48 protein-coding genes (1 of these 48 running past the window's edge) are annotated in these 57,671 nt (G+C 62.1%); 20 read left to right on the top strand and 28 right to left on the bottom strand.

The window, feature by feature from the left end; genetic code table 11:
• The 15 genes from IEW18_RS03280 to IEW18_RS03205 all read left to right on the top strand — a co-directional run.
• Positions 1–1,483, top strand: the 3' portion of a protein-coding gene (locus tag IEW18_RS03280) for a SusC/RagA family TonB-linked outer membrane protein (protein WP_188556399.1). Its footprint begins 1,772 nt before the window's first position; 1,483 of the gene's 3,255 nt are visible here — the last part of the coding sequence; its start codon lies off the left edge, out of view; the stop codon is at positions 1,481–1,483.
• Positions 1,484–1,516: 33 nt separating this feature from the next.
• Positions 1,517–3,367, top strand: a complete 1,851-nt coding sequence (locus IEW18_RS03275; RefSeq protein WP_188556398.1) for a RagB/SusD family nutrient uptake outer membrane protein — start codon at positions 1,517–1,519, stop codon at positions 3,365–3,367.
• Positions 3,368–3,452: 85 nt separating this feature from the next.
• A complete protein-coding gene (locus IEW18_RS03270; protein WP_188556397.1) occupies positions 3,453–3,794 on the top strand; it encodes a cupin domain-containing protein in 342 nt (113 codons plus the stop codon).
• A 23-nt stretch (positions 3,795–3,817) separates the two neighbouring features.
• Positions 3,818–5,980 (top strand): pectate lyase, encoded by a 2,163-nt coding sequence (pelA, locus tag IEW18_RS21610; RefSeq protein ID WP_229728575.1) that lies wholly within the window; start codon positions 3,818–3,820, stop codon positions 5,978–5,980.
• Positions 5,981–5,992: 12 nt separating this feature from the next.
• Positions 5,993–7,516, top strand: a complete 1,524-nt coding sequence (locus IEW18_RS03255; RefSeq protein WP_188556396.1) for a tagaturonate reductase — start codon at positions 5,993–5,995, stop codon at positions 7,514–7,516.
• 78 nt (positions 7,517–7,594) lie between these two features.
• Positions 7,595–9,250, top strand: a complete 1,656-nt coding sequence (locus tag IEW18_RS03250; RefSeq protein WP_188556395.1) for a UxaA family hydrolase — start codon at positions 7,595–7,597, stop codon at positions 9,248–9,250.
• A gap of 418 nt (positions 9,251–9,668) precedes the next feature.
• On the top strand, positions 9,669–11,105 hold the full coding sequence (gene uxaC, locus IEW18_RS03245; protein WP_188556394.1) for a glucuronate isomerase: 1,437 nt from the start codon (positions 9,669–9,671) through the stop codon (positions 11,103–11,105).
• A gap of 195 nt (positions 11,106–11,300) precedes the next feature.
• Entirely contained in the window at positions 11,301–12,311 is a 1,011-nt protein-coding gene (locus tag IEW18_RS03240) for a sugar kinase (protein ID WP_188556393.1), read from the top strand.
• 171 nt (positions 12,312–12,482) lie between these two features.
• Positions 12,483–13,139, top strand: a complete 657-nt coding sequence (locus IEW18_RS03235) for a beta/alpha barrel domain-containing protein (protein WP_188556392.1) — start codon at positions 12,483–12,485, stop codon at positions 13,137–13,139.
• 79 nt (positions 13,140–13,218) lie between these two features.
• Positions 13,219–14,595: an MFS transporter gene (locus IEW18_RS03230; RefSeq protein ID WP_188556391.1), complete on the top strand. Its 1,377-nt coding sequence runs from the start codon at positions 13,219–13,221 to the stop codon at positions 14,593–14,595.
• 19 nt (positions 14,596–14,614) lie between these two features.
• Positions 14,615–15,088: a nuclear transport factor 2 family protein gene (locus IEW18_RS03225; RefSeq protein WP_229728573.1), complete on the top strand. Its 474-nt coding sequence runs from the start codon at positions 14,615–14,617 to the stop codon at positions 15,086–15,088.
• Between the two features lie 326 nt (positions 15,089–15,414).
• Complete coding sequence (fbp, locus tag IEW18_RS03220) at positions 15,415–16,455, top strand: class 1 fructose-bisphosphatase (RefSeq protein WP_188556390.1); 1,041 nt, start codon at positions 15,415–15,417, stop codon at positions 16,453–16,455.
• A gap of 126 nt (positions 16,456–16,581) precedes the next feature.
• Positions 16,582–18,123, top strand: a complete 1,542-nt coding sequence (locus IEW18_RS03215) for an aldehyde dehydrogenase family protein (RefSeq protein ID WP_188556389.1) — start codon at positions 16,582–16,584, stop codon at positions 18,121–18,123.
• A gap of 190 nt (positions 18,124–18,313) precedes the next feature.
• Positions 18,314–19,171: a hypothetical protein gene (locus tag IEW18_RS03210; RefSeq protein ID WP_188556388.1), complete on the top strand. Its 858-nt coding sequence runs from the start codon at positions 18,314–18,316 to the stop codon at positions 19,169–19,171.
• 36 nt (positions 19,172–19,207) lie between these two features.
• A complete protein-coding gene (locus tag IEW18_RS03205) occupies positions 19,208–21,178 on the top strand; it encodes an alpha/beta hydrolase family protein (RefSeq protein WP_188556387.1) in 1,971 nt (656 codons plus the stop codon).
• A 7-nt stretch (positions 21,179–21,185) separates the two neighbouring features.
• Here the strand turns inward: IEW18_RS03205 and IEW18_RS03200 are convergent, their stop codons facing one another.
• The 5 genes from IEW18_RS03200 to IEW18_RS03180 all read right to left on the bottom strand — a co-directional run bounded on the left by IEW18_RS03200 (position 21,186) and on the right by IEW18_RS03180 (position 27,563).
• Positions 21,186–23,015 (bottom strand): prolipoprotein diacylglyceryl transferase family protein, encoded by a 1,830-nt coding sequence (locus IEW18_RS03200; protein WP_188556386.1) that lies wholly within the window; start codon positions 23,013–23,015, stop codon positions 21,186–21,188.
• Between the two features lie 355 nt (positions 23,016–23,370).
• Positions 23,371–24,105: a hypothetical protein gene (locus IEW18_RS03195; RefSeq protein ID WP_188556385.1), complete on the bottom strand. Its 735-nt coding sequence runs from the start codon at positions 24,103–24,105 to the stop codon at positions 23,371–23,373.
• 9 nt (positions 24,106–24,114) lie between these two features.
• Positions 24,115–24,729, bottom strand: a complete 615-nt coding sequence (locus IEW18_RS03190) for a hypothetical protein (RefSeq protein ID WP_188556384.1) — start codon at positions 24,727–24,729, stop codon at positions 24,115–24,117.
• Positions 24,730–24,777: 48 nt separating this feature from the next.
• Positions 24,778–26,292, bottom strand: coding sequence for an SDR family oxidoreductase (locus IEW18_RS03185; RefSeq protein ID WP_188556383.1), 1,515 nt, complete (start codon positions 26,290–26,292; stop codon positions 24,778–24,780).
• Between the two features lie 668 nt (positions 26,293–26,960).
• Positions 26,961–27,563, bottom strand: coding sequence for a sce7726 family protein (locus IEW18_RS03180; protein ID WP_188556382.1), 603 nt, complete (start codon positions 27,561–27,563; stop codon positions 26,961–26,963).
• 81 nt (positions 27,564–27,644) lie between these two features.
• Here IEW18_RS03180 and IEW18_RS03175 point away from each other — a divergent pair, with 81 nt between their 5' ends.
• Positions 27,645–27,845, top strand: coding sequence for a hypothetical protein (locus IEW18_RS03175; RefSeq protein ID WP_188556381.1), 201 nt, complete (start codon positions 27,645–27,647; stop codon positions 27,843–27,845).
• Between the two features lie 60 nt (positions 27,846–27,905).
• Positions 27,906–29,558 carry an ArnT family glycosyltransferase gene (locus IEW18_RS03170; RefSeq protein ID WP_188556380.1) on the top strand — a complete coding sequence of 551 codons (1,653 nt, stop codon included), beginning with the start codon at positions 27,906–27,908 and terminating at the stop codon, positions 29,556–29,558.
• Positions 29,559–29,908: 350 nt separating this feature from the next.
• On the opposite strand, the gene lysA is transcribed toward IEW18_RS03170, so the two are convergent.
• The 19 genes from lysA to IEW18_RS03075 form a co-directional block, all read right to left on the bottom strand.
• Positions 29,909–31,051, bottom strand: a complete 1,143-nt coding sequence (lysA, locus tag IEW18_RS03165) for a diaminopimelate decarboxylase (RefSeq protein ID WP_188556379.1) — start codon at positions 31,049–31,051, stop codon at positions 29,909–29,911.
• Between the two features lie 97 nt (positions 31,052–31,148).
• The gene (locus IEW18_RS03160; RefSeq protein ID WP_188556378.1) at positions 31,149–32,474 is read right to left on the bottom strand and encodes an aspartate kinase; all 1,326 of its coding nucleotides are present in this window, start codon (positions 32,472–32,474) and stop codon (positions 31,149–31,151) included.
• A 136-nt stretch (positions 32,475–32,610) separates the two neighbouring features.
• Positions 32,611–32,769: a hypothetical protein gene (locus IEW18_RS03155; protein ID WP_188556377.1), complete on the bottom strand. Its 159-nt coding sequence runs from the start codon at positions 32,767–32,769 to the stop codon at positions 32,611–32,613.
• A 115-nt stretch (positions 32,770–32,884) separates the two neighbouring features.
• Entirely contained in the window at positions 32,885–33,406 is a 522-nt protein-coding gene (locus tag IEW18_RS03150; protein ID WP_188556376.1) for a hypothetical protein, read from the bottom strand.
• Between the two features lie 156 nt (positions 33,407–33,562).
• Positions 33,563–34,921: a M28 family metallopeptidase gene (locus IEW18_RS03145; RefSeq protein WP_188556375.1), complete on the bottom strand. Its 1,359-nt coding sequence runs from the start codon at positions 34,919–34,921 to the stop codon at positions 33,563–33,565.
• Positions 34,922–35,190: 269 nt separating this feature from the next.
• Positions 35,191–36,399, bottom strand: coding sequence for a beta-ketoacyl synthase N-terminal-like domain-containing protein (locus IEW18_RS03140; RefSeq protein ID WP_188556374.1), 1,209 nt, complete (start codon positions 36,397–36,399; stop codon positions 35,191–35,193).
• A complete protein-coding gene (bioA, locus tag IEW18_RS03135; protein WP_188556373.1) occupies positions 36,392–37,714 on the bottom strand; it encodes an adenosylmethionine--8-amino-7-oxononanoate transaminase in 1,323 nt (440 codons plus the stop codon). The genes IEW18_RS03140 and bioA overlap by 8 nt, the downstream gene beginning before the upstream one ends.
• Before the next feature lie 178 nt (positions 37,715–37,892).
• Complete coding sequence (bioD, locus tag IEW18_RS03130; protein WP_188556372.1) at positions 37,893–38,513, bottom strand: dethiobiotin synthase; 621 nt, start codon at positions 38,511–38,513, stop codon at positions 37,893–37,895.
• A gap of 86 nt (positions 38,514–38,599) precedes the next feature.
• Complete coding sequence (locus IEW18_RS03125; protein ID WP_188556371.1) at positions 38,600–39,313, bottom strand: hypothetical protein; 714 nt, start codon at positions 39,311–39,313, stop codon at positions 38,600–38,602.
• Positions 39,314–39,404: 91 nt separating this feature from the next.
• Positions 39,405–40,550, bottom strand: coding sequence for an aminotransferase class I/II-fold pyridoxal phosphate-dependent enzyme (locus IEW18_RS03120; protein WP_188556370.1), 1,146 nt, complete (start codon positions 40,548–40,550; stop codon positions 39,405–39,407).
• Between the two features lie 171 nt (positions 40,551–40,721).
• Positions 40,722–41,732, bottom strand: coding sequence for a biotin synthase BioB (gene bioB / locus IEW18_RS03115; RefSeq protein WP_188556369.1), 1,011 nt, complete (start codon positions 41,730–41,732; stop codon positions 40,722–40,724).
• 152 nt (positions 41,733–41,884) lie between these two features.
• Positions 41,885–42,598 carry a hypothetical protein gene (locus IEW18_RS03110; RefSeq protein WP_188556368.1) on the bottom strand — a complete coding sequence of 238 codons (714 nt, stop codon included), beginning with the start codon at positions 42,596–42,598 and terminating at the stop codon, positions 41,885–41,887.
• A complete protein-coding gene (locus IEW18_RS03105; RefSeq protein WP_188556367.1) occupies positions 42,591–43,157 on the bottom strand; it encodes a sugar O-acetyltransferase in 567 nt (188 codons plus the stop codon). The genes IEW18_RS03110 and IEW18_RS03105 overlap by 8 nt, the downstream gene beginning before the upstream one ends.
• A 77-nt stretch (positions 43,158–43,234) precedes the next feature.
• Positions 43,235–43,654 (bottom strand): inner membrane protein YiaA, encoded by a 420-nt coding sequence (yiaA, locus tag IEW18_RS03100; protein WP_188556366.1) that lies wholly within the window; start codon positions 43,652–43,654, stop codon positions 43,235–43,237.
• A gap of 405 nt (positions 43,655–44,059) precedes the next feature.
• Positions 44,060–45,199 carry a 23S rRNA pseudouridine(2604) synthase RluF gene (gene rluF / locus IEW18_RS03095; RefSeq protein ID WP_188556365.1) on the bottom strand — a complete coding sequence of 380 codons (1,140 nt, stop codon included), beginning with the start codon at positions 45,197–45,199 and terminating at the stop codon, positions 44,060–44,062.
• Between the two features lie 134 nt (positions 45,200–45,333).
• Positions 45,334–45,681: a hypothetical protein gene (locus IEW18_RS03090; protein WP_188556364.1), complete on the bottom strand. Its 348-nt coding sequence runs from the start codon at positions 45,679–45,681 to the stop codon at positions 45,334–45,336.
• Positions 45,682–45,860: 179 nt separating this feature from the next.
• Positions 45,861–46,931: a serine hydrolase domain-containing protein gene (locus tag IEW18_RS03085; RefSeq protein ID WP_188556363.1), complete on the bottom strand. Its 1,071-nt coding sequence runs from the start codon at positions 46,929–46,931 to the stop codon at positions 45,861–45,863.
• A 213-nt stretch (positions 46,932–47,144) separates the two neighbouring features.
• On the bottom strand, positions 47,145–47,879 hold the full coding sequence (locus IEW18_RS03080; RefSeq protein WP_188556362.1) for a YebC/PmpR family DNA-binding transcriptional regulator: 735 nt from the start codon (positions 47,877–47,879) through the stop codon (positions 47,145–47,147).
• Positions 47,880–48,103: 224 nt separating this feature from the next.
• Positions 48,104–48,541 carry a hypothetical protein gene (locus IEW18_RS03075; RefSeq protein WP_188556361.1) on the bottom strand — a complete coding sequence of 146 codons (438 nt, stop codon included), beginning with the start codon at positions 48,539–48,541 and terminating at the stop codon, positions 48,104–48,106.
• Between the two features lie 114 nt (positions 48,542–48,655).
• Between IEW18_RS03075 and IEW18_RS03070 the strand changes: the two genes are divergently transcribed.
• Positions 48,656–49,573, top strand: a complete 918-nt coding sequence (locus IEW18_RS03070; RefSeq protein WP_188556360.1) for an arginase family protein — start codon at positions 48,656–48,658, stop codon at positions 49,571–49,573.
• A 66-nt stretch (positions 49,574–49,639) separates the two neighbouring features.
• Positions 49,640–50,518 carry a DUF4097 family beta strand repeat-containing protein gene (locus IEW18_RS03065; protein WP_188556359.1) on the top strand — a complete coding sequence of 293 codons (879 nt, stop codon included), beginning with the start codon at positions 49,640–49,642 and terminating at the stop codon, positions 50,516–50,518.
• A gap of 119 nt (positions 50,519–50,637) precedes the next feature.
• Here the strand turns inward: IEW18_RS03065 and IEW18_RS03060 are convergent, their stop codons facing one another.
• The 4 genes from IEW18_RS03060 to IEW18_RS03045 all read right to left on the bottom strand — a co-directional run bounded on the left by IEW18_RS03060 (position 50,638) and on the right by IEW18_RS03045 (position 55,224).
• On the bottom strand, positions 50,638–51,642 hold the full coding sequence (locus tag IEW18_RS03060) for an MBL fold metallo-hydrolase (RefSeq protein WP_188556358.1): 1,005 nt from the start codon (positions 51,640–51,642) through the stop codon (positions 50,638–50,640).
• A 268-nt stretch (positions 51,643–51,910) separates the two neighbouring features.
• A complete protein-coding gene (locus IEW18_RS03055) occupies positions 51,911–53,650 on the bottom strand; it encodes a phosphoglucose isomerase-related protein (RefSeq protein WP_188556357.1) in 1,740 nt (579 codons plus the stop codon).
• 594 nt (positions 53,651–54,244) lie between these two features.
• Positions 54,245–54,493 carry a hypothetical protein gene (locus IEW18_RS03050; protein WP_188556356.1) on the bottom strand — a complete coding sequence of 83 codons (249 nt, stop codon included), beginning with the start codon at positions 54,491–54,493 and terminating at the stop codon, positions 54,245–54,247.
• Positions 54,494–54,747: 254 nt separating this feature from the next.
• A complete protein-coding gene (locus IEW18_RS03045; RefSeq protein ID WP_188556355.1) occupies positions 54,748–55,224 on the bottom strand; it encodes a hypothetical protein in 477 nt (158 codons plus the stop codon).
• A 506-nt stretch (positions 55,225–55,730) separates the two neighbouring features.
• Between IEW18_RS03045 and hutU the strand changes: the two genes are divergently transcribed.
• Entirely contained in the window at positions 55,731–57,494 is a 1,764-nt protein-coding gene (gene hutU / locus IEW18_RS03040) for a urocanate hydratase (protein ID WP_188556354.1), read from the top strand.
• Positions 57,495–57,671 lie beyond the last annotated feature (177 nt).

The raw sequence follows: 57,671 nt of genomic DNA, 5'->3' as shown, positions 1-57,671 counted from the left end.
TCGCCTGCTCTCGGGCTTTGGTCGCCTCACCTACTCCTTCGACGATAAGTACCTGTTTACGGGCACGTTCCGGGCCGACGGCTCCTCTAAATTCCGGGAAGGCAACCGCTGGGGCTTCTTCCCCGGTGCTTCGGCCGCGTGGCGGATTTCCAAGGAAGATTTCTTTACCGGAGTACCGGCCGTATCGGACCTGAAGCTGCGCCTGAGCTACGGGCAGGCCGGCAACAACCGCATCGGCGACTTCCTCTATGACCAGCTGTTTTCGGCCGGCAGTGCTCCGTACTTCCTCAACCACGCCCAGGTGCTGGGCGCCACGGCTACCACGCTTTCCAACGATAAGCTAAAGTGGGAGGTAACCACTTCCCGCGACCTGGGCGTTGACCTAGCCTTGTGGGATAACCGGGTGCAGTTCACCGGCGACGTGTACTACAACACGACCACCGACCTGCTTATTAACGTGCCCATTCCGCCCTTCCTGGGTTACACCAGCCAGCTCCAGAACGTAGGCAAAACCTCGAACAAGGGCATTGAGCTGCAGCTGACGGGTGCCATCTTCAACAAGCCCAACTTCACCTGGACGGCCACGGCCAACGCCTCCCTGAACCGGGGCCGCATTGAAAGCCTGGGCGGCGACCTGCGCGAAATTACCCCCATCAACTCGGGCTGGGCGGGCTCCAACTTTGCCTCCGCCGCCGACTTCAAGGCCCAGGTAGGGCGCCCGGTGGGCGAGATGTACGGCTACGTGACCGACGGTTTCTACACCGCCGACGACTTCGTGAGCTTCAATACGGCTACCAACCTCTGGGTACCCAAGCAGGGCCTGTTGCCCTCGGGCACGGCGGTAGGGCAGGTCGCGCAGCCCGGCGTCATCAAGCTGAAGGACCTGAACAACGATGGGGTCATCAACGACCTGGACCAGACCGTTATCGGCAACGCCAACCCCAAGGTAACGGGTGGCCTAAACCAGCAGTTTACTTATAAGAACTTCGATGCCAGCATCTTCCTGAACTTCGTGCTGGGCAACGATGTGTACAATGCCAACAAGATTGAGTTCACCTCGAACACGCCCAACACGGTGTACAGCAACGTGCTGGGTATCATGGAGGACCGCTACCGCACCATCAACGCCGAGGGCAGCCGGATTACCGACCTCACTACCCTGCGCGAGGTAAACCGGAATGCCACCATCTGGACGCCGACCCAGCGCTACTTCCTGCACTCCTGGGCAGTAGAAAGCGGCTCCTTCCTGCGCGTGAACAACATTACGGTAGGTTACTCCCTGCCCAAACCCCTGATTCAGCGCGTGAAGCTGACCCAGGCCCGCTTCTACGTGACCCTGAACAACGTGTACACCTTCACCAAGTACACCGGCTACGACCCCGAGGTGAACACCCGCCGCTCCTCGCCGCTCACGCCCGGCGTTGACTACGCCGCGTATCCGCGCAGCCGCGCCTTCCTGTTCGGCGTGAACTTGGCCCTGTAATCTTCCCACCCACTGCTTTCCCTCATTTTGCATATGAAATCCATCTTCCCCTTCCGGACCGCCGTGGCTGCCGTGGCGCTGGCCGGAACCGCCGGGCTGGTATCCTCCTGCAAAGATTTTCTGGACGTAGAGCCCGTGGCGCTCAACACCACCTCCTACGTGTTCAGCACGGTGGCGGGCGCAACCACGGCCGTGATTGGGGCCTACGACCCGCTCTCGGGCGACAATGGCTACGGGCAGCGCATCAGCCTGTACTACTCCGTCGATACCGACGAGATGATTGGCTCGCCGGGGGCCCCCGACGGGCAGCGCCGTAGCATTGCCCGCTACCGAGCCCTGGCTACCAACACCGAAATCACCAACCCCTGGAACCAGCTCTACCAGGGCGTGGAGCGCGCCAACATCTGCATTCAGCAGATTCCGCAGATGACGCTGTACACCAGCGGCCCGGCCGCCGATACGGCCGCCCTGCACCGCCTGCACGGCGAGGCCCTGACCCTGCGCGCGCAGTATTACTTTGAGCTGATCCGCAACTGGGGCGACGTGCCGGCGCAGTTCACGCCCTCGGTATCGGGCCAGAACTTCAACCTGCCCAACGCCGACCGCAACGAAACCCTCACCCGCCTGATTGCCGACCTGGCCCAGGCCCAGAAGCTGGTGCCCTGGCGCTCGGCCGCCGGCACGGCCAACGAGCGCATTACCAAGGGCGCCGTGAAGGCCCTGCGCGCCCGCCTGGCCCTGTACCGCGGGGGCTACGCGCCGAAAGGCAACCAGATGGTGCGCCCCACCGACTACCTCGACTACTACCGCATTGCCCGCCAGGAATGCGCCGAGCTGATGGCTAAGCCCACGGAGCATCGCCTGAACCCGAGCTTCCTGGAGGTGTTCAAGAGCATCAACGAGCAGCGCGCCGAGGCCGCTAACGAAATCATGTTCCAGGTAGGGGCGGGTGGTTCTAACGCCGTGTCTGACAGTAAGTTGGGTTACTACAATGGCCCCCGCCTGCAGAACGCCTCCAGTGCTCAAGGCACTAGCCAGGGTGCTATGGTTATTGCGCCGACTTACTTCTACGCCTTCGACTCGACGGATACCCGCTTGCCGGTAACCATTGCCCCCTACGGCATGGCCAGCAACAGCACCTTCTTCTCGGGCGTGGCCCTGAACGTAGTGGCCGACGGCAAGTTCCGCCGCGACTGGCACGTGCCGCTCGTGACGGGCTCCTCTAACTACCTGGGCTACAACTGGCCCCTGATTCGCTTCTCGGACGTGGTATTGATGTTTGCCGAGGCCGAAAACGAGCTGAACGGCCCCACCCAGGCCGCCAAAGACGCCCTGCTGCAAGTGCGCACCCGCGCCTTCGGTACAGCCGCCAGGGCCATGGCGGGCCTGAACCTGGGCTCCAAGGAAGCCTTGTTCAACGCCATTGTCAATGAGCGTTACCTCGAGTTCGGGGGCGAAGGCATCCGCAAGTACGATTTGATTCGCTGGAATCTGTTTGCTACCCGTATGAATGAAGTGAAGGCCGACATCGAGAAGCTGGCCAAAGCCCAAGCTCCGTACCAGAACGTGCCCCAGTACATGTACTTCCGCACGCCGGCCGCCGGCCCCGTGCAATGGACCCGCTCGTTCTACCGCCCTTCGCCCGCCAACACCACGGCCCCCACTGGCACCGTGCGCGTGAACTGGCGCCAGGCCATTGATGCCGCTTACCTAGCTAATCTGCGGCCCGCCGGTACTTCCTACACCCTGGGTACTACCACGGCCTCCAGCACCGGTGCTGGTTTAGCGGCCGAGTACGTGCCCGGCCAAGGCAAGGAGCTGCTCCCGATTCCGCAGAGCACCCTGGCCTCTGACCCCGCGCTGGTTCAAAACTTCGGCTACTAGTAGGTGAAAGCATGACGGTGCCCAGTTGCATGACTGGCACTTTGCACACCTCGCTTCCTACTTCGCTACTCCACTTGCTTCCCTCATGACTACTTCCGCCCAAACTGCTTTTCCGGCCACTGAAACCCTGCCCTGGCTTACGGTAGGCCAAGGTATGCAGCGCCAGATTCTGGCCTACGGGCCGGAGCTGATGCTGGTGAAAGTAGCCTTTGAAACCGGCGGAGTCGGGGCGCGCCACCACCACGTGCACTCCCAGATTACCTACGTGGAAAGCGGCGTGTTCCGGTGCACAGTAGGGGAGCAGGAGCAGGTGCTGCAAGCCGGCGACACCTTCTACGCCGCCCCCGACGTGTGGCACGGCGTGGAGTGCCTGGAAGCGGGCGTGCTGCTCGATTCGTTCAGCCCCATGCGGGAAGACTTTGTGTAAACGCGGCGGCTGACGCTTTGCTTATGAAACGACTACTGACCATACTGTTCCTGCTGGCGGGGGTTGGGGAAATGGGAATCTTATCGGCCCAGGCCCAGCAGGTAACGGTGTCGGCGGATGGTTCGGGCCAGTTCCGGACCATCCAAGCCGCCCTTAACAGCCTGCCCAACGAGGCGACCAAGCCGCGCACGGTGTACATTAAGAATGGCACCTACCGCGAAAAAGTCTTGCTCGACGGCAAGCAGAACATCATCCTCAAGGGCCAGAGCGAAAAGGGCGTCGTCCTGACTGCAACTCAGGCCCGCGACGCCTGGCGCTGCGACCCGGTAGCCGGCCAGGACGACTGGGGTGTGGCGACACTGAACCTGCGCAACTCCCCCGACATCACCTTGGAAAACCTCACGGTCATCAACAGCTACGGGTTTGATGCCCCGGGCGAGGTAGTAATTGACTGCCTCACGGAGCCCAGCGGCAAGAAAACCATCAGCAAAACCGGCCACCAAATGGCTCTGCGCACCATGCCCGGCACCACGCGCCTCGTGGTGAAGCACTGCACCTTCCGTGCCCTGGGCGGCGACACCGTCAGCCCCTGGGACGTGGATGCGGGCCTGTACTATTTCAAGGACTGCACCCTGGAAGGCGGGGTAGATTTCTACTGCCCCCGGGGCTGGGCCTACGCCGAAAACTGCCGCTTCATTTGCCACAACACCTCGGCCGCCATCTGGCACGACGGCTCCAGCGACGAAGACTCGAAAACGGTGCTCAAAAACTGCGTTTTCGAGGGCGACGCCGGCTTTAAGCTGGGCCGCTTCCACCGCGAAGCCCAGTTCTACCTGGTGAACTGCACCTTCGGCGAGAACATGGCCGATGCCGACATCTACTGGGCCCAGTCGGGGCCCGGGGCCAAGCAGTGGGGCCGCCGCGTGTACTACCAGGGCTGCCACCGCAGAGGGGGCGACTACGCCTGGTTTAGCAACAATTTGGGCTCCGCCAAAAACGCCCCCAAGCCTCGCCAGATCAACGCCGACTGGACTTTTGACGGCCGCTGGTACCCGAAGTCGGGCCGGCCAGCCACGGTGCCGCTAAAGCCCTCCAACCTTGGCGGGCCGGATAAATATTCGACGGTGCCCAAGTCGGCAGATGCCACAGCCACGGCTTCGGTGGGCGGTGCTACCCCCGTTGCCGCCGTTAAGGTTGATTCGGTGGCGGAACGGATGCTGATTTATCAGCGCACGGTGGGTGGGTGGCCCAAGATGGTGAACAACATCAAGGTGAAATACGACCACCCGATGACGGTGGCCGAGGAAGCTGCCACCCGCGACGACGCTGGCCGCAACGACGCCACCATCGACAACGAGGCTACCACCCGCGAGATTCGCTACCTCGCTAAAGCCTTCAAAGCCACCGGCAACGCAACGTACAAAGCCGCCGCCGAGAAGGGTATTCGCTACCTGCTCCGGATGCAGCAGCGCACCGGCGGCTTCCCGCAGTACTACCCCGATTCCAGCAGCTACCGCCACTACATCACCTACAACGACAACGCCATGGTGCGGGCCTTGCAGGTGCTCCGCGACGTGAGCCGCCGCACCAACGGCCTGGAGGTAGTGGATGCCAGTATGGTTGAACCGGCCACCCAGGCTGTGACCCGCGGCCTTGACTGCATCCTGAAAACCCAGTACGTGCAGCGCGGCAAGCTCACGGCCTGGTGCGCCCAGCATGATGAGAAAACCTTTCAACCCGTAAAAGCCCGCGCCTTTGAGCTGCCCTCCCTGAGTGGCATGGAAACCGTGTCCATCGTGCAGTTTCTGATGGACACCGAAAACCCTACCCCCGCCATCAAGAAAAGCGTGGAAGCGGCCGTGGCCTGGCTTGATGCCGTGAAAATCACGGGCTACACCGTCAAGGACCAGCCCGACCCCAAACAGCCCAAGGGCTTTGATCGGGTGATTCTGCCCGAAGCTGGCTCCACCATCTGGGCCCGCTTCTACGACCTGCAAACCAACCAGCCCATCTACGTCGGCCGCGACTCCAAGCCCCGGCCGAAGCTCTCCGACATCGAGTACGAGCGCCGCACCGGCTATGCCTACGCCGGCGTGTGGCCCGCCAAGCTGCTCAGCCGCGACTACCCCCGCTGGCAGCAAAAATGGAATAGCACCGCCCCGTCCACCCCGGGGAGCAAACAATAAAACGGTTTTACCATGCCGCAACTATCCAAACAACTGGTTTCGCAGGCACCCGCGGCTTCTGGGGTGCTGCCCTCGTCCGCCCTGCTGGAACTCCCCGAAAAAGTCCTCCAATTTGGTACCGGCGTGCTGCTACGCGGCCTGCCCGACTACCTCATCGACAAAGCCAACCGCCAGGGCATCTTCAACGGCCGCATTGTGGTCGTGAAAAGCACCGACGGCGGCGACATCGACGCCTTCACCCGTCAGGATGGCCTCTACACGCTGGGCATCCGCGGCATTGAAGACGGCCGCGAGGTGTCGGAAAACGTGGTGTGTTCGGCTATCAGCCGGGTGCTGTCGGCTAAAAGCCAGTGGGCCGACATTGTGGCCTGCGCCGCCAACCCGGAGTTGACAGTAGTTATTTCGAATACTACGGAGGTGGGCATTCAGCTGGTTTCGGACGACATCAGGCAGAGCCCGCCGCAGTCGTTTCCCGGCAAGCTGCTGGCGTTTCTGCTGGCCCGCTACCAGGCCTTCAACGGCGCCAAAGACAAGGGCCTCGTGATTGTGCCCACCGAGCTGATTCCCGACAACGGCACCAAGCTCGAAGCCATTCTGCTGGAGCAGGCCCACCGCAACAACCTTGACGCGGAGTTCATCGACTGGCTGGAAACCGCCAACCAGGTGTGCAACTCCCTCGTGGACCGCATTGTGCCGGGCCACCCCGACCAGGCCACGCAAGCGGCGCTGGAAGCCGAGTTAGGCTACGAGGACGAGCTGCTGACCATGTCGGAAGTATATACGCTCTGGGCCATCGAAGGCGACGCGCGGGTAAAGGAAGTGCTCAGCTTCGAGCAGACCGACGCCGGCGTCATCGTGCAGCCCGACATCAACCTGTTCCGGGAGCTGAAGCTGCGCCTGCTCAACGGCACCCACACCCTGAGCTGCGGCCTGGCTTTCCTGGCGGGCTTCCCGACGGTGCGCGAGGCCATGGACGACGCCAACCTGGCCGGCTTCATCCACAACCTGATGCTGGCCGATCTGCTGCCTGGTATTCCTTATCAAGTGGATGAGAAGATGGGTCAGCGCTTCGGCATGCAGGTGTTGGACCGGTTTCGCAACCCCTCCATTGAGCACAAGTGGCTGTCGATTTCGATGAACTACACGGCCAAAATGCAGATGCGCAACGTGCCCACCCTGCTGCACTACTACCAGAAACTGCGCGCCGTGCCCCACTACATGGCCCTGGGCTTCGCCGCCTACCTGCTCTTTATGCGGGCAACCCGGCAGGAGGGAGGCAAGTGCTACGGCGAGCTGAATGGCGAGTCGTATGAAATTCAGGACGAAAAAGCCGGCTACTTCTTGGACCTCTGGGCCCGCCTGGAGCCGGCCGAGCTCGTCCGCACCGTGCTGCACAACCAGGCCCTCTGGGGCCACGACCTCTCGGCCCTGCCCGGTTTTACGGAGTGCGTCACGCGCTACCTCGAAAAGTTGCTGGAACACGGCGCCCGCGCTACCGTCGCCCACGCCCTGAACCGAGAACTGGCTGTTAGCTGATGGCTGTTAGCCATTAGTTTTCGCCTTCAACCAGACCGTAGCTATCAGCCAATAGCTAATAGCCAATAGCTTAAGATCATGAAACACTTGGTAGCCAAAATTCACCCCGACGATAACGTGCTGGTGGCCCTACAGGACCTGCCCATCGGCACGCCCGTGACCTGGGAGGGCACCACCGTCACAACCACCGATACGATTCCGGCCAAGCACAAGCTGGCCCTGCAGTTCCTGGCTCCCGGCGACCCGGTGCACATGTACGGGGTGCTGGTGGGCACGGCCCGCGAAGCCATCGGGGTAGGGGGGCTGCTGACCACCAGCAACATCCGCCACGCCACCGACAGCTACGACGAGCACCACCAGCGCCGCCAGCAGTGGCAGGCCCCCGACGTAACCCAGTGGCAGGAGCGCACCTTTATGGGCTTCCACCGTCCCGACGGCCAAGTGGGCACGGCCAACTACTGGCTGGTGATTCCGCTGGTATTCTGCGAAAACCGCAACATTCAGGTGCTGGAAGAAGCCTTAGTAAATGACCTTGGCTACGCCCGCCGCAAAAGCTACCAACCCCAGACCCAGGAGCTGATTTCGCTGATGCAAGCCGGTAAATCGGTGGAGGAAATTCTGGCCACCGACCTGCACTCGGCCGAGAACGGCCACCAGAAGCCCCGGCTGTTTCCCAACGTGGACGGCATCCGGTTCCTGACCCACGAGGGCGGCTGCGGCGGTATCCGCCAAGACGCGCAAACCCTGTGCGGTCTGCTGGCCGGCTACATCACCCACCCCAACGTAGCCGGTGCTACCGTGCTGAGCCTGGGCTGCCAGAACGCCCAGGTGAGCATGCTCCAGGACGAAATCAACAAGCGTAGCCCCCACGGGCTCCAGAAGCCGCTCTACATCCTGGAGCAGCAGAAAATCGGGACTGAGGAAGCCCTGGTGAGCACCGCCCTGCGCCAGACGTTTGCCGGTCTGATGCTGGCCAACCAAATCACGCGCCAGCCAGCCCCGCTCAGCAAGCTGTGCATTGGGCTGGAGTGCGGCGGCTCCGACGGTTTCTCGGGCATCTCGGCCAACCCGGCCGTGGGCCACGTCTCGGACCTGCTGGTGGCCCTGGGCGGCTCGGTTATTCTGGCCGAGTTTCCGGAGCTGTGCGGGGTAGAGCAGGAGCTGGTGGACCGCTCCGTGGACACCGCCACGGCTGAGCGGTTCAGCTCCCTGATGAAAGCCTACGCCGACTCGGCCGTGGCCGTGGGCTCGGGCTTCGACATGAACCCCTCGCCCGGCAACATCCGCGACGGGCTGATTACCGACGCCATGAAATCGGCCGGGGCGGCCCGCAAGGGTGGTTCCTCGCCAGTGGTGGCCGTGCTCGACTACCCCGAGCCCGTGACCCAACCCGGCCTGAACCTGCTCTGCACCCCCGGCAACGACGTGGAATCGACGACGGCCGAAGTCGGCTCGGGCGCCACGGTGGTGCTCTTCACCACCGGCCTGGGCACGCCCACCGGCAACCCCATTGCCCCGGTGGTCAAGATTTCCAGCAATACGGCCCTGACCCGGCGCATGCCCGACATCATCGACCTGAACACCGGCACCGTCATCGACGGGGAGGAAACCATTGAGCAAGCCGGCGAGCGAATCCTCGACTACGTGATTCGCGTGGCCAGCGGGGAGGAGGTAGCCGCCGTGCGCCACGGCCAAACCGATTTCATTCCGTGGAAGCGCGGGGTTTCGCTGTAAACAATAGGAAACTGCATAATCCAGAACGTCATGCAGAGCGCAGCGAAGCATCTCGCGTGCTGATACCAGAACGGCTCTAGCGACGCGACACTTCGCGTCTCGGCGTCAGAACAACTAGATCTACCGGTCATTCCGAGCGGAGCGAGGAATCTGGGTTCCGGCTATGAGACTAACCCAGATTCCTCGCTCCGCTCGGAATGACAAGACAAACAACTTCAGCTAGCGCCGAGACGCGAAGTGTCGCGTCGCTAGAGCCAGGCAATTACCCCCAACTTGTTCTTTGCCGACCGGGAACGTTTGCGTAGAAAAACTTGCCGGATGCCGCCAAAAGCGGCCTGTTCTGGTTCCCGCCCGAATACCTTTACTTATCCCGCCACCCACCACGCTGCGGGTACCGCCCACTTCATTCGAGTTGACTATGAAGCCATTTCTCAACGACGATTTCCTGCTGCAAACGGCCACGGCCAGCACGCTCTACCACGAGTATGCCAAGCAGATGCCCATCATCGACTACCATAACCACCTGCTGCCCGACCAGATTTCGGAGGACAAGCAGTTCGATACCATTACCCAGGTGTGGCTCTACGGCGACCATTACAAGTGGCGCGCCATGCGGGCCAACGGCATTCCGGAGCGCTACATCACCGGCGACGCTTCTGATTGGGAAAAGTTCGAGAAATGGGCCGAAACGGTGCCCCAAACCGTGCGCAACCCCCTTTACCACTGGACCCACCTGGAGCTGCAGCGCTACTTCGGCATCACGGAGCTGCTGAATAAAGACAGCGCCCGCCGCATCTTCGACCAGTGCAATGAGAAGCTGCAGACGCCCGAGTACTCGGTGCGCAACCTGCTGCGCCGCATGAACGTGGAAACCCTCTGCACCACCGACGACCCGGCTGACTCCCTGGAACACCACCGCGGCATCCGGGAAAGCGGCTTTGAGGTGCAGGTGCTACCCACCTTCCGCCCCGATAAGGCCATGGCCCCGGAAGACGCCGCCGGCTACAACGCCTACCTCGACAAGCTGGGTCAATCGGCGGCCGTGGACATTAAGACCTACCGCGACCTGGAAACCGCCCTGCGTCTGCGCCATGATTACTTCGCCGCCCTGGGCTGCCGCTTGTCGGACCACGGCCTGGAGCAGATCTACGCCGCCGACTACACCGACCCCGAAATCAGCGCCATCTTCGCCAAGGTGCGGGGAGGGGAGACGCTAGGGGAGCAGGAAATCCTGAAATTCAAGTCGGCCATGCTGGTGCTGCTGGCCGAAATGGACTGGGAGAAAGGCTGGACCCAGCAGTTCCACCTGGGTGCCTTGCGCAACAACAATTCCCGGATGCTGCGCGAGCTGGGCCCCGATACCGGCTGGGACTCCATCGGCGACTTCGCCCAGGGCCGCGCCCTCTCCAGCTTCCTCAACCGCCTCGACGGGCAGGACAAGCTGGCCAAAACCATCATCTACAACCTGAACCCCGCCGACAACGAGCTGATTGCTACCATGATAGGTAACTTCAACGATGGCTCCGTGGCTGGAAAAGTTCAGTTCGGCTCCGGCTGGTGGTTCCTGGATCAGAAGGACGGGATGGAGAAGCAAATCAACGCCCTGAGCAACATGGGCCTGCTGAGTCGCTTTGTGGGCATGCTCACCGACTCGCGCTCCTTCCTGTCGTACCCACGCCACGAGTACTTCCGCCGCGTGCTCTGCAACCTTTTCGGCAACGATGTAGAAAACGGCGAGCTGCCCGCGGATATGGAGCTGCTGGGCGGCATCATCCAGAACATCTGCTATGGCAACGCCAAGCAGTACTTCGGCTTTGCTGTGGTAGCCCAGCCGATTGAAACGGCGCTGGTATAGCCCAGCTAGAGCTAAAAACTAGCTCCCCTCCTCAGCTGAGGAGGGGCCGGGGGTGGTTGACTTGCAGTTGAACATCCCTCTAAAAACTAGCTCTAGCATCTCCCTACCTCATCAACCACCCCCAACCCCTCCTCGTCTGAGGAGGGGAGCTAGCTCTACGTAGCGGCCTTGGATTCTACCTTCTAGCTCCTTCCCATGAAGCAAGTTGTCACCTTTGGTGAAATCATGATGCGGTTGTCGCCGCCGTTGAACTACCGGTTGTCGCAGGCCAGCTCGCTGGAAATTACCTACGGCGGCGGCGATGCCAACGTGGCGGCGGCTCTGGCTTACCTGGGCGTACCGGCGGCTCACGCGGGCTGTTTCCCGGATAATGCCGTGGGGCGGGCGGCGGCCCAGCAGTTCCAGCACCACGGCGTGGACATGCGCCACTGCGTATTTCAGGGCCAGCGCCTGGGCCTGTACTTCCTGGAGGTAGGCGCTTCCTTGCGGGCCAGCCGCATCGTGTACGACCGGTACGATTCGGCTTTTGCTAACCTGCAACCGGAATGGTTTAACTGGGACGAGATTTTCAGCAACGCCCAGCTTTTTCACTGGACCGGCATTACGCCCGCCATATCAGCTTCGGCGGCGCAGGCCACCCAGGAGGCCATTGCCGCCGCCCGGCGGCTGGGCCTCACCGTGTCGGCCGACGTGAACTACCGCCGCAACCTGTGGCAGTACGGGCAGCGCGCCCAGGACGTGATGCCCGACCTGGTGGCCGGCTGCGACCTGGTGGTGTGCACCGAAGGCGACGCCGAGGACCTGTTCGGCATCAAGCCCGAAGCTGGTGCCGAGAACAGCTTCGTGTCGATGAGCCAGCAGCTGATCCGGCGCTTCCCCCAGATTCAGCAGGTTATTGCCACCCGCCGCGAAACGCAAAGCGCATCGCACGAACGGATTAAGGGCATTGCCTTCAGCGGCGGCCAGTACCACGAAACCGAGTTCTTCGATATCAACCCGGTAGTAGACCGCATTGGCGGGGGCGACTCCTTCATTTCGGGCTTCATCTACGGGCAGCTTACGTACCCCACTCTGCAGGAGGCCCTGACGTTTGCTACGGCCGCTTCCGCCCTCAAACACACCATTCACGGCGACATCAACCTGGTGACGCCCGCCGAAGTGGAGCACATCGTGGCCGGCAACACGTCGGGCCGCTTGCTCCGGTAGCGGCTTGAAAAAGAACGTCATGCTTCATCTGGCGTCCGCGCAGCCGGAGGCGTAGTCGAAGCATCTCTACCTCTGGCTAATCATATAGCATTATAGCGAAGCGGTAGAGATGCTTCGACTGCGGCTGCGCCTCCGCTCAGCATGACAACCACAAAACATTAACTTAACCAAATGTCCCGCTTCTCTTCCGCCGCTGCCCTGGAAACCGTACTGCGCTACCCCGTGGTGCCGGTATTTTACCACGCCGATGCAGCTTACACCAAGCGCATTCTGCAGGCCTGCTACGCCGGCGGGCTGCGTGTGTTTGAGTTTACCAACCGCGGGGCCAACGCCTTTGACGTGTTCCAGGAGCTGGTGCCCTTCGTCCGGGAGAACTGCCCGGATATGCTGCTGGGCATCGGCACAATTTACACCGCCGCGGATGCCGAGCGCTTCATTCAGGCCGGGGCCGACTTTGTGGTGCAGCCCTGCCTCACGGCGGAAGTAGCCGAGGTGTGCCGCCAGCACGGTACGCCCTGGCTGCCCGGCACCATGACCATTTCCGAGGTGTACCAGGCTACCCAGCTCGGGGCGGCCCTCGTCAAGATTTTTCCCGGCAACGTGCTCGGGCCGGGTTTCATCAAAAGCCTGCGCGGCCCCATGCCCACGGTGCCCCTGATGGTGACGGGCGGGGTAGAGCCCACCGAAGAAAGCCTGCGCGAATGGTTCACGGCCGGCGTGAACGTAGTGGGCATGGGCTCCCAGCTCTTCAAGAATGCCGAGGATACCGAGGGCCTTCAGCGGCAGATTGCCGGGCTGCTGGCCTTCGTTGAGACGCTAAAAAAGTAGGGTTTCCCGCCTTGCTTTTGCCTTCGGGCGCCCCTTGCCTCCCTTCCCGAGTATCTCCCACCGAATTTCCCCGAACTCGATGATACCAACTCCCACCCAGTCTGCTGCGCCGGCCGCCGTGGCTGCTCCTACCGCTACCGGTATGGGCAAGTACCGCTGGACCATCTGCGCCCTGGTGTTTTTCGCCACTACGGTCAACTACCTCGACCGGGCCGTTATTTCCCTGCTGAAGCCCTACCTCGAAACCGAGTTTCACTGGAACGCCGGCGACTACGCCAACATCGAAATTGCCTTTAAGCTGGCGTACTCCTTCGGGATGCTGGGGGTAGGGCGTGTGATTGATAAGCTGGGCACGAAAATCGGCTACGCCCTTTCCACGTTTCTGTGGAGCCTGGCGGCCATCGGGCACGCCTTTGTCAGCAGCACGTTTGGCTTTAGCGTGGCCCGGGCTTTCCTGGGCGTCACGGAGGCCGGTAACTTCCCCGCCGCCATCAAAACCACCGCCGAGTGGTTTCCGCAGAAGGAGCGGGCCCTGGCGACGGGCATCTTCAACTCGGGCTCCAACGTGGGCGCCATCATCGCCCCGCTGACGGTGCCCTTGATTGCCGAAACCATCGGCTGGAAGTGGGCCTTTATCATCACCGGGGCCATGGGCTTTATCTGGCTGGCTTTGTGGTTCTGGCTCTACGAAGTGCCCGCCCGCCACGCCAAGCTCACCCAGGCCGAGTTCGACTACATTCACAGCGACGTGGACGACCTGGCGGCGGCTTCCATCGAGACCCAGCCCAAGGTATCCTGGTTTAAGCTGCTCACGTTTCGCCAGACCTGGGGCTTCGTGCTGGGCAAGTTCCTGACCGACCCCGTGTGGTGGTTTTACCTGTTCTGGCTGCCCGACTTCCTCAACAAGCAGTACGGCCTGAAGGGCACCGACGTGGCCCTGCCCGTGGCCATGGTGTACATGCTCTCGAGCATCGGCAGCGTGGGCGGCGGCTGGATTCCCTTGAACTTCATCCGCAAGGGCTGGGCGCCTTTCCGGGCCCGCAAAACCAGCATGCTGCTGATTGCCCTCTGCGTGTTCCCGATTGTATTTGCCCAGCAGCTCGGGCAGATTAACATGTGGCTGGCCGTGCTAGTAATTGGCATTGCCGCCGCGGCCCACCAAGCCTGGAGCGCCAACATCTTCACCACTGTATCGGACATGTTTCCGAAGCGGGCCGTGGCCTCCGTGACCGGCATTGGCGGCATGGCCGGCGGGCTGGGCGGCATTCTGCTCTCGGCCCTGGTGCAGAAGCGCATGTTTGTCTACTACGAGGGTATCGGCCAGCTCGACAAGGCCTACTTCATCATGTTCCTGATTTGCGGCGGGGCCTACCTGCTGGCCTGGGTGCTGATGCACTTCTTAGCGCCCACCATGAAGCAAATCAACCTGGATGAAACTGCCCCGGCCGCTCAATAAACCCCCGATTTTCTGCGCTATGAAACAACTGCATCTGCTGCTGACCCTGCTCTGGCTGGCTTTGCCCGCCCTCGCCTTTGCCCAGTCCAAGAAAGACCAGGCGGCGGCCACGGCGGTAGAGGCCCTGGAGCGCCAGCGCTTCGAGGCCCAGGTGAAAAAGGACTACGCCGTGCTAGAGCGGGTATTCTCCGATGACCTGGTTTATACTCACTCTAACGGCAAGCAGAACAACAAACAGGAATACCTGCAGAGCATCCGCGACGGCAAAAGCCAGTACGACAAGATTGACGTGGAGGCCCTGAACGTGCGCGCCTACCACGACGGCAGGACCGCCGTGGTCAACGGCACCATCACCATCACCCTACCCCCCAAACCCGACGGCACCCCCAACTTGGCCCACCTCAAGTACGTGGTGGTGCAGATAAAAGACCCCAAGAAAGGCTGGCAGGTAGTGCTCTGGCAAAGCCAGAAGCAGCCCGAGGCCAAGAGCTAGCCCGGGGCTACCCGGGCCGCGTCGGGACGGAATGGGTGGCGGCTCGGCTTCGCTCCGAACGACCAGCCAGCCCACCTGTCATTCCGACGCAGGAGGAATCTGGGTTCATCCGTCCACCAGCAAACTCAGATTCCTCGCGCTGCTCGGAAGGACAGCCTATGTCAGCAACCGAAGGACAGCGAAGCTAACGACGGGACGCAGGCGGCTGCGTCTCAACCCCTAGCGGCGGCCGCGCTTGGTGGCGCTGCATTTCATATCCTACCAACCTCCCTGCCCGGAATGCGCCCTGTGGGTGTTCGGCGGAGACTTTTGCATCCCTACTACGCATGAATATTTCTACCGAAAACACTATTGCCCAGCCGGTTGGCACAACCCTGGAGCGCTACATCATGCGCAAGCAGGCCGAGTTTCCCTTTGCCAACGGGGAGCTAAGCCAGCTGCTGCGCGACATTGCCCTGGCCGGCAAAATCGTGAACCGCGAAGTAAACCGGGCGGGTCTGACGAGCATCATTGGCAGCATGGGCCAACAGAACGTGCAGGGCGAGGCCCAGCAAAAGCTCGACGTGGAAGCCAACATCCGCTTTATCCGGGCCCTCACCAACGGGGGCGAGGCCTGCGCGGTGCTGAGCGAGGAAGAGGACGACATCATCCATACCGGCAACGCCCAGGGCAAGTACGTGGTGGCCATCGACCCGCTGGACGGCTCCTCCAACATCGACGTGAACATCAGCATCGGCACCATTTTCAGCATCTACCGGCGCGTGACGCCGGTGGGGGAGGCCGCCACGCGCGAAGATTTCCTGCAAGGCGGGCGGCGGCAGGTGGCGGCGGGCTACATCCTGTACGGCTCCAGCACCATGCTGGTGTACACCACCGGCCACGGGGTAGCGGGCTTTACCTACGAAAACTCCCTGGGCGAATTCTTTCTTTCTCACCCCGCCATCACCATTCCTACCTCCGGCACGGTGTTTAGCTGTAATGAAGGCTACTGGTTCGACTACCCCCAGTACGTGCGCGACTACCTGATGCAGTGCAAGCGCGAGGGGCAGAGCGGGCGCTACGTGGGCTCCCTGGTGGCCGACTACCACCGCAACCTGCTCACGGGCGGCATTTACCTGTACCCGCCCACCCGCAAGAACCCTAGTGGCAAGCTGCGGGTACTGTATGAGGCCTTCCCGCTGGCTTTCCTGATTGAGCAGGCCGGCGGCCGCGCCGAGTCGGGCACGGGCCCCATCCTGGATATTGTAGCTACGGAGTTTCACCAGCGCACCCCGCTGTTTGTGGGCTCGCCAGCCCTGGTGGAGCAGTTGTTGGCTGGGGCGGCGGTAGCACCGAAGGAAGAAAGCGTAGAACAAAATCACGCCTAATCTGCTTACTTAGCCCGGTCGGCCCTCTGTAAGGTCGGAACCGTGTTCTAACTGGCCGCGAGCCGGTGCTTTCTCTGTGAGCAACGCCTTGGTACCGGTTGTTGCTATCCTACTACCTTCCCAACCATGCCTAAAATCGTTTCCCCCCAGGTAGAGTTTGGCTACCTGATCAGCCAAACCAAAAACGTAACCCCCGAAATCTTCGCCCCAGACGGCGCAGGCTACTTGAACCTACTGGAAGGCCGTTGGCAGGAGCCCGGCAAGCCCCGTCCGTTCACTTCGCCCGTCGATGGCTCAGAAATCGGGAGCCTGCCCATGCTCGACCACGCCACCGCCCTGCGCGCCGTGGTAGCCGCCAAGCAGGAAGCCGCCGCCTGGGCCGCTACCGACCTGGATGAGCGCAAGCGCCGCGTCCAGGACTGCCTCGACCAGCTCCGCCCGCAAGTGGACCTGATTGGCAAGCTGCTGATCTGGGAAATCGGCAAAACCTTTAAGCTGGGCTTCACCGACATCGACCGCGCCATCGACGGCGTGCAGTGGTACGTGGACAATATTGAGGGCATGCTGGGCCAGCGCAAGCCCCTGGGCCTGGTGAGCAACATTGCCTCCTGGAACTACCCCATGTCGGTGCTCTTGCACGCGGTGCTGGTGCAGGCGCTCTGCGGCAACTCGGTTATTGCCAAAACGCCCACCGATGGCGGCTTTATTTCCCTGAGCCTGGCCTTTGCTATTGCCCGCCGCTGCGGCCTGCCCGTGACGCTGGTGAGTGGCTCGGGCGGGGAGTTGAGCGATGTGCTGGTAAAGCACGAGGCCGTGGATTGCCTGAGCTTTGTGGGCGGGCGCTACAATGGCCGCAACATTGCCGACGCTCTCAGTCAGGAGCACAAGCGCTACATGCTGGAAATGGAGGGCGTGAACACCTACGGCATCTGGAACTACTCCGACTGGACCTCCCTGGCCGACCAGCTCAAGAAAGGGTACGACTACGGCAAGCAGCGCTGCACCGCCTACGTGCGCTTCGTGGTGGAGCGCCGCCTGTTCCCGCAGTTCCTGGAAACCTACTGGAACACCATTAAGGACCTGAAAGTCGGTAACCCGACCCTGGTGGATAACCCCGACGACAAGCTGCCCGACCTGGCCTTCGGCCCCGTCATCAACGCCCGCCAGGCCGAGGACCTGGACCGCCTCTACGCCGACGCCCTGAAAACCGGCGCTACCCCCATCTACGAGGGCAAACTCGACGACAGCCTGTTCCTACCCGGTCAGGATATGTCGGCCTACCGCGCCCCGCGGGCCCTGGTGAACCTGCCGCGTCAGAGTGAACTGTACTTCAAAGAGCCCTTCGGCCCCATTGACAGCATCGTGCTGGTGGATAGGGTAGAGGAGCTGGTTGGCGAGATGAACATTTCGAACGGCGCGCTGGTAGCTGCCGTGGCCTCCGACGACGAGAAGTGGGCCGCCCGCACCGCCCGGGAAGTGCGCGCCTTTAAAGTAGGCCTGAATAAGCTCCGCTCCCGCGGCGACCGGGAAGAGGTGTTCGGCGGCCTGGGCGAATCGTGGAAAGGCGCGTTCGTGGGCGGCGCCCTGCTGGTAGAAGCCGTAACGGAAGGCGAAAAAGCCATTCTGGGCAACTTCCAGGACGCCACCCTGCTGCCCGAGAAAATCTAGTCGCTCAGCAGCCAGGTAAACCAGAAAGGCCACCTGTTTAAAAACGGGTGGCCTTTTTTAATTCATACCCTGTTACGTGCCCAGTGTTATAGCTTAGCTGCCTCGGATATACTTGCTACCTATGCTTCCCAACGGAAAGCCGCGTTATTCCCGGTACGTTCATTGGCCCCCTATCGTAGGAGGGCTGTTCATGCTTCTGCTCGGTGTTTTATTGCTAGGTTATGCTTTTAAACCCTGGCCAGAGTATAGCACCTTGCTGGAGCCCGGTGCACATTCTGCCGGCAGCACATACGCCCTTCGTACTTCCTCGCCCTGCTACCAGTCGCTCACTACGTATGTCTCGGCCGATGGCTCTTATTTCGAAATGGATTCGCCGGTGAAACGAGTATGTGCCGGGGTACTAGGCTTGTTCTCCTTATTACTAGGATGGGTAGTTTGTGTATATGCTTACCAAGCTCGCTTTGCACCCGATTACGGGCAATGGATTCGTGAAGACCGGCCTGAGGCTCCCATTTTTGCAGTAGAAGAGTACCAACTGCGACTAGTCCGACCTTATCCATACCTAGGTTCCGCATTGGCTCATCGTACCCGAATAGCGGCTGATGAGCTAACAGAAGTTCACCCATTAGGCCGATGGGCAGTAGTAGATGATCGTGAGGTAATCTACCTGAAATACAATCAATGGGCGCAGCTAGTGAAGCTGGCGCAAGCCCACCGGATTCCGCTGGTAGACCGGACGTGGCCGTGGCCTCTGCTCACGGCCCCGTTCGCCACCGATTACGACAGCGAAAACGAAGAATCCTACCGGGAACAGCTACTGGAAATGGGCATCAGCACCGCCGATATTCGGGCGGTGCGCTGGCGCATCTATCTGGGGCTGCTTTTTCAGCCCCAGGAATGGAGTTTTCTAACAGGCGATGAACGCCCGCCCTACCACCATACGGAAGTGCTAGACCTAACGGGGTGCACGTTGTGGCCGCGTAAGCGCTGGTATTATCGTACCATGGACTTGATGCTGAAACGCAAACCGAAATTTGATCTAGAATAACGGCGGCTCCTAGAGCTTGTCTTTTCTCTTTTCTGAATGAGGATAATTCTCGCGCTATTAGCAGCCCTGAGCCTGCTGCTGCCTACCCCCGTTGCCGCTCAAAAGCAGTACAACGTCATCGACTGGAAGGCGCCGGCCACGCTCAGCACCTACCTGCTGCAGCAGCTGCACGGGCAGTACGACCAGCGCCGGGCGGCCTGGGGCCAGGCCACGCAGTCGGCGGAGCAGATGCGGGCGTACCAGGACAGCGCGCGGGCGCGGTTTCGGCGGGTGCTGGGGCCGCTGCCAGTACGTACGCCGCTCCGGGCGCGGGTGACGGGTACGCTGGCCCGGACCGGGTTGCGGATTGAGAAGGTTATCTACGAAAGTACGCCGGGCCACCACGTAACGGCCAACCTATACGTGCCTGATGGAAAAGGCCGGCGGCCCGCGGTGCTGCTGTTCTGCGGGCACGAGCAGGAGTCGAAAGCCACGGAGTCGTACCAGAAAACGGCCATCCTGTTCGCCCAGAATGGGTTTGTTGTGCTGGTAATCGACCCCATTTCCCAGGGCGAGAGAATGCAGCTGACGGATGCCGCCGGTAAGCCCCTGACCCGGGGTGGCACCACGGAGCACACCCTGCTCAACGCCCAGGCCGCGCTGCTCGGCCGCTCGGTGCCGGCCGCTCAGCTCTGGGACAACGTGCGCGGCCTTGACTACCTGCTTACTCGCCGGGAGGTGGATGCCGAGCGAATCGGTTGCCTCGGCAACTCCGGCGGGGCCACTCAAACGGCTTATTTCCTGGGCTTCGATGACCGGGTGAAGGTAGCGGCCCTGTGCAGCTACGTGGCCGCCGGCGAGCGAAACCTGGAGCTGACCGGCCCCGCCGACGGCTGCGTGATGCTGCCCGGCGCCGGCCGCGCTGGCCTCGATTTAACAGAGTATCCGCTCATCTTCGCGCCCAAGCCCCTGCTGCTGCTCGCCGGCCGCTACGATTTCGTGGACTACGCCAGCATGCAGGCTACCCACCAAGAACTACAGCAGGCCTACCACTTGCTCGGCCAGCCGGAGCAGGTAGGAATGTTCACGTACGACGACGGCCACGGCATCTCCCAGCCCAAGCGCGAGGCCGCCGTGACGTGGTTTCGGCGGTTTTTGCTCCAGGATGCTACTCCCGTGCGGGAAGGAAACCTGGCTGTGCTATCCGAAAAGGAGCTGTGGTGCACCGCCACCGGCCAGGTAAACACGGCTTTTCCGCAAGAGCAAATTTTAACGGAAGCATACGCCGCCGAAGCCCGGCAACTCGAACGCACCCGGCCGGCGCTTACGCCGGAACAGCTGCGCGCCCTGGTGCAGCAGCAGGTGCAACTATCCGCCCCGCCGCCTGTAGCAGCCGAACCCAAAGGCACAGCCGTGGTGCAGGGCATTACCTGGCAGAAAGTGCTGCTTCGCCGCCCGGGTGAGCCGCCGCTTCCCTTGCTGCTGGCCCTACCTACGGGCGGCACGCCGCAAAAAGTGGCCCTGCTGCTCAGCGACGCCGGCAAGGCCAGCCTGGCCGACAGCACGGCGCTTATCCAACGCTACCTGCGGCAGCAAACGGCGGTGGTACTGCCCGATCTGCGGGGCCAGGGCGAAACCACCGACCCGGCCGCCTTCAACGACCCCAAGTACTACAACCGCGAATACCGTCCGGCCCTGCTGGGCCTGCACCTGGGCCGGCCACTGCTCGGGCAGCGCGTTACCGATATCCTGACGGTGCTGGAATGGATAGGTGGCCGGGCCGAGCTGCGGGCTGCTCCCGTAGAAGTGCACGCCTCGGGCCCGGTGGGGGTAGCGGCCCTGCACGCGGCCGTACTCACGGCGCGCATCAACCGGGTAGAACTAAGGCGGACGCCGGCATCTTTCCAGCAAATATTAACCGAGCCTACCGGCAAAGACGCATACTCCTGGGTGCTGCCCGGCGTGCTGCGCCACTACGATTTGCCCCAGCTGCGCCAGGCCCTGGGTGGCCGGTTGATGGAGCCGTAACGGTTGCTTAGCGGGCCGTGATGCGGCGGCTGATTCGCAGGCCAGCTTGCTGCTGATTGGGGTTGCCGAAGAGGGCGAAGGAATTAATTTGCCAGGCAGGAGTTGGGCGCACACCCGCCTCCACAAAGCCCGACCAGCGACTAGCGCCCGTTGGCACGTCGTAGAGCTTGGCGCTGGCTACTCCGGCCAGTAGCTGCCATTTCGAACCACCCAAGCCGGTGCCCACTCCCACGCGCTGCTGCGGATTCGCGGCCCCGTACCCGAGGTAGTTGTACTCAGCCAGCCCGTACACCCTCTCCCGTTTGCCTACCCGCACGGAGGCCTGCAGGTCCAGTGAGCTGATTCGGTCCCCGAATTGGTATTTATGGTAGCCCAGGGCCCCCACCAGCAGGCCGCCGCCAATCCCCAGCAAAGGTCGGTCGATTTGCACGTAGGGGTTCAAGGCCGCCAGCGCGGTACGGCGGTTGTAACCGTACCCGGAAAGCGACGTTTCCTGGTCGATGCCGGCATGCAGGCGAATACCAATTGTTCGTTCGGCTTTGTGCACTTCCCCATAGGGGTACACGCCGGGCATTCTGGTTCGGGAAAAATCAACGGTGCCCGTGGCGTAGCGGTGCCGATACCGCGTCAACGGGGTAGCGCCCCCGCAGCCCCCGTTGGTATTCTGCTCCCGCTGGAAGCTGCCCGCGCTAAAACTGCCGCTCAGCGTATAATACTTTTCCGGCTGGGCTTGGGCGAAATCCCGCGGTATTTGGCTGGTGAGTATGAATACCACACTGGCCAGCCCGAAGGGGAGGGCCACCCGGGCCGGCTGCCAACCTGCGCCAACCTGAAACAGCAGCGCCCCGCCTTCCAGCGCCAGCACAGCCAGCAGTAACGCCTTTATTACCACCACTTCCGGGAAGTTCAGGGCCCAGGGACCCAGCCACGCCGTGAGTACCAGCAAGCCCGCCACAGCCAGCAGGTTACGGGTTGGAAAGTTGAGAGGGGCTACCTCGGCGGCCGGCGCTTGGTAGCGAGCCTGCCGTACCTGCCACCACCACCAGCCCAGCGCCGCCGGGGCCATAACCAGCAGTACCCATTGCAGTTGCAGCAGCGTCAGGCCCGCGTGGGTGTGCAGTGCCGCCCCTACGGGCTCCCCGGCCGGGTCGCGCCAGAACTCCAGCCCGAACCGCCCCGCCAGCAACAGGCCCAACTGCAGCCACCGCCAGCTACCCCCCGGCCACGCCCGGTTTCGGGTGAGCCCCAGCACGGCGGCTACCCCCGCGCACAGCAGCAGCGCATAGCCCTGGGTGGGGTGCACCGGCAAGGAATGCGCGGCCCCGGCCGGCAGCAGCCCTTGGTATACCTGCACTAGGTACGGCAGCGTGTCGGGGGCATAGGTCAGGCCCCAGCCGCCCGCGGTAGGCACCCCGAAGCAACACCCCGTCAGGATACAGCCTATGCACTGCACTACCAGGGCCACGCACAGGGGTAGGGCAAAGGCATCGTACACGTGCCGGCGGTAGCCAAACGCCCGCCGCAGCCACGGCAGGCACACGCCCGAAGCCAGCGCCCCACCCAGAATAGAGCGGGCCTCGGAAGCGGGCAGCTGCCCCGTGGCAAACAGCGCCTGCCACTCTTCAGTAGAAAGAGCCAACAGCTTGGTGCCCAAAATAAAGGGAAGCGTAATGCAGGCCAGCAGCATCAGCCAGGACCGCACAGGGTAACCCCGCCGGCGGCCCTCCCATAAGAGCAACACCAGATTGACCCCAAACCCGGCCACGTAAAACAACGAGTAGTAATCGGGGCCGTGCGGAATAGCCAGAGTCCAGGGGCTGGAAGCAGGTAGGGGCATAGGGCAAGCAGTAAGAAGGTAAAAACAGCTCGGGTACTATTCTGACGATAGGAGTAGGCGTAAGCTAAAAACCGCCGCCCCGCCCACGGAACAAGGCAAGAGGCGGCGGCTGGGATGCAGCAATAAAAACTGGTAGGTAAGGAGGGGGCTTGGGGCCCGTCACGAAGGAATAGTGCGGTGGATAACGAGCTGAAGGTAAGGCACTAGATTCCGGTCGCGCCAACGAAAACACCGGGCAACCTGACTTTATAACTGCGTGGCACAGTAGGTAATATATTGATGATAAGATGAATACAACTTATAAAATAGGCTTTTTGAATAGTTGCCTTAGTCGCACGTATTGGCAGTAGAGCAGCTACTTGCTACCCCCCAACACCAGGTGAACTCCTGCCTGGCCTGCGCCATCGGGCCCTAGGGGTAGCTGCACGTGCAGGCCGCCCTCCCCGAAGGACCGGCGCAAGCCGGCTTCCAGGTACACGCCAATCTCCTGCTCGGGCGGCGCCAGGGTTGTAACGGCCAATCCGCCCCCTACGCGCAACCGACCAGCGAGCCAGCCGCCATAGGCCCCACCGAGTCGCAGAAACGGGTTGCCTAAGCCGCCAAACTCATCGGCGTACGAAAGCACACCGTGCCAGCCCGTCACCTGTCCGGCCCGGGCCCGCAGCTGCGGCACCACCCGGCCCGACTGCTGGCCCTCGGCCCGGTAGTCGCCGAGCCGCCCCACCCAGACACCCAGCGCAGCCCCAAAAAAGCGCCCATCCACGGCGGCGTAAGGGTTTACGCCCCAAATGGGGTGCGTCGTAGCCGCCGAACCCGTAACCGCTTGCTGCTGCCCCGCCCCCAGGCGCACGCCCAGGGTAACATCAGAATCATACTCGGCATCGGGGTAGCGCCAGCGGTTACGGCGGGCCAGGCCCAGGCCCGCGGCGGCGTAGCGGTAGTAACCCGGTACGCGGCCCGCGGTGCCGTACGCAGCTACGTGCCAGGTATTCTCGGAGCTGTGGCCGGTGGCCGGGCGCGGCGGCTCCGGCGTTTGGGCAAGCAGGGGAGCAACCCAAAGGGCTAGGCCCGCGGTGAGTAGGGTTTTCATGCCTTCGGGTTAAGGAAGTACGTAGCCCACCCGCGCGGTAGCACTCAGGATGTCGCCGGGAAAGTAGGAGTAGGTGCGGCTTTCGAGGCTGGCACCCAGGTAAATACGCTGGTGCAGGGTAGCATCAAGGCCCAGCCCCAGAGAGAAGCCGGGCTGGCGGATGGCGCGGCGTCGGTACTCGTTTTCCCGGAGCGTAGTAGTGGTGCCATCGGGGTTGAGGTAGGTGCCCGGGTAGCGGTACAGCTTGGTTTCGCGCCCCAGAAAAAACGCCGGTCCGGCCTCTAGCCGTAGCGCCACCCGCTCGGGCCGCCGACTGGTGCGAACCGCTACCAGCGCTTCGGCCCCGGCGGTAGCGTATTGCTCGCCGGGCTGTTTGTCGGGTTCCAGGCTGCGCGTATCGGCCCGGAAGGCGCTTAGGCGGGGTTGCACGCTGAACAGGGAGCGAGGGGAAAGTCGATGCTCAACACCTAGAAACACGACGGTGCCAGGCCAGCCGTAGTTGGTTTGCAAGGCCCGGCCCCCACCTACCAGGACCGTGGTGCGAGGAAGTGAGGCGGGGGAAGATTGGGCCAGCGCGGGCGAGAGGGGCGCGGCGAGCAACACCAGGAGTAAGGCTTTAGGCATACACGGGCAAGATACGTGAGGTAGGAAATAGGAATTCCTACCCGACAATTACCCTGCCACGGAGCCGCTAGCCGGGGCCCCGGCTAGCGGCTCCGTGGCAGGGTAGGGCGCCGCCTCCCCGTACTGCACAATGTTTTCAATCATGCCCTTGAAGATGACGAAATGGAAAGGCACCAGCGAATACCAGTACAGGCGTCCGGCCAGGCCGTGGGGCCGAAACGCGGCTAGCTGCTCCAGGGTGTGGGAGCCATCTTCATTATCCAGAATGCGGAACTGTAGCCAGGCCTCGCCGGGCAGCTTCATTTCGGCGTAGAGCAGCAGGCGGCGGCTGGCTTTGTCGGCCACGAGTACGCGCCAGAAGTCGAGCGGGTCGCCGGCGCGCAGCTTGGTGGCCGAGCGGCGGCCCCGGCGCAAGCCCACGCCGCCCACCAGCTTGTCCAGCAGCCCCCGGATGCGCCAGAGCCAGTCGACTTTGTACCAGCCCCGCTCGCCCCCAATGGCCCACACGTTGCGCAGCACCTCCTGGGGCGGCCGCGTAAAGCGCAGGCGCTGGCGGTCCTGGAGCAGGCCGTGCTGGGGTATCTGAATGTGGTCCATGTAGCCCTGGGGCATCACGCCGCTGCTCAGCGCGTCGCTCCAGCTGCTGACCACTTCGTTCTGCTCAATGCGCTGAAAGGCCAACTCTACCGCGGCCCGGTAGGGCATGCAGGGGTGGGGCACTACGGCCTGAATGCTGCGGCGTGGGTTCACCATGGTATCGTTGCGCAGACTTTCCACCAGGCTTTGGGCCAGGGAAAAGGTAGTGCTGGTAACCAGGTACAGCCACCACGACGAGAGCCGCGGCGTGAGCACCGGCACCGTGATAATGTAGCGCCGGAGCCCGCGCACCTGAGCCAGCCCCAGCAGCATCTGGCGGTAGGTCAGCACGTCGGGGCCACCAATATCAAACGACTGGCTAAGGCAAGCGGGGTTGTCGAGGACGGCCAGCAGGTAGTGCATCACGTCGCGGATGCCGATGGGCTGGCAGCGCGAGTTCAGCCAGCGAGGGGTCACCATCACGGGCAACTTGTCGACCAGGTCGCGGATAATCTCAAATGAAGCTGAGCCGGAACCGATGATAATGCTGGCCCGCAGCACCGTGAGAGCCGCTTTATCGGCGCGGCGCAATTCCTTTTCCACGGCCTTGCGGGAGCGAAGATGCACGCTCAGGGCCCGGTCGTTGGCAATGCCGGAAAGGTAGATAACCTGCCGGCAGCTGGTGCGGTTGAGGTAGCGGGTAAAGTGCCGGGCCGACTCCTGCTCCAGCCGGAAAAAGTCCTTGTTGTGCCCGCTCATGGAGTGCACCAGGTAGTAGGCCGCCTCAATGTCGGTGGGCAGCTGCGCCAGTGAATCGGGCTTCAGCAAGTCGCCCTGCGCTACCGTAACGTGGCTGCGCAACCGTTCGGGCAGCTCAAAGCGGCGGGCGTCGCGCACTAGGCAGGTTACGTGGTGGCCGGCTTCCACCAGCAGCGGCAACAGCCGTTGGCCGATGTAGCCATTGGCGCCAGTAAGTAGAATATTCATGGCAGCAGCAAACGGTTCAGGTGTCTAACTGCTTTCAGTAACAGGAAGTTATGAGAGGCTGCTTTTCAAGGAAAGGCAACCTGGGTAGGCGTAGGGCGAGGAAAAGGAACCAGGTAGGGCGGGGTTTGGGCTTGAGAAGGGCAACACGACCCGTTCTGCGCTATGTGAAAAGTCTTGTGGGTAGTAATTCAGCGGAACATCATGGCGAGCCTTCTGAGCCAGAAGCAGAGACGAAGCATCTTGCTAAGCTGCGTGAACTGTAACATCTTGAATTCAACAACGGCCGTCATGCAGAGGCGGAGCCCAGGCATCTCGCGGGCTGAGGCTGCTAGGCTATTCCTACGGCAGCCAAGCGAGATGCTTCGGCTCCGTCTCTGCATGACAACCGTTTAGGTAATTGTTCACTCAGCCCTGGTCGACGTTAAAACGGTGCTGTTACCCGTGAATAGTAAAAAGAACGGTCATGCTGAGCCCCGCGAAGCATCTCTCCCGCTTCGTTGAGCAAACGCCAGCAGTTAGCTAGCGGGAGAGATGCTTCGCGGGGCTCAGCATGACCGTAGTATGGGAACGTCAGCCCGCGAGATGCTGCACTCTGCTTCGGGGCAGAACCCACGGCGGCGGTTACTCTCCTAACGGTTGCTTCTAGGCGTCAGCACACGAGGGCAACCTTACTTCCGCTTGGGGCGCTTGCGCCGCCGGGCGGCCACCCGCTGCCGCTCCGCCTTGCGCTCAGCCCGGAAAGCCAGGCGCTCCTCCATGCGGCCCATGAGCTGGCGCCGTACGTGGTGGGCCAGGGCCGACAAGGACACCAGTTGGGTCGTACGCAGGAAATTCAGAATGTCGCGGCGGCGGTAGGTGCTGACGCCCGCTAGGCCCTGGGCCAGCAGAAACTGCTTGATTTCCTCCAGGCGCAGCAGCGCTGCCACGGCCGGCCGCTCCACGGTGGCGTTGTACAGGGCCGGGCGGTGCGCGTGCAGCCCCTCACTGGAAGCCACCAGCACGCCTACCCACTCCGGCAGCTGGGGTAGGAGCTTGGGCAGGTGCTTTTCGGTGACTACAAACGTGACGAAATCATAGGCCCGGCCGTAGCACGGCAGTTGCTTGGCCACGCGCTGTAGGGTGTCGGCATCACCTTTCAGCTCGTAGCCGTGCATGAACTGCTCCGTAATGTGGACCACATCGGCGCGGGTAGTGCCGGTGGGCAGCTCATCCACGTACACGCCGCCTTGCAGCAAGGGGTAAAGCAGGGTACGGATTTCCGGGTCGTTCATGGGGGGAGTAGGTAGCCGCCGAAGCGCCCGCAAAGTTCGGCGGAAAGGGCCAACAACGCTACCGGTTTCCTACCTTGAGGAATGAACACGCTATTTGGTCGTTATCAGGCGGCTCCCGTTTTCTATGCGGGCCTGGTGTGGGTGCTTATCGGGGTGTTTGGCAAGGACCACACTACCTTCCTCATACTGGGCTTGCTGTTCATGGTCATGGGGCTGAAGCGAGTAAACCAGCCCCCACAGCAGGAGCCGCCAGACGCGCCAGCGGCGCCGGCTGACCAGTAGGGGCAAGCAGGGGGCGGGCTTTGTCGCTACCTTTGGGGCGTCTCCGTATCGTATTCCGCTATGCCCTTCCCGATGACCTCCCGCCGCTGGCTCTGGCTTTTTCTTTTGGTGCTTGGTGCCGCTTTTTTCTGGCAGCTGGGCAGCTGGGGGCCGCTCGAGAGCAGTGAGGCGCGCTACGCGGAAATCGGGCGGGAAATGCTGGCGGGCCAGGACTGGCTCCACCCGCGCCTGCTCGGGATTCAGCACTTCCACAAGCCCCCGCTCACGTACTGGCTCACGGCCGCCGGCCTGGGCTTGCTGGGCGAAAACACGCTGGGCGTGCGCCTGCTGCCGGTGCTGGCCGTGCTGCTGCAAGTGGGGCTCCTGTACGGGCTGGCGCTGCTGCTGTTCCAGCAGGACCGGGCCCGCGCCCTGGCCGCGGCCGTCATCTACGGCACGCTGCCCGTCGTGCTGATTTCGGCCCTCAACGTCACCACCGACGCCTACCTGGCTACCCTGGAGCTGGCCGCGGCCTACGGTATTCTGCGCTACTACCACGGGGGCGGGGCGCGCTGGCTCTACCTGTTTTGGGTGGGACTGGGGCTGGCCTTTCTTACCAAAGGTCCCGTGGGCTTTGTGCTACCCCTGATGGTGGTTATCGGGTTTTACTTCCGGCAGGGCCAAGCTAAGCGGCCGTTCACCGTGCACCACGCCCTGGGCTTTCTGGTGTTTGCGCTGGTGGGGCTGAGCTGGTATCTGTATCTGATTGGGGAGAATCCGGCTTTTCTGCGCTACTTCCTGTTTGAGCACACGGTGGAGCGCTTTGCCAACGCGGCCACCTTTAACCGGGCCAAGCCGTGGTGGTTTTACCTCGTGCTGGCCCCGGCTACCAGCCTGCCCTGGGCCGTGGCCCTGGTGGTGCGGGCCGGGCGCACGCCCTGGAGCACGGTGCCCCAGCAGTGGCGCAACGTGCTTATTTTCTGGGTGCTGGTGCCGCTGCTGTTCTTCTCCCTGTCCAAGTCCAAGCTGCTGCTTTACGTGCTGCCCATCTTCCCGGGGGTAGTGCTCCTGACGGTGTACTACCTGGGCCGCTGCACCGAGGCCGCCCTGCACCGCTGGTACGTGGGCATCGTGGCGTTTTACGGGCTGCTGCTGGGCGCGCTGTGCTTCCTGCCCATCCTGACCACGGTGGTCAATGTGGGGTTTGAGGTGAAGCCGCTCACGGCCATCTGGCCCGCGGCGGGCATTATTGCGCTGGTGCTCACCCTCACGCTCTGGAACCAGGTGCGCATTGCCCCGCGCCTGCTAGTGGCCACCACCTTGTTCACGGTATTTCTGCTGCTGTCGGCCAAGCCTATTCTGCAGCAGAACGAGCTGGCGTTCAACGGTAGCCGCCCGCTGGCTGCGTTCCTGCGCGGCAAGCAGCTCACTTCCCGCCAGGTGCTCGTGTACGACCAGCTGCTGCCTTCCCTGGCTTTTGAGCTGGGCCAGCTGCCCGTATTCCTCAACGATGGCAACAGCAGCCTCAACCGCGAAACCCAGTTTGAACCCGGCGCCAGCTGGCACCGCTACCTGCTTTACCTCCAGGACCCTACCCAGGAGCCTGCCCTCGGGGCCCTGCTGCTCCAGCACCCGGTACTGCTGGTAAAAGGCGAGCTGAAACCCGAGCGCCGCTGGATGCTGCGCTACTTCACCCACGAGGAAAAGCTAGGCAAGTGGACCGTACGGTGGTAGAGAGCAACCACGCGGAAACGGGTAGCAGTACTGGCCGCCGAAGCACCGCCCGGCCCGAAAACAGAAAAGCCGCTACCAGAGGTAGCGGCTTTTTCTACGGGGTTGCAGTCAGCTATTCTATATCCACCCTACTCCATTCACCAACTGCAACACACCACGCAAAGAGCCTTCCTTTCCAATAAACTCTTTGTGCGCCGTTTGTTATTGAGTCAAAGGTAGATAGGGCCGGGCCCAGTTGGCGGCAACTTTTGGCTAACGGCTACTTCTGCACGGCCAGCGGCGCCTCCCGCCCGACGGACGGCGGCAACCGGGCGGCGCGGTAGCGGCCCCTGGGCCGGCCGCTGCCCCGGCTAGCGGTACACGGCCTCGGCCTTCTCGCGCAGGTTGTAGGCCGAGGACATTACCTCGCCGTAAGCCCCCGCCGAGCGAATAGCCAACAGGTCGCCGCGCCGGGTTTCCGGGAGCAGCACCGCCTTGCCGAACGTATCCGACGACTCGCAGATGGGCCCCACAATGTCGTAGGCCAGCTCCGGGGCCTGGCTGGTCAGGTTCTGGATGAGGTGGAAGCTGCCGTAAAGCGCCGGCCGAATCAGCTCCGTCATGCCGGCATCGAGAATGGCGAAACGGGTTTGCTGGCTTTCCTTCACGTAGAGCACCCGGCTCATGAGCGTGCCGCACTGGGCCACCACAGCCCGGCCCAGCTCCACGTGCACCTGCTGGCCCGGCCGCCGCTCCAGGTGCTGCTCAAACATGCCGAAGTAGGCGGCAAAGTCCGGAATGGGGTGCTGGTCGGGGCGTTGGTAATCGATGCCCAGGCCCCCGCCCACGTTGAGGTGAGGCAACTGGTGGCCGCGCCCTTCCAGCCAGGTTTGCAGCTCGTTGAGCTTGCGGCTCAGGTTGGCAAACGCCGACAGCTCCGTAATCTGGGAGCCAATGTGGGCGTGCAGACCCACCAGCTCCACGTGGGGCAGGCCGTCGAGCCCGTCGATGACGCCGGCCAGATCGGGCAGACTGATGCCGAACTTGTTGGCATCGAGGCCCGTGGTGATGTAGGCGTGGGTGTGGGCATCCACGTTGGGGTTGATGCGCAGGGCTACCCGGGCCTTCCGACCCTGAGCCCCCGCCAGCTCGTTGAGCACCTGCAGCTCCGGCACCGATTCGGCGTTAAAGCAGAAGATATCGGCGGCCAGGGCGCGGCTGATTTCCGCATCGGACTTGCCCACCCCCGCAAACACCACGTGGTCCGGCGCGAAGCCGGCCTCCAGGGCGCGCTGCACTTCGCCGCCGCTCACGCAGTCGGCCCCCAGCCCGGCCTGCTGAATGCGCCGCAGAATGGGCAAGTTGGAGTTGGCTTTCAGGGCGTAGTGCACCTGAAAGTTACCCGGCCGGGCCGCCGCCGTAAGCGCCGCCAGGGTCTGGTCCAGCAGTTGCAGGTCGTAGTAGTAGAAAGGCGTGGGCTGCTGGGCAAGCTCCGCCGGAAGTTGGAATGACATTGGATTAGGTGCGAGAGGCGAAAACGACAAGCTAGAAGCCGGCTTCCTCTTCAACTGAGGAAAAAGGCCCGTTCTTCAGCTCTAAAAACAAACCTGGTTAGCGCTGGAAAACGCCGGCATTCAGGGCCTGCAAGGCGCGAACCTTGTCGTTGGTATGCACCAGAATGCTGATGTTATTGGGCGAGCCGCCGTAGCTAATCATGCGAACGGGAATGTCCTTCAGGGCTGCAAAGGCCTGGTTGGCAGCCCCGTGCGCTTCCTGCCCCAGGCTGCCTACCAAACAGATGATGGACTGATTATCATCTACTTCCACGGTGCCGAAGCGCTGCAGCTCCCCCAGAATCTGGGGTAGGCGCGTGGCGTCGTCGATGGTCAGGGACACGGCTACCTCGGAGGTGGTAATCATGTCGATGGAAGTGCGGTAACGCTCGAAAATCTCGAACAGGCTGCGCAGGAAACCGTGGGCCAGTAGCATCCGGCTCGACTTCACGTTGATGGCCGTAATGCCATCCTTAGCCGCTACGGCCTTGATGGCCTCGGCCCCGGTTTTGGCCGAAATCAGGGTGCCGGGCGCCTCGGGCTGCATGGTGTTAAGCAGGCGCACCGGAATGCCGTGCTGGCGGGCCGGCAGCACCGAGCTGGGGTGCAGGATCTTGGCCCCGAAATACGCCAGCTCCGCCGCCTCGTCAAACGACAGCTCCCGGATGGGGTAGGTGCCCTGCACGATGCGCGGGTCGTTGTTGTGCAGGCCGTCGATGTCGGTCCAGATCTGGATTTCCTCGGCTTCCACGGCCGCCCCAATCAGGGAAGCGGAGTAGTCGGAGCCCCCGCGCTTGAGGTTGTCGATGTGGCCCTGGGCGCTGCGGCAGATGTAGCCCTGGGTAATAAACAGCTGCTCAGCGGCGTAGGGCGCCAGCGTGGCGGCCAGGTGCTCCCGGATGTAGGCCGCGTCGGGTTCCTCATCCACATCCAGACGCATAAAGTCCAGGGCCGGCAGCAGCACGGCCGGGCGGTGCAGCACCTGCGTTACGTAGCGGTGCACGAGCAAGGTGCTCAGCAGCTCGCCCTGGGCCAGAATCACCCGTTCGCCATCGGCGGAAAGTGGGGCCGAAGTCAGGCGGAGTACCGTGTCGAAGTGCTGGTTTAGCGCCTCAATGGTGGCTTCGGCGGTGGCTGCCTCCGGAAGCAGCTCGCGGGCTACCTCGTGGTAGCGCTGGCGCAGGGCCTCCAGGCGGGCGGTAGCAGCGGTAGTATCGCCGGCGTACAGCAGGGTAGCAATTTCAACCAGGGCGTTGGTGGTGCCGCTCATGGCCGAGAGTACCACGATGCGGCGCTGCAAGTGCGGGGCATGTACCAACTCGGCTACTTCGCGCATCCGCTGCGGCGACCCAACGGACGTGCCGCCAAACTTTAGAATTTTCATAAACGGTGAAAAACGGGAGATAAGTGGCGCAGAAAAGCCCGTAAGGTTGCGGGCAGGAATGAAAAAAAGCGCCGATCCTGGGCAGGACCGGCGCTTAGAGGTTCAGTAGGAAGGCTACAGCGAACAGGTGCGACGGTCAGGTCGGGTTGCGTTTCTTCGATTTCTTGACCATCAACAGGCCCGCCGCCAGGGGCAGGGCTACCCGTTTGCCCGGCGCTACGTTCGTCTGCACGGCCGCTACCCCGGCCGAAGCCCGCCGCGCGGTGGTACAGAAGAAACAAGCAGTGTTCGTCATGGTGAAAAAGCAACCGCCGCAGCTTAGGAGCCGCCGCGCTTTTGCGGCCGCAAGTACGGAGTTTCCGCGAAAAATTTCAGCAGCCGGCAGCAGAAAGTTTAAGCCACAACTTCACCTATAGCAGCACTTCCAGCGTGAGTGTCGGCAGCACCAGCAGCCGCCGGCCGCTGATACGCATGGTGTTGTCGGCGTAAGTAGCCTGAAAACCGTTGGCTACGAACAGCTGAATGCCGGTGCGCAGCTGCTCATGAAACCGCACGTTGGCCCCAAAGCTGCCACTTACGTTCAGGTCGCGGACGGTGCCGCGCTGCCCGTGCTGGTTCCAGTGGTAACCGGTGTAAAGACTGCCAAAACCCACGGTGGGCTCCAGCCAGGCCAGGCGGCTGGGCAGGTAGTACACAATCTGCCCGATGCCGGCGTTGCTGTATTCCTGCGGCACAGTACCGTCGGAGGTGCGTACGCCGGCCAGCTTCAGGCCGAAGCGAGGTGTCAGGCGGGCCTCGGCCAGTAGCCCAGCGGTGCGGTAAGATCCTAGCGCGCCCAGGGCTACGCGGTACGGCGCAGGCGGGGCGGGGGCTTGCGCCTGGGCGTAGAAAGGACAAAAACCAGCGGCCAGCAGGAGCAGGAGGTGTTTCATACGCAACGCGGATAACTAAACGTGGATAACAAGCTAAGCCGCAATATAGCGGAATCAGCTTGTTGCGTGGAAAACAGCTCAGACAGTCCTGTATGGACAATTTCTTCACCCCATGAGCCGGGCAGCGCAGTTGTTGGCGTCGGTACGGAGGTTATTCTACCGCACCGGCTTCGGGATAACCGGCAGGCTCTCGTGGCCCTCGGCATCCACTGACACTACCCCGAAAATGTAGTTGTCCTTGCTGTGGGGTAGGTCGGCCTTGGTGTCGGTTACGAAGAACTTCTGCTGCCACTCCGGGGCGCTGGTTTCGCGCATGAGCACGTAGTAGCCGGCCGGTTTCTCGCCCATTTTGGGGGCTTCCCATTTCAGTTCGGTGCGGTTCGTGAGGTTGGCCGTAAGCACGCCCACGTTTTCGGGCGCGGCGGGGGCAAGGGCCAGGGAGGCCAGGGTGGCCAGGTTCACGCCGGTGTTGCGCCGCAGGTAGGGAAAGTCCATGAACTTGGCATGGTCGCCGTACTCCGTGCCGCTTTCCGTGCGCAAATCCTGGTGCTGGTGGCGGAAGTCCTCGTTCATTTCTGAGAAGCGCACCGCCGTAAAGCCCTGCTGGTTGAAGGGCGTATGGTCGCCGCCGCGCAGGAACCGGTCGGGGCGGTACTCCAGCACTACCTCGTGACCGGGCACGTACTGCTGGCAGGCCAGGCGGGTGTAGCGGGCCAGGTTGCGGCTGGGCGAGTCGTTTTCCGAGGACAGCGTGCGGCGCACCCGGGCCTCGTCGGCGGTTTCGGTGGCGGGCACGCCCTCGCTGAACACGCGCAGGCGCTTGTCGTCCTTGATTTCCGGGTCGTGACCCGAGGAGTTGCCCATGATGTCGTTGTTGAGCATGGCCACCAAGTTCCAGCCCTCTTTCTTCGCCCGCTTAGCCAGGTGAGTCGAGCCGTAGAGGCCCTGTTCCTCGCCCTGCACGGCCACGAAAATGATGGTCGCCGGAAACTGCTGCCGCGACATCACCCGGGCCAGCTCCATTACGGCCACCGTGCCGGAGCCGTCGTCGTTGGCACCGGGCGCGTCGGCCGTGGCGTTCATCACGTCGGTCACGCGCGAGTCGATGTGGCCGCTGACGATGAAGATGCGCTTATCGGTGGGGTCGGTGCCGGGCAGCGTGGCCATGACGTTAGCCATGAGCACGGGCCGGTCGATGCGGCGGCCGTCGGGCTTGATGGTGAAGGTATCCTGCTCCACCTTCAGGCGGCCCCCGCTGGCTTTGCTGTACTTCCTGAACTCACTTTCCACCCAGTTACGAGAAGCCCCAATGCCGCGCTTTTTGCTTTTGGTATCCGAAAGGGTGTGGCGCGTGCCAAAGCTCACGAGCTTGTCAATGTCCTCGCGCAGGTTTTTCTCCGAAATGTCCTGCACCATCTTCGTGATAAGCGGATCGGGGGTAGCGGTGGGTTTGGTTTGGGCAAAGGCGGAGGCGCTGAGGCCCAGGGAAAGCAAAAGCAGCGTAGAACGGCGCATGGTTGGAGCTAAGGTCAGATAGGGGATTAGGCAAGAGACGCGCAACCGCAGCTGCACGTTGCGGCGCAAGGTAAGGCCCGCGCCCGGTTAGCCAGGTATAAGTTATGGGCCAAGCCGGACCCAGCTACGCACCCCTAGCATCTGCTTCCCTCGGTTATCTTGAACAGCGCGCAGCGGTTATTCCAAGGATTCTTACTACCCCAACGCCGCGGAGGCAGTCCTTCGCTAGGCTCAGCCTAACCGAAGAGGGCAGCATTTCATCCTCCCAATTACGCCTCCAGCACCGACACCAGGGCGCTGGCGGCATTGCCCCCGAAGCCCGCCGCATTCACCAAGATGCGCCGGATGGGCCGCGCCGCGGCGGTGGCTATATCCGTAAGAAAAGGTGGTGCGGGCCAGTGCTGAGTAGCCAGCACGTGCAGGGCAAAGTCGAGGCTCAGGGCTGCCGATGCGCCCAGCGTGTGGCCGATCAGCCATTTGTTCGATAAGAGAAGGGGCAGTGGCTCCCCGAAAACAGCCCGTAAGGCGGCCCGCTCGGCCGCGTCGCCGGCGGGGGTGCCGGGGCTATGCAGCACCACGGCATCTACTTCGGCTGGGGTTACCTTTGCCTGAGCCAGGGCCCGGCCAATGGCCTGCTGAAAGTGCTGACCGTCGGGCGAAAGGCCGGTTTTGCTACCGATGGCCTCGAAGCCAAACCCCACGCTTTCCAGCACAAACACCGGTTCTGCTGACTGCTCCGAGGCTAGTTGCTGCCGGCTTACTTTTTCCAGGGCAAACACGGCGGCGCCTTCTCCCAGCACAAAGGTGGAAGGCCGGCCCGCGCCCGGCCGGCAGGGCCACTCGGTTGCGGGGTGAGGTGAATAGATGCCGATAGCCCGCATCTGGGCCAGGGTAAAGCGCGTAAGCGGTGCTTCAGTGCCGCCCGCCAGAAAACGGGTAGCCATGCCCGCGCGCAGCCACGCCATAGCATTGCCCAGGGCCTGAAACGCGCTGCTGCAAGTGCTGGAGTGGCTGAGCGCGGCGCCCCCGGTGCTGCCCGCATCATAGGCCACCCAACTGGCTACGTTGCCCAGGGTAGTAAACGGGGAAGCCGCGGCGGGTACGCTCCCCGCGGCCAGAAACTCGGCGTGGAAATCCTCGAGCCGCTGGGTGGCGCCCCGGCTGGAGCCCATGCTCACGGCCAGCGGCCGGTTCGGCGCATCCCCGGAGCCTGGGCTCCAGCCGGCCGCCGCCGTGGCCTGGCGGGCCGCCAGCAAGCCCAGCAGCACCGTCCGGTCGAGCTGACGATAGGCCGGGACGTCGCGGCGCAGCTGGGTTACGGCAGCTTCGGCCCCGGCGGGTAGGGCCGCTACGGGTAGGCTGGTTGCGTGGGTAGAGAAGGGCGAGGCATCGGCGGGTAGGGTAGGCAACAGGCCCAGCGCCGAAACCCGCCCCCGGCCCCGAATGACAATCAGGTCTTCAGCAAGCGGTTCAGTCATGCAGATATTCAGGCAGGGTAGGAGCGGGCCGAAAGTTCAGGACCAGTTCGCGCAGCTGGCGCAGTACGTTATAAAGTAGCTCCAGCTCCGCCGGAGTAGTGCAGTATGGAGGCAGCAGGTACACCACGTTGCCCAGGGGGCGCAGCACCACATGGTTATCAAGGGCGAGCTGGTAGAAGGCGTCGCGCAGGCGGCTGAAGTAGCTGGTGCCCTCGCCGGGGTCGTACTCCACGGCCAGGATGGTGCCGCGGTGGCGCACCTGCCGGATGCCCGGCAAGGCCTCTATTTCCTGGCGGAAAGCGGCGTGAGCCGCCGCCATGCGCTGGCGCTGCTGGGTGCACTGCTCGGCGCGGGTTAGCTCCAGACTGGCCAGGGCGGCGGCGCAGGCCACGGGGTTCGCGGTGTAGGAGTGGCCGTGAAACAGGGCCCGCATCTTGTCGTCGCTCAGAAAAGCGTTGTAGATGGGGGCCGCGCAGGTAGTCAGGCCCATGGCCAGGGTGCCGCCGGTCAGGCCCTTGGAAAAGCACATGATGTCGGGCTGCTCCTGAAGAAGGCTGCTGGCAAACAGCGGGCCGGTGCGCCCGAAGCCGGTCATCACCTCATCGGCAATGCAGAGCACCCCGCGCTGGTGGCAGCGGCGCACCAGCTCGTCCAGCACTTCCGGCGAGTACATTACCATGCCCGCCGTGCCCAGCACCAGGGGCTCGAAAATGAAGCCGGCTACCTCAGGCCGTGCGAACAACACCTCGAGCTGGGCCAGCACCTCGGCTTCCCTACCCGGCACGGGCACATCAATAAACTCCACGTCGAAGAGCAGCGGCCAGAAGGGCTGGGTGAAGGCGCCGCGGCTGCTCACGGCCATGGCCCCGAACGTGTCGCCGTGGTAGGAGTCACGGAAGCACAGGAAGGTGCGGCGCTCCGGCTGGCCCAGGTTGTGAAAGTACTGCAGCACCATTTTCAAGGCTACTTCCACGGCCGTCGAGCCGTTGTCGGAATAGAACACGCGGGCCTGGTTGCTGGGTAGAATTTCCAGCAACTGCTCGGCCAGCTCCACGGCGGCCGGGTGCGTGAAGCCGGCAAACAGCACGTGCTCCAGGGTCCGGAGCTGCTCGCTCACGCGCTGGGCAATGTGCGGGTGGGCATGCCCGTGCAAATTCACCCACCACGAGGAAATGCCGTCGAGGTAGCGGGTGCCGTCTTCGGCAATCAGCCAGCTGCCTTCGCCGCGCACAATGGGCACGGCCAGCGGGGCAGTCTGCATTTGGGTATACGGGTGCCACACAACAGAGTGGTCCCGCTCGGAAAGAGTAGGCATGGGAAAGTAGAAATGCAGCGCAAAGCTACAACCAGCCAAGTCGACAAGGGTTGTAGGCAACTCGGCGTGTCCTCCCGAGCATTCAGCATATTAAGCAGCGGTGAGAAATTCGGAATACCCATACATGTTGAGCTCCGATTTTCCTCCCCCTCGGAATGGCATCTATCATCAGATGGAATCAGCGGCAAAACCACTGCCGAAACTCGGCGGCATAACGGCTCACAACCTCGGGCGTGACTTCGGTTTCCGGCCGCACGCGGGGCAGCAGGGGCACGCCGGTATGCTGACTGATAAAGTCCTCGGTGGCGGGGGTAGGCTCGCCGTTGAAGACGAGGCCCCGCACCCGCAGCCCCCGCGCCCGCAGGGCCTCCAGCGTCAAAAGCGTGTGGTTGATACTGCCCAGGTAATTGCGCGACACCACTACCACTTCCAGGGCCAGCTGCTGGGCCAAATCGGCAATCAGGAAGCCTGGGGCCAGGGGCACCAGCAAGCCGCCGGCGCCTTCCACCACCAAGTGGTTACTGGTTTGCGGGAGCTGAAAATCAGTGGGTTGCAGCGTCAGGCCTTCGGCGGCGGCGGCGGCGTGGGGCGAGGCCGGCAGCTGCAGGCGGTACCGCTCGGGCCAGAAGTGGCTTTTGGGGTTACTAACCAAGCTCCGGACCGTGCCCGCATCGGTGGTGGGCTCCAGGCCCGCCTGCACGGGCTTCCAGTAATCGGCCTGCAAAGCCTCGGTGAGGATGGCCGAAACCACGGTTTTGCCGACATCCGTGCCGATGCCGGTGATGAAAAGTCGTTCCAAAGGGGAAAAGAAGGATTAAGCAGCTGAAATGCTTTGTTAAGGCACTCCGTAAAGACGGCAAAGATGCAGGTGGTTCGACTGAAACTTCACAGTGCAACATCAGGCTCTATTTCCCAGCCATTAAGGGCCTTCAAAGTTTTCAAGGTCTTGAGAGTCGGTAGCGCCAACGACTTGGGGGCCGAGCTTGTCATACTCCCGCCAATCTTGCCTTTGGAGTAAATCCGCTTCTTAGTCAGGAAGTTGTAGCTGTATTGTTCCAGCTCAAAATGTTTTCTGTGCGTGCGGGCAAAGTCGGCACCGATTAATTGAAAGTCTGTGCCGTTGTACCGGAATTTATATCCGGTGGCAGTTGAATAGGTAGTCGAGGTTTTATAGGATTCCTGAAAAGTTAATTCTAGTACTCCCCGCTTGATTTCAATTCTAAGAAAAGGATCATTAAGCTCCTCACTATCATCTTCAAGGTCCTGGTCTTCCGGAATGAAAGAGTTGCTTTGTTCTTTTAACTCAAAACCGCCTGTGCCCTCTGACTTCAATAGAATAGCCAGTATTCTAGGCTGACTTTTAACTACTTGTCCTTCGCTGTCTGTTAAAGTAACTGTGGCTTTGTGCTGCAGCACAAGCGCAGCATCCGGCAGCCCATCTTTATTTAAATCTCCAGTGGCACTGTTGTGTATGGTCCAGCCCGAAGGAACAAAATCAGTTAATCGTTGCCCTTTGGCTTTTAGAGTGGGGTAGGAGAAATTCTGCCCGTAGGAAGGAAGAGCTAGAGCGGAGAGTAGAAAAGAAAGAAGTTGTTTCACGCGGGGCGGTTTGTTAGTAATGTTATAAGGAGAATACCACGTAGGCAACAAATGGTCTGGTAAGCACAACCTTACTCTTATGTTAGTGCAATTATTCTTCTCCTGTAATATGCCCCAGTGCCGCCGCTAGCCCATCTATTTCCGCCTCCGTATTGTAAGAATGCAGGATAAGCCGCAGCCGCTCCGTGCCGGCCGGTACCGTGGGAGCCACGATGGGCCGCACGTCGAAGCCGGCTGCCTGGGCCGCTGCTGCTACTTCCCGAACGCGCGCCGGACCCGCCGCCTCGGTAAAGAAAACCGGGTGAATCACATGGCTTTCGGGCGGCACGCGCAGGCCCGGCGCGGCGTTCAGCCGCGCTTTCAGGTAGTCGGAAAGCCTGAAAAGCTGCTCCCGCTCCGCTGATAGGTTAGGGAGCACTTCGTAGGCCGCGGCCAGCGTAGCCACGGAGTGCGGCGCCAGGGCTGTGGTATAGATAAAAGGTCGGCTGAAGTTCAGGAGGTAGTCGCGCAGCAGGGTGGCGCCTACTACGGCGGCGCCCTGGCTGCCCAGGGCCTTACCGAAGGTGAGCACGCGGGCAAACACGTCGTTTTCCAGGCCAAGCGCGGTGACCAGCCCTTCGCCCTGCGGCCCGTACAGCCCGTTGGTGTGGGCCTCATCAACCACCAAATGTAGCCCCCGCGCCCGGCAAAGCGCCGCCAGCTCCACCAACGGGGCCATGTCGCCATCCATAGAATACAGGGACTCCACGGCCACGAACACGGCGCCGGTGGCGCGGGCCAGCTTGCGCTCCACATCGGCCACGTCGTTGTGGCGGAAGCTCCAGGCGGTGGCAAATGAACCCCGGATGCCGTCTTTCACGGAAGCGTGCGAGGCCTCATCGTAAAGAATTGTGTCGCCGCGGCGGGGCACGGCGGCAAAAAAGCCCAGGTTGGCCGCGTAGCCCGAGTTAAACAGCAGCGCCGCTTCGGCCCGGTGAAACCGTGCTAGCTGAGTTTCCAACTGCTCCGCTGCTGCCGAGTTGCCGGTAAGCAGGCGCGAGCCAGTGCTACCCGCCGCACCCCCGGCCGCCAGTAGTGCCTGCTGCACGACCGGATGGTGGCTCAGGCCCAGGTAGTCGTTGGAGCTGAAGTCAACTAGGCCGGCGGGGGGTAGGGTGAGGCGGCGGCGGGCGCCATCAGCCTCCCGCTTGGCCAGGTGCTCGGCGAGCCGCTGGTACAGGGACGAGGAAATCGACATAAAATCGATTAGATAACCGGATAAGAAAGAACCGGGTAAAAAAGAGCTGTCATCCTGAGCTGGTGAAGGACTTTTCTCACCAGAATAGTAATCGTAAGAACTACTGATTCTACTGGGAGCAGGTCCTTCGCCAGCTCAGGATGACAGCTACATTATTCCGGTCATGGCCGTTTAGGCTACTACCGGGGCAGTTTCTTTGCCCAGCACCACGGCTCCTTCCGGCACATCCTTGAACGACTTGCGGGGCTTGAGGCCGAGCAGGGCAAACATCTGCTTGTCGGCGTCGAAGTCGGGGTTGGGGGTCGTGAGCAGCTTCTCGCCCGAGAAGATGGAGTTGGCGCCGGCCAGGAAGCAGAGGGCCTGCTCCGTGACGGGCATTTCCTGGCGGCCAGCCGAGAGGCGCACCATGGTGCGGGGCATCAGGATGCGGGCCGTGCCAATCATGCGCAGCATTTCCCACACGCTCACGCGGGGCTGAGCGGCCAGGGGCGTGCCTTCCACGGGCACCAGCGCATTTACCGGCACCGACTCGGGGTGGGCGGGCAGGGTGGCCAGCGTGTGCAGCATGGCAATGCGGTCCTCGTCGGTTTCGCCCAGGCCGATGATGCCGCCCGAGCACACCGAAATACCGGCTTTGCGCACGTGCTCCAGGGTGTTGAGCCGGTCGTCGTAGGTACGGGTAGTAATGATTTCGGAGTAGTGCTCGGCGCTGGTATCCAGGTTGTGGTTGTAGGCGTAGAGGCCCGCTTCCTTGAGGCGCTCGGCCTGGTACTCGTTCAGCATGCCCAGGGTGCAGCACACTTCCAGCCCGATGTTGTTGACCTCCGTTACCATGTTCAGCACCCGGTCGAAGTCGCGGTTGTCGCGGACTTCGCGCCAGGCGGCGCCCATGCAGAAGCGGGTGCTGCCGCCCTCTTTGGCGCGCTGGGCGGCGGCCAGCACTTCGGCGTCGGGCAGAAGCTTGTGGGCCTGCACACCGGTGTGGTAGCGGGCTGCCTGGGGGCAGTAAGCGCAATCCTCGGGGCAGCCGCCGGTTTTCACGCTCAGCAGGGTGCACACCTGCACTTCGCCGGTTGCCTGGGTTTCAGCGTGGATGGCGGCAGCCTGGGTAACCAGCTCCAGCACGGGCTGGTTGTAAATGGCTTTTACTTCGTCAAGGGTCCAGTCGGTACGAATCAGCATGGGGCGGGAAGAAGTCGGTTCTGAATTTAGGTAGGGGTGGGCTCCGGCAAAGCAGCCCGCAAGGCCGCTAAAGCTACGTTGCGGGCCGCAAGATACACGAGAAGTACATTCTGAAAGATGAAGCAGCTGCCATTCAGTTGCAACGTATCGTCTCACGCAGGCAAGGCTGCAACTATGGTATAGGCTCGGCTGACGCGCTGAGCAAAGTCAGGATTAACGGATGCGTAATGAAAGAAGCCCTGTTCCAGTATCGAGAGCTGCGCAATAAGCCAAAGATTCAGTTGCTTACCGCTAGTAGTAGCTAGGGCTTCATCCGGGACAATTCGCTGTAAAGCTGACTGTGCTACCTCAACATATTCCACTAGGTTAATCAGATTTTCGAAACTCCAGTTAGCAAAAGAGATTTTCCAGGTAGCTAACAGTGGGTCCAAACTACCTAGCAAGGCTATCAGCCCAGCAAGCAGCTCATTCTCAAAAAAGCACTCGTGCTGAATATGATGTGACCACCAGGCTCGTATAAAAATGCGGACCGCTTCCCGGTCTGCCGTCGGCCACGCTGCCCATCCTGCTTGTATTATTTTGCCAAAGAAAACTTCTTTATCAATTTCTGATTCCGGCTGTATGACCAACTCTAGCAGCCGGGGTAGGAAATACCGGAAATCATTGGTGTTGCCCCACGTGGTCATAGCTTTGAAGGCATAACGCCTTAATTGCTGCTCCGAAAGCTCTGGCAAAGGCACCATCCACAAAATCGTATTCTCTGCCAGAGTAATGCAGCAGGGACACGCATCCGGCAGTTGATGAAGGCGGTAACGAGAAAACTGCCGATATACTTCTGCAAGCGCAGACGTTACGAGATTATTCATAAGATTCCCGCGCAGCCACTTCCCGCAGCACCCGGCACGGATTGCCTGCCGCTACTACTCCCGCCGGAATATCTCGCGTCACGACGCTACCCGCCCCGATAGTAGTGCCCGCGCCAATGCTTACGCCGGGCATCACGAGCACGCCCGCGCCCAGCCACACATTGTCGCCGATGGTAATGGGGCGGGCAAATTCCCAGCCCGCGATGCGCGCTTGCGCTTCCACGGGGTGCCCGGCCGTCGATAACACCACGTTGGGGGCAATGAAGACATTGTCGCCAATGCTGACGGGGGCACAGTCGAGGATGGTGAGGTTGTAATTGGCGTAGCAATTCCGGCCCAGGCGGATGTTGTAGCCGTAGTCGCAGCGGAAGGGTGCCTCCAGGTGCGCGTCGGTTTCGTAGCCCAGGAGCTCGGCCAGTACCTGCTTGTTGAGCTGCACGGGCTCCTGGTTGTAGCGGTGGCAGAGCTGCTTGGCTTGTAGGCGCTCAGCGGTCAGCTCGGGGTCGTTGGCCTGGTACAGCTCGCCGGCCAGCATCTGTTGTTTTTCGGTTGGAGCCATGAGGTAGGAGCGGGGTCTGCAACGGCGCCCGCTTCACCAAGATAATGGCCCTTGCCCAACCCGCAACCGCTCGGCGGCTAGCTGAGGTTGGGAGCGGGTTCCGGGGTAGGGCCGCCGGCCCGGGCGTCGCGGGTGTTTTTCTGCACGGCAATGGCCGCGAACAAGCTCAGCCCGAACGACATGGCGTAGAACCCTTTCTCGCTCAGAGTCAGGGTAGCATTCCACAGGCCCACGGTGAGCAGCACCAGCGTCAGCAGGACGGAAAACCAGCTCAGCCCGTAGTAAATGCCCGTCACGGGAATGCCTTCCAGCTGGTCGCGCACTGATTTTTGCAGGGAAATGGCCGCGAACAGGCCGTACATGAGCACGGTGAAATAATAGCCTTTCTCGTTCAGCGGCATTTGCGCGTTCCACAGGCCAATGATAAAAGCGCAGAACCCCACCAGCAGGGCTACCCAGGAAGCGGCAATGAAGGCATTGGAGGGTTTCGTGTTCATCTCAGGAAGGCGCCGGGTGGATAAGGTTGGTTTGGTAAACCCGACTGCCCAAACGTAGCGGGTGCTCACCAGCCTGTCCACCGAATTATCACCCTCGTCAGACTTTTCGCCCAATCCTGATTCTGAGCCGCCTACCTGTGTTGCGCGCTGGGTGCCCGCCGGCTGTATTTTTCATGAAAAGTGCGAAATCAGTCCGGAAAACAAGCTAATGCGCAAGTGTAGCCCGCAGAAGTTAGCGCAGCTTTGTCAATACCAGGTGGCAGAACTTACCTGGTGAAAACCCGAAAATCAGACTTTGTAAAGAGGCTCACTAGACCGGTTGAGCGTAGCAGTTTCGCTGAAAAAGAGGAAGCCGTTTCCTGCAAGGAAACGGCTTCCTCTTTTTCAGAGGGGTTGCGTGCTGGTTTAGGAGCGTTTTCCGGGGCGGCTGGCACCCCGGGTGCCGCGGCTGCTGGTTTTGCCTTTCGGCGGGCCATCCGTTCCTTTCGGGCCTTTGCCGGGGGCCAGGCCGCGCGGACGAGTGCCGGCTCCGGTGCGGGCCCCGGCCGGGCGGCTGGCTTTCCCAAAACCAGGGCCATCGGGCCGGACGCCGGTGGCGGGCCCGGCGGGGCGGCCCGGACCGGTGGGCCACTCCGTGGGGGCCGTAGAAGCCGGAGCGGGCCGCCCGGCGGCCCGTTTGCCAGTAGGCTTTTCCACCCAGGCGCCGGCTGGTTTGGCGCGGCCGGGAGCATCCGAGGGGCTTTTGGGGGCAGTGCCTTTGCGCGCCGGACGGTCGGCCCAGAACTCGGCGGAGGAAGGGCGCTTGCGCCGCCGGGGCGAGGAGCCGTCATCGGTGCCGTCGGAGTCCTTGATCATCTCCATCAGCACTTTCAGCTCCTTCTCCTTCAGCTCCCGCCATTCGCCCACGCCCAGGCCCTTCACGTTAATGTTCATTACCCGGATGCGCTCCAACTGCACTACCTCGTAGCCGAAGTACTCGCACATGCGCCGGATCTGGCGGTTGAGGCCTTGCACCAGAATAATGCGGAAGATGTAGGGTGTTTCCTTGGTTACTTTGCAGGGCTGGGTCATGGTGCCCCCAATCGGGACGCCGTTGGCCATGCCCTCAATAAACAGGTCGTTGATGGGCTTGTCGACCATCACAATGTATTCCTTCTCGTGCTTGTTGCCGGCGCGCAGAATCTTGTTGACAATGTCGCCGTTGCTGGTGAGCAGAATCAAGCCCTGCGAATCCCGGTCGAGGCGGCCGATGGGGAAGATGCGCACCGAGTGCTTAATGGCCCGGATAATGTTGTCCTTGATGCCAGTATCGGTGGTAGAAATAATGCCCGGCGGCTTGTTGTAGGCAATGTACACGGCATCTTCCTCGGCCCGCGGCTCAATGAGGTTGCCGTTCACCGACACCCGGTCTTTGCTGGTTACCTGGTCGCCGATGTTGGCCCGTTTGCCGTTGATCAACACGTTGCCCTGCTCGATAAAGCGGTCGGCCTCCCGGCGGGAGCAGACGCCGCTTTCGCTGATGTATTTATTGAGACGAGTAGGCATGAGCAACGGATGTTGAGGGCAAAAACAGAAATAGTCCGCCCCGGCAAACCAGCCGGGCGGACCACAAAGATACGGCGGAAGTAAGTGAACCCCGGCTTCCTACCCCAAAGAACCGCCGGTAACCGCTCCGGCCATCAGCCGGCCACGAAGTAGCGCTGGATGGCCTCGTCCAGCTCCGCAGGCACCGAATCGGTGGGCTTTACCTGTAGCTCCGCCCGGGGGGAGGTAGCGGCTTGCGCGGTGTAGGTGCCGCTGCGATGGTTAAAAGCCAACTGCCCCTGCCGGAACTCCCGCTGCTGCTCCGTTCCGTTCTCGGACATGGACACAAACTCCAGCTTTTCCAGGTGGTGGCTGGCCTTGTCGAATTGAAACCAGAAATACAGCTGGGCCGGGTCGTCGCTCTGCACGTCCAGGGCTTTGATTTCTAGTAGAGAAAAATCCTCGGCTTCGAGCAGGAACAGGGGCTTATAGGCAATGGGCATGGGAGAGAAGTAGTAGATGAAGAGTAGCCAAAATCTGTAGACAGGAACTTGCCGGATAAGGTTACCTTAATACCTACGGCGCTAGCAAATCAAGCGCCCGTAAGTAATGCCGTGACCAAATGCCGCGTGCCTATTCCCGCCGCTGGGATACACAGCTGTAGTGCGCGGCTCCTCCGCTATTACTTCTCCTCCGCCAGCCATTGCATGGCCTGGTACTGGCCAGGACCTACGAACAAACGCAGCACATCGTCGGTGAGGCGGAGGCCGTTGGCGCTGTTGGTCAGGAAAAGCAGGGTTTCCTTGGTATCGGGAAAGGTCATGAAAAAGCCGCGAAAGTCGCCATTGTCGCCCCAGTGCCACTGGGCGGGGCCGTGGCTGGTGGTGGCCAGGCCCACGCCACAAGCCCAGGCAATGCGGGCGTCGGTAGGACTGAGCGGCGTAGTGCAGCGGTTGGCCGCGTTGGCCGGGGCAACAAGCAGCTTAGCCGTGGCTGGTCGCAGGCCCTTTCCGTGCAAAATAGCCTGCAGAAACCGGTGGTAGTCGGGGGCCGTGGTGAGCAGGCTGAAGCCGCCATTGGCTTCCGTAAACCGCTTGATTTCGGTGGGTTGCCCGGCTTGGTCGTGGCCGAAAGCCGCGTTGTTGTCGAAGCGCGGCTGCCAGGTAAAGCTGCTGTTTGGCATCTTCAGGGGGCCGAAAACTTCCTGCTGCGCCAGCTGCTCCAAGGATTTGCCGGTTAGGTGCTCCAGGGTTTTCTGCAAGAACACGTACCCTTCACCCGAGTAGCTCCAGCAGCTGTCGGGGGCAAAATTCAGGTGGAGCGCCGAGGTTTTCCAGCTTTCGGCCAGTGGGTAGCCCGCCCAGTTGGGCAGGCCGGTGGTATGGCCCAGCACCATGCGCGCCGTGATGTGGTCGGCGCGGGGTTCGTTTTGCAGGCGCGGGTAGGGGTAGTAGCGCAGCAACGGCTGGTCCAGGTCAAGCCGGCCCTGGTCGTGCAGGCGCAGGGCAGTGTAGGCCAGCACCACTTTCCCCAGCGAAGCCGCCTGAAAAATGGTTTGGGCATCAACGGCCGGCGTGGCGCCAGCCCGGCGCACCCCTAGGCTGTACTGCCGGGTTTCGCCCTTTTTAGAATAAATTAGCTGGATGCCGGCTACGTTTTCCTTCTTGAGCAAAGCCGCTAATTCGGCGTGCTGGGCCAGGGCTCTACCCCCTGAAAACAGCATACAGAGCAGGATACTCAGGAATTTTATCATCGTCAGGAAAAAATAAGACTAAGCAAGTAACCCGGTGCCCCACTAGCCGCCGTGCTACCAGATGAAGCGGCCCGGCGCATGGTTGCCTTTTCGCGGTAAAAAAATGGTTGGCTCCCCTAAGAACCAACGGAAGCGGGCCGCCCCTTTCGGAGCAGCCCGCCAGCAGTCGGCCGTAAAATCCGTGGAATCCGGAAAATCCGTTTCAATCCGTGGTTAGCCCAGCGTGTGGTACACGGCCTGCACGTCGTCGTCCTCTTCAAACTTCTCGATGAGGTTCATTACTTCGTCCAACTGCTCGCCTTCCAGGTGAACGGTGGTGTTGGCTACCCGCTGCAGCTGGGCCGATACTACGTTCAAGCCCTTTTCTTCCAGGGCTTTCTGCATCTGACCGAAATCGGTGAAGGCGGTTTCTACCACAATGAAGTCCTTCACGTTGCCGTGCTCGTCTTCCTCCTGGTCGGCGTACACGTCCTCGGCGCCGGCGTCAATGAGCTCCAGTTCCAGCTCATCAAGGTCGAGGCCTTCGGCGGCCAGCTTGAACACGCCCTTGCGGGTGAACGTGTAGTCGGAGGAGCCGGCCGTGCCCAGGGCGCCGTTGCCGCGGTTGAAGTACATGCGCACGTTGGCCACGGTGCGGGTGGGGTTGTCGGTGGCCGTTTCGATGACGATGGCCACGCCGTGGGGCGCGTAGCCCTCGTACACCACTTCCTGGTAGTCTTTTTCCTCCTTGCTGGAAGCCCGCTTAATGGCCGCTTCCACCCGGTCTTTGGGCATGTTCACGCCCTTGGCGTTCTGCATGGCCGTGCGCAGGCGGGAGTTGGTATCGGGGTTGGGGCCGGATTCTTTCACGGCCATCACGATTTCCCGGCCGATGCGGGTAAAGTCTTTGGACATCCGGTCCCAGCGCTTCATTTTGCGGCCTTTGCGGAATTCAAACGCGCGTCCCATCTATCTATGAGTTGGTGAAATGGTGAAATAGTGAGTTGACATTTCGGCGGGTGGGGCCGAAGGGGCCGCAAGTTAGCAGAAACCCCGGCGGGGCGCAACGCAGCTTCCTGGTAAGGCCCGTGCTTCGGGTTAGGCCATGGAAGCAGGCAAATTCGCAAGTCAGCCGCCGCTCGGAAAGCTTCGTCTGGCCTTGTACGTCGCGTAAGGCCCGGCCGAGCGGCCAGCTACTGCTGCCGGAGCGTGTAGGTGCTCTGGTTGCCGGCGGGGTAGCCCGCCATAACGAGCGTAAGCAGGCCATTGCGCAGCTGAAACGTGCCCTGGTCGGTGCGGGGCTGGCCTTTTTTATCGGTGTAGGAAAAGCTGATGCGGTCGGCGGCGAAGGTAAATCGCCCGTCCTGGTCGAAGCGCATGGTGCCGCCGTTGGCCGCCAGGGTCAGCCGTTTCTGGAAGGTGCCATCGGGGCGGAGCGTGAGCGTGCCGCCTACCCCTTTGGCCGGCAGGGGCACGGGGCTGGTTCCGCGGTCAAGGATGGTGTAGGAGAGGTAGGAATAGGTAGTAAAAAAGGAGGGCGCGAGGCGAGGAACCGCAGTAGCGGCCCGCTGGGCCATCCCGGTGGCCCCGGTCAGCAGCAGGCACCCCAGCAAAAGCAAACGATAAAGCATGGCGCAAGGTAGCGCGTGCCGGCCAGAACCCCGCGCCCGACCGTACCCCGGAGACAGGTAAGAATTCCGGCGCGAGGCGGGCGGGAAGCTCCCGTTTGGCCCTACATTTGGCCTATGCCCACCCTCCTCCGTGACTTAATTCGGCCCGCCGCCGCGCTGCCCCAGGCCGATGTCTGCCTGGTTGGACTTCCCCTCGACTTTGGCACCGTGCTGGAAGGAGGCCGGGCCGGGGCCGCCAACGCCCCGGAAGCCATCCGGCGGGAGTTGCGCCGCTACCACAAAACCTACAACCTGGAGCACCACGTGAGCCTGGAAGCCCTGCGCATTGCCGATGCCGGCAACCTGGATTTGCGCACTACCCCCGACCACGAAGCCAACCACCAAACCATCCGGGCCGAGCTGGCGCGCTTGCTTCACCAGTACCCGAGGGTAGTGGTGCTGGGCGGCTCCCACGACGGTACCTACAGCACGGTGCGGGGCCTGCGCGATGCTACTGCCGGGGCTTCGGTGGGCGGCATCAACCTGGATGCCCACGCCGACGTGAAGGACCGGCCGGGTGTGCTCAGCAGCGGCACACCCTTCGGCAAGCTCCTGCGCGAGGAGGTGCTGGCCGGGGAGCGGTTCACTGAAATTGGGCTGCACTCCAACCTGAATACCCGGGAAGACATTGATTTTTTGCACCAGCAGCAGGCCACCATCGTGCCCCTGGCCCACGTGCAACAGGATGGCATGACCACTTATATGCAGCGGGCGCTCCGCCGCGCCACGGCCCTGGGGCCGGCCTTTGTCAGTTTCGATATGGACGGCTGCGCCGAGGCGTATGCGCCCGCCGTATCGGCGCCCAGCGCCGATGGCTTCACGCCTCGTCAGGCCACGGAAGCCGCATTTCTGGCCGGTAAGGAGCCGGAAGTACTGCTGTTTGAGCTGGTCGAGCTGAACCCCCTCTTCGACCGGGACAACCAAACGGCCCGGCTGGCGGCCACCATCCTGACGGCCTACCTAACGGGGGTAGCCGCTAGCCTGGGCACCTAGTCCGCAGTTGTTTCCCCGACGTGCTTTTCCGCCTGATGGTAGGCGGCTGTCTGCTTTGATTCTGCTATGAACCACTTGTTTACCTGTTTGTTAGCTGGCGCGGTTGCGCTGCCCGCTGCCGCCCAGAAAGCCCCCGGGAAACCCCGCGCGAAACCCGAGCCGGGCCCGGCATTTACCCTGACGTGCACGGGCCGTACGTCGGCCAGCGCCCTGCAAAAGCTCTACTGCGAAACCCGGGACCTGACGCTGCCGGCCCCGCCGGCTGGTACTCCGCTCGTAGTGGATGCCCGCCTGAACGGGGCCATAACGGTGCGAGGCTGGGCCGGAACCACGGTGCGGGTGCGGGCCCGCGTAGAAGGGCGCGCCGCCAGCGAAGCCACGGCCAAAGCCCTGGCCGCCAGTGTCCGCATCAGCTCCCAGAACAACACCCTGCGCGCGGCCCGCCCCTACGAGGCCCTGGAGGGTTGGGAGGTAAGCTACGAAGTGCTGGTGCCCCGCCAGACTGACCTCACCCTGCGCTCCGGCAACGGCCACCTCACGGTGGAAAACGTGCGCGGCGCCCTGCGCTGCGAAAGCACCGCGGGCAACCTCAACTTAAGTGGGGTAGGGGGCGATGTACGCGGCAAAACCACGGCGGGCAGCGTGAACTTAACCCTAACCGGAACGGCCTGGGAAGGCCCGGGCCTCGATGTAAACACCGTGAACGGGAGTATTACCTGGCAATTGCCCGCCGTGTACGCGGCTACCATTATGGCCCGCACGGTGCAAGGACGGGTGCAAGCCGAGCTCAACACCAAGCGCAAAAGTGTGCTGCCCCACAATCTGGTAGCCACGCTGGGCAAGGGCGGGGCGCAACTGCGGGCCGCCACCGTTACGGGAAATGTAACCGTCAAGCAGACTCCCGGTACCTTGGAGCCCCTACCTGCTCCTGAGGAAGGCAAGTAGCCGAAGGGTGTCCGCCTGCCGTGCTGTATATAATCCACAGCCTGAACTGTTCACTGCCCTAACGCCAATCGGCCTCCTACATGCTACTGTAAGAGGCCGATTGGTGTTAGGGCAGTGAGCTAGTAGCGCTCCGGATACCGGACTACTTCATCTGTGCGCGGGCGCTTGGGCAGGGGCGAATCCTTCTGCGGGTAGTCGTTTTGCTTGTGCTTCTGGTAGCGCTTGATCAGCAAAGCCGCGCCGACGAGCGCGCCGAGGCCCGCGGCGGCAATGGCAAACTTCGTACGAATAGGATCGTGGGGCGCCGGGGGCAGGTAGGCCACCCCGTTTTCGTCGAGGCGAGCGGGGTCCTGCACGTAGCGGCCTTGGGCGGGTACTTTAAACTCGTCGGCCAGCTTTTGCAGGCCCGCGGCGGCCTCGGGGCCCTTCACCACAGGGCCGTGTCCGCAGCCAATGGCCCCGGGGCGCAAGGCGGCCAGCGTACGGATGGATTCTCCTACCTGCTGCCAGTTGTAGTTGAACGGAGCCCCCGCCACGCTGATTTTCGGCAACTGCAGCAACAGTTCCGGCACCGACTCGTGGTTGGCCGTGGCGAAGGCATCGGCTCCCAGCAAGGTCCGGTCCTTCTCCCGGAATAGGGCAATCTGGCCGGGGGCGTGGCCCGGCACGTGCAGAATTTGCCAGTCGGGCAGAAAGGGCGGGTCCATGTCGTTTTCGGGCAGGCGCTGCACGTAGTCGCTGAGCTGGAAGGACTGGGGCGGGAAAAACCGGGCCACGAACGCCAGAGAGCCGCCGCTGGCCACGGTTGGGTCGGCGGGTGGGTACACGGCGCGGGCCGTGAGGAAGGGCATTTCCAGGGAGTGCGCCAGCACGGGCACTTTCCAGTGCTCGGCCAGGGCCTGCGCCGAGCCCGAGTGGTCCATGTGGCCGTGGGTCAGAATAATAGCTTCAGGGTGAGTGCCGGGGTAGAAAATCTTGTCGGCAGCCTCAATAATGGCTTTCTCCGAGCCCGGCAAGCCGGTATCAACCAACACCCAGGCCCCCGCATGGCCGGTTTCTATAAAGTATACGTTAACAAAGCGCTGAATAGAAAGCTGGTGAACCCCAGCGGCGACCTTTTCCATGAGTTCAATAGTAGGTGAAACGATACAGTCAGTACGCACCTCATGTGAATTGGGTATGGTAGGCGGAAAAGTTTGCCGCTGTGTCATGGAGAGCCTGTGGCGCATCAAGCCCCTGACAAGAAAGCTAGGTTCATACCTCAACGGCCTACCTCACACTCCTCGCGTCAGGGGCTTGATACGCCATAAGCTGGCAACAATACCGATTAGAAGCACCAAGGCCCGACTGGTTTACCAGTCGGGCCTTGGTGGAAAGCTAAGCGAACGAGCCTTACGCCAGCGCCTCGCGCAGCGCTTGCAGCAGGCGGGTTACGCCTTGCTGCTCACCCCCGGAGCCGAGGTGTACGCGCAGGGTGCGGCGGTTGTAGTCCTGCAGGGCGCGTAGGTCACCGGCGGCCTGGGCATTCTGGAAGGTACCGAAGGTGTAGGGCCGGCCGGGCAGGGGGAGGTCCTGGGCGTGGTCAGTGGTCAGCTGCAGGAACAGGCCGGTATCGGGGCCGCCCTTGTGGTACTGACCCGTGGAGTGCAAAAAGCGCGGGCCGTAGCCCGAGGCCGTGGCAATGTGCAGGCGCTCCTGCACCAGGGCGCGCAGGGCCTGCAGCTCCTGGTTTAGGGCCGGCGTCTCGTGCAGGTAGGCCTGAATGCAGAGGAAGTTACCGGGCTGGCTCTGGCCGAAGAAGTTGCGCAGCACCTCCACCCCGCTACCCCCCGCCACGTTGGCGTAGTAGTCGAGGCCGTTTTCCTGAAGTATCGGGGCAGTTTCCTGGGGTAGGGCGCCCTGCTCCACTACCACCTTCATCAGCTGGTCGGTGGCAGTTTTGGCGGCCTGCACGTTGGGCTGGTCGAAGGGGTTGATTTCGAGCACGGCGCTGGCCACGGCCGTAGCCACTTCCCAACGGAAAAACTCCTGGCCCAAATCCAGGGCATCCTGCATGAGAATGGTGATGACGGGGTGGCCCGCCGCTGCCAGCGCGGCCACCTTGCGGCGGTTTTCCTCGTCGGGCTGGTTTTCGTAGCCCACGTACACGAATACCCGGTCCTGGCCGTACACCTCGGGGCCATTAAGCGGGTCGCCGGCCAGGGGCAGAATGCCCTTGCCCTCCTTGCCCGTGCTTTCGGCAATGAGCTGCTCCAGCCACAGCCCCAGGTCGGTGAGGTTATCGGGCACTACCAGCGTGAGCTTGTCGCGGCCTTGCTGGGCCAGCACGCCCAGGGCCACGCCCAGCTCCAGACCGGGGTTCTGGGCTACCTGGCCCTCGGCGCCAGTAGCGCGCATCATGCCAATGGCGCGCTCTAGCAGCGTTTTAATGTCAATACCGTACAGGGCGGCCGGTACCAGTCCGAAGTAAGAGAGGGCCGAGAAGCGGCCGCCTACCTCGGCAAAGTTCAGGAAGATGCGGCGGTAACCCTCAGCCGTGGCCTGGGTCACGAACTTAGAGCCGGGGTCGGTAATGGCCACGAAGTTCTCGCCGGCTTTATCGCCCTTCAGCTCCTTTAGGCGGGCATAAAAATAGTCGCCGAAAGCCAGGGGCTCGGCCGTAGTGCCCGATTTGCTGGCTACCACGAACAGCGTTTGGGCCAGCGGCACCGACTGCTCAATTTCGCGCACGGTGGCGGGGTTGGTGGTGTCAAGCACCGAAAGGGGGAGGGCATCCGGGCCCTGCTGGAAGGCCTGCTTAAACACGATGGGCGTCATGGTGCTGCCGCCCATGCCCATCACGACGACGTGCTGAAAGCCGGCGGCCTTCACCTCGCGGGCAAACTCCTCAATTTCGCCCACGCGGGGCAGCATGGTTTCGGCCACGCGCAGCCAGCCCATAAAGCTGCGCACGCTCTGTTGGGCCTCCGCATCCTGCACCCACAGGTCGGCCTGTTTCTGCCAGAAGCCGGCCGTAAAGTTGCGGGCGTTGAAGTCCTGAAGTGTGGCGTCGACGGCCGCCTGGAAGGAACCCAGCTGTAGGGCCATGGCGGGGATAGTGGAGGTAGGGTTTTCCATTCGATTCGGGTTCACGGAGTGTCGATGAAGGCGCCGGCCGCCACCTAGGGCCGGGGGCGCTGGTAGTGGGCAAAGGTAGAGAAGTCACTACATAAGATGGTAGCTACCGCGCAATTACCCGCGGAAAGCCCAAATTCTGAAAATCAGCTACCCCGCTGCTCGGTCCTAATACGCAGTCAAACGCCCATCCGGCCGCGTACGTAAGGCGGTCGGATGGGCGTTTGGCAACGGCTTACTGCTATACTCGCGGGCCTCAGGTGTTGGAAGGGGCTACGCTACGGAAGAAGGCCGAAACTTCCTCCGATAGGGAAAGCTTAACCAGTGGGTGCTGGCGGTTGGCTGCTCCGAGCACAAGTAGCAAGAAGAGCGCAAAAAAGCGGAAGAGAGTAGAGAAACGCTGCATAATACAAAAACGTAAGCGGTGAAAGCCAGCCTGGGTGAGCCAGCGCGGGTACATACGGAGAAACTCGATTCAGGTATATGAACGCCGACTATTTATTTGGCGAATCTGCCTTTGCACGCGTCTAACTAGATAATTTACTATGGCTGACACACAAAAAAGCCCCTCGACGAGCAAGAGGCTTTTTCGTGTGCCGAAGCAGAAAATTACTACTGAGCCGTAGTGGCGCCAGTCGTGGTGCCGGTACCACCAGCCGTGGTAGCGCCACCTTCGGTTGTGGTGCCAGCGCCCATGTCCGTGGTAGAGTCGGCGGCGGTGGAAGGCTCCGTTGCGGGCGACTCCGTGGCTGAAGCGTCATCAGCGCCGGTGCCGCCTTCATTGGTCGTGGTAGCGTCGCCGCCGCAAGAAGCGAAAGTGAAGGATGCAGCAGCCAAAGCAAGGAACAGTACTTTTTTCATGGGGTTGGTAGGTTGAGCAGCAGGTAGGGCGCCCGGATGGTGCTTGCCCGCTGCAAGTGAATGTGGCCCTTGATACCGGTGGCTAGTTCAGGTAACCCAATAGAAGTAAATAGAATCTTGCTTTTTTAGTAGTGTTGAGCTTCGCTGCCCGGTTATCTTCAACCCCACCGCCTGCAGAAGTACCAGCCAGCAGAAACATGAAAAAAGCCCTTCAGCTAGCTGAAGGGCTTCTCTAAACTTGATGCTACCCTGGGTTAGCGGCCCGTGGTGCCACCACCAGCCGTGCTGCCACCCGTGGTGGAGCCGCCTGCAGTGCTACCACCAGCCGTTGAACCGCCAGCCGTGCTGCCACCCGTGGTGCTGCCACCAGCGGTAGTGCCCGTGCCACCAGCCGTGCTACCACCAGCTGTGCTACCACCCGCGGTGGAGCCGCCAGCCGTGCTGCCACCCGTGGTAGAGCCGCTAGCACCGGTAGTGCCGCCCGCGCTCTGGTCGCCGTTGCTAGTAGTGCCACCGCCACCCGAGCCCGTGCCCATCGAGCTAGTGTCGCTGCTCATGCCGGCGTCGCCGGAGGCATCCATGGAGCCCGAGCCGCTGCCAGTGGCTTCCGTGCCGGTGCCGCTGCCACCTTCTGAGCCGCTACCGCTGCCGCTTTCCGAGCCGCTGCCACCGCCGCATGAAGCAAATGAGAATGAGGCCGCAGCCAGGGCTAAAAACAGTACTTTTTTCATGGTGTTGGTAGATAAAGAGTGGAATGTCAGAGCTGATTCCGCTTCTGTTAAAAAGGAATCAGGGCTTTATACTCCGAATAAGTAGCAGGTAACCTTTTATTGATTAAAAAAATCTTGTTTTTTTTATATAGTCCAGCTTACGCCGCGTACTGCCCGCCAGAAATAATTAGCACGTAAGGTGTTTATTATCAATATATAACGGTAAGAGCGCGGATAGCAGGAAGCTGAACACTACTATCTGATTTTTATTCCATAGAAGCTGCCTGATCTTCCCCGTCAGAAAATGAAGGCAACTTGGTTAGCAGAACTTGTCAGCGAAGGCCATACCAGAGAAGCGCCTGAACGGGACCTTCTACGCCGGAAAACGACCTTCACGTATTATGGTAGTATGGCAGCCGTAACCCAAAGCGGGCCGTACTACCGCTGCTGCGGAATTGGTGACTTGGACGTCCAGGAAAACTTTATCTTCCCGTCCCAACTCCCACCATCCTACCTCGCCGCTCGCTATGTCGCTTTCTTCCCTTGCTACCCCTGAACTCAACCTCGAAGCCACTTCCCAATCGGGTGGGGCCAGTGCGCCCACTACCCGGCCCATGTACTACGAGTACAAGCCTACGGAAACCGTGCGCGCCCAGCACGGCACAACGCTGCGCTGCAAAACCTGGGAAGCCGAAGCGGCCCTGCGCATGCTCGAAAACAACCTCGACCCGGCCGTAAGCCTGGTGTACGATGAGCTAATTGTGTACGGCGGCGCCGGACGCGCGGCCCGCAACTGGAAGGAGTACCAGACCATCGTCAGGACGCTCAAGAACCTGGAAGCCGACGAAACCATGCTGGTACAGTCGGGCAAGGCGGTAGGCGTGATTCGGACCTGGGCCCACGCCCCGCGGGTACTCATTGCCAACAGCAACCTCGTGCCCGCCTGGAGCACCCAGGAGTACTTCGATGAGCTGGACCGCCTGGGTTTGATGATGTACGGGCAGATGACGGCTGGCTCCTGGATTTACATTGCCACCCAGGGCATCCTGCAGGGCACCTACGAAACCTTTGCCGCCGTGGCCGACAAGCACTTCGGCGGCACGCTGGCCGGCACGGTCACCGTCACGGCCGGCCTGGGCGGCATGAGCGGCGCCCAGCCTTTGGCCGTAACCATGAACGACGGCGTGTGCCTGGTAATTGAGCCCATTGATACCCGCGTGAAGCAAAAGGTGCAGGAAGGCTACCTCGACGAGCAGGCCCGCGACCTGGACCACGCCCTGGCGCTGTGCGAGCAGTACAAGCAGGCGCGCCGGGGCTGGAGCATCGGCCTGACCGGCAACGCTGCTACCGTGCTACCCGAGCTGCTGCAGCGCGGCTACCGCCCCGACATCGTCACCGACCAGACCTCGGCCCACGACCTGATGGACTACATCCCCGAGGGCGACATTAAGGCCGTATTGCAACTGCGCAAAAACAACCCCGAGGAGTTCAGGCGCCGGGCCCTGGCCTCCATCGTGAAGCACTGCCGGGCCATCATCGACCTGCAGGCCGGCGGGGCCGTGGCCCTGGACTACGGCAACAACCTGCGCGGCCAAGCCGAAAAAGGCGGCCTGCAAGTGCGCGACGAACACGGGCAGTTTCTCTACCCCGGCTTCGTGCCCGCGTACATCCGCCCGCTGTTCTGCGAGGGCAAAGGGCCCTTCCGCTGGGCCGCCCTCAGCGGCGACCCCCAGGATATCCTGCGCCTCGACCGCGCCCTCTTGGAAACCTTCCCCGAAAACCGCCTGCTGCGCCGCTGGATTGAGAAGGCCCAGGCCAAAGTGCCTTTCATTGGCCTGCCGGCCCGCGTGTGCTGGCTGGGCTACGGCGAGCGGGAAAAATTTGGCTTGGTCATCAACGACCTGGTGGCCCGCGGCGAGGTGAAAGCCCCCATCGTCATCGGCCGCGACCACCTCGACTGCGGCTCCGTGGCTTCACCCAACCGCGAAACCGAGGGCATGCCGGACGGCTCCGACGCCGTAGCCGACTGGCCCCTGCTCAACGCCCTGGCCAACACAGCCTCCGGTGCCGACTGGGTGAGCCTGCACAACGGCGGCGGCGTGGGCATCGGCAATAGCACCCACGCCGGCATGGTGATAGTAGCCACCGGCACCCCCGAAAAAGCCGAGCGCCTGCGCCGCGTACTCACCACCGACCCCGGCATGGGCGTCTTCCGCCACGCTGACGCCGGCTACGAGCTGGCCCAGCAAGTAGCCGAGGAGCGTGGGGTGAAGATTCCTGCTGGAAAATAACCTCCTAGAAGGAAAAAAGCATATGGGCTTTGAGATAGACACTTACACACTTTACTTCCTTGCGGGCTTTGCCGCACTGATAGTATTCACTTTCATACGAGCAAAGAATCACTGGCAGTGGTAAAATAGCAGGTGAATGTTATCTTGATGGATGCTTCAGACGACTCTCACCTGCCA

It is taken from the genome of Hymenobacter glacieicola, from assembly GCF_014640315.1.
Lineage (GTDB): Bacteria > Bacteroidota > Bacteroidia > Cytophagales > Hymenobacteraceae > Hymenobacter > Hymenobacter glacieicola.
Note: the sequence above shows the minus strand (reverse complement) of the source record. Positions and strands in the feature narration are given on the sequence as shown.

Bases quoted from the DNA above. Each gene is read 5' to 3' on its own strand.
- IEW18_RS03275 (WP_188556398.1), top strand. From the start codon at position 1,517: ATGAAATCCATCTTCCCCTTCCGGACCGCCGTGGCTGCCGTGGCGCTG.
- IEW18_RS03270 (WP_188556397.1), top strand. From the start codon at position 3,453: ATGACTACTTCCGCCCAAACTGCTTTTCCGGCCACTGAAACCCTGCCC.
- pelA (WP_229728575.1), top strand. From the start codon at position 3,818: ATGAAACGACTACTGACCATACTGTTCCTGCTGGCGGGGGTTGGGGAA.
- IEW18_RS03255 (WP_188556396.1), top strand. From the start codon at position 5,993: ATGCCGCAACTATCCAAACAACTGGTTTCGCAGGCACCCGCGGCTTCT.
- IEW18_RS03250 (WP_188556395.1), top strand. From the start codon at position 7,595: ATGAAACACTTGGTAGCCAAAATTCACCCCGACGATAACGTGCTGGTG.
- uxaC (WP_188556394.1), top strand. From the start codon at position 9,669: ATGAAGCCATTTCTCAACGACGATTTCCTGCTGCAAACGGCCACGGCC.
- IEW18_RS03240 (WP_188556393.1), top strand. From the start codon at position 11,301: ATGAAGCAAGTTGTCACCTTTGGTGAAATCATGATGCGGTTGTCGCCG.
- IEW18_RS03235 (WP_188556392.1), top strand. From the start codon at position 12,483: ATGTCCCGCTTCTCTTCCGCCGCTGCCCTGGAAACCGTACTGCGCTAC.
- IEW18_RS03230 (WP_188556391.1), top strand. From the start codon at position 13,219: ATGATACCAACTCCCACCCAGTCTGCTGCGCCGGCCGCCGTGGCTGCT.
- IEW18_RS03225 (WP_229728573.1), top strand. From the start codon at position 14,615: ATGAAACAACTGCATCTGCTGCTGACCCTGCTCTGGCTGGCTTTGCCC.
- fbp (WP_188556390.1), top strand. From the start codon at position 15,415: ATGAATATTTCTACCGAAAACACTATTGCCCAGCCGGTTGGCACAACC.
- IEW18_RS03215 (WP_188556389.1), top strand. From the start codon at position 16,582: ATGCCTAAAATCGTTTCCCCCCAGGTAGAGTTTGGCTACCTGATCAGC.
- IEW18_RS03210 (WP_188556388.1), top strand. From the start codon at position 18,314: ATGCTTCTGCTCGGTGTTTTATTGCTAGGTTATGCTTTTAAACCCTGG.
- IEW18_RS03205 (WP_188556387.1), top strand. From the start codon at position 19,208: ATGAGGATAATTCTCGCGCTATTAGCAGCCCTGAGCCTGCTGCTGCCT.
- IEW18_RS03200 (WP_188556386.1), bottom strand. From the start codon at position 23,015: ATGCCCCTACCTGCTTCCAGCCCCTGGACTCTGGCTATTCCGCACGGC.
- IEW18_RS03195 (WP_188556385.1), bottom strand. From the start codon at position 24,105: ATGAAAACCCTACTCACCGCGGGCCTAGCCCTTTGGGTTGCTCCCCTG.
- IEW18_RS03190 (WP_188556384.1), bottom strand. From the start codon at position 24,729: ATGCCTAAAGCCTTACTCCTGGTGTTGCTCGCCGCGCCCCTCTCGCCC.
- IEW18_RS03185 (WP_188556383.1), bottom strand. From the start codon at position 26,292: ATGAATATTCTACTTACTGGCGCCAATGGCTACATCGGCCAACGGCTG.
- IEW18_RS03180 (WP_188556382.1), bottom strand. From the start codon at position 27,563: ATGAACGACCCGGAAATCCGTACCCTGCTTTACCCCTTGCTGCAAGGC.
- IEW18_RS03175 (WP_188556381.1), top strand. From the start codon at position 27,645: ATGAACACGCTATTTGGTCGTTATCAGGCGGCTCCCGTTTTCTATGCG.
- IEW18_RS03170 (WP_188556380.1), top strand. From the start codon at position 27,906: ATGCCCTTCCCGATGACCTCCCGCCGCTGGCTCTGGCTTTTTCTTTTG.
- lysA (WP_188556379.1), bottom strand. From the start codon at position 31,051: ATGTCATTCCAACTTCCGGCGGAGCTTGCCCAGCAGCCCACGCCTTTC.
- IEW18_RS03160 (WP_188556378.1), bottom strand. From the start codon at position 32,474: ATGAAAATTCTAAAGTTTGGCGGCACGTCCGTTGGGTCGCCGCAGCGG.
- IEW18_RS03155 (WP_188556377.1), bottom strand. From the start codon at position 32,769: ATGACGAACACTGCTTGTTTCTTCTGTACCACCGCGCGGCGGGCTTCG.
- IEW18_RS03150 (WP_188556376.1), bottom strand. From the start codon at position 33,406: ATGAAACACCTCCTGCTCCTGCTGGCCGCTGGTTTTTGTCCTTTCTAC.
- IEW18_RS03145 (WP_188556375.1), bottom strand. From the start codon at position 34,921: ATGCGCCGTTCTACGCTGCTTTTGCTTTCCCTGGGCCTCAGCGCCTCC.
- IEW18_RS03140 (WP_188556374.1), bottom strand. From the start codon at position 36,399: ATGACTGAACCGCTTGCTGAAGACCTGATTGTCATTCGGGGCCGGGGG.
- bioA (WP_188556373.1), bottom strand. From the start codon at position 37,714: ATGCCTACTCTTTCCGAGCGGGACCACTCTGTTGTGTGGCACCCGTAT.
- IEW18_RS03120 (WP_188556370.1), bottom strand. From the start codon at position 40,550: ATGTCGATTTCCTCGTCCCTGTACCAGCGGCTCGCCGAGCACCTGGCC.
- bioB (WP_188556369.1), bottom strand. From the start codon at position 41,732: ATGCTGATTCGTACCGACTGGACCCTTGACGAAGTAAAAGCCATTTAC.
- IEW18_RS03110 (WP_188556368.1), bottom strand. From the start codon at position 42,598: ATGAATAATCTCGTAACGTCTGCGCTTGCAGAAGTATATCGGCAGTTT.
- IEW18_RS03105 (WP_188556367.1), bottom strand. From the start codon at position 43,157: ATGGCTCCAACCGAAAAACAACAGATGCTGGCCGGCGAGCTGTACCAG.
- yiaA (WP_188556366.1), bottom strand. From the start codon at position 43,654: ATGAACACGAAACCCTCCAATGCCTTCATTGCCGCTTCCTGGGTAGCC.
- rluF (WP_188556365.1), bottom strand. From the start codon at position 45,199: ATGCCTACTCGTCTCAATAAATACATCAGCGAAAGCGGCGTCTGCTCC.
- IEW18_RS03090 (WP_188556364.1), bottom strand. From the start codon at position 45,681: ATGCCCATTGCCTATAAGCCCCTGTTCCTGCTCGAAGCCGAGGATTTT.
- IEW18_RS03085 (WP_188556363.1), bottom strand. From the start codon at position 46,931: ATGATAAAATTCCTGAGTATCCTGCTCTGTATGCTGTTTTCAGGGGGT.
- IEW18_RS03080 (WP_188556362.1), bottom strand. From the start codon at position 47,879: ATGGGACGCGCGTTTGAATTCCGCAAAGGCCGCAAAATGAAGCGCTGG.
- IEW18_RS03075 (WP_188556361.1), bottom strand. From the start codon at position 48,541: ATGCTTTATCGTTTGCTTTTGCTGGGGTGCCTGCTGCTGACCGGGGCC.
- IEW18_RS03070 (WP_188556360.1), top strand. From the start codon at position 48,656: ATGCCCACCCTCCTCCGTGACTTAATTCGGCCCGCCGCCGCGCTGCCC.
- IEW18_RS03065 (WP_188556359.1), top strand. From the start codon at position 49,640: ATGAACCACTTGTTTACCTGTTTGTTAGCTGGCGCGGTTGCGCTGCCC.
- IEW18_RS03060 (WP_188556358.1), bottom strand. From the start codon at position 51,642: ATGGAAAAGGTCGCCGCTGGGGTTCACCAGCTTTCTATTCAGCGCTTT.
- IEW18_RS03050 (WP_188556356.1), bottom strand. From the start codon at position 54,493: ATGAAAAAAGTACTGTTCCTTGCTTTGGCTGCTGCATCCTTCACTTTC.
- IEW18_RS03045 (WP_188556355.1), bottom strand. From the start codon at position 55,224: ATGAAAAAAGTACTGTTTTTAGCCCTGGCTGCGGCCTCATTCTCATTT.
- hutU (WP_188556354.1), top strand. From the start codon at position 55,731: ATGTCGCTTTCTTCCCTTGCTACCCCTGAACTCAACCTCGAAGCCACT.